This window comes from Chryseobacterium sp. 22543, assembly GCF_052044565.1.
Lineage (GTDB): Bacteria > Bacteroidota > Bacteroidia > Flavobacteriales > Weeksellaceae > Chryseobacterium.
The window spans coordinates 1-57,671 of the sequence record NZ_JBQENH010000003.1 but is presented as its reverse complement, the minus strand read 5'-3'; the positions used below and the strand labels follow the sequence as shown (position 1 = coordinate 57,671).

Annotated in this window: 52 protein-coding genes and 1 tRNA gene; 24 read left to right on the top strand and 29 right to left on the bottom strand. The window is 35.1% G+C overall.

Annotation, left to right across the window (positions count from 1 at the left end):
• Positions 1-499: 499 nt before the first annotated feature.
• Together ACTJIP_RS11010 and ACTJIP_RS11005 are read left to right on the top strand one after the other, a co-directional pair.
• Positions 500-1,198 carry a hypothetical protein gene (locus ACTJIP_RS11010; RefSeq protein ID WP_428168899.1) on the top strand — a complete coding sequence of 233 codons (699 nt, stop codon included), beginning with the start codon at positions 500-502 and terminating at the stop codon, positions 1,196-1,198.
• Between the two features lie 92 nt (positions 1,199-1,290).
• Positions 1,291-1,713, top strand: coding sequence for a transposase (locus ACTJIP_RS11005; RefSeq protein ID WP_440704579.1), 423 nt, complete (start codon positions 1,291-1,293; stop codon positions 1,711-1,713).
• Between the two features lie 517 nt (positions 1,714-2,230).
• Here ACTJIP_RS11005 and ACTJIP_RS11000 read toward each other — a convergent pair.
• The 4 genes from ACTJIP_RS11000 to ACTJIP_RS10985 all read right to left on the bottom strand — a co-directional run bounded on the left by ACTJIP_RS11000 (position 2,231) and on the right by ACTJIP_RS10985 (position 5,296).
• Positions 2,231-2,983, bottom strand: coding sequence for an SDR family oxidoreductase (locus ACTJIP_RS11000; RefSeq protein ID WP_077416651.1), 753 nt, complete (start codon positions 2,981-2,983; stop codon positions 2,231-2,233).
• 48 nt (positions 2,984-3,031) lie between these two features.
• A complete protein-coding gene (locus ACTJIP_RS10995) occupies positions 3,032-3,517 on the bottom strand; it encodes a DUF1097 domain-containing protein (protein WP_077416649.1) in 486 nt (161 codons plus the stop codon).
• A 9-nt stretch (positions 3,518-3,526) separates the two neighbouring features.
• On the bottom strand, positions 3,527-4,267 hold the full coding sequence (locus ACTJIP_RS10990; RefSeq protein WP_077416647.1) for an SDR family oxidoreductase: 741 nt from the start codon (positions 4,265-4,267) through the stop codon (positions 3,527-3,529).
• Positions 4,268-4,363: 96 nt separating this feature from the next.
• Positions 4,364-5,296 (bottom strand): helix-turn-helix domain-containing protein, encoded by a 933-nt coding sequence (locus ACTJIP_RS10985; protein ID WP_077416645.1) that lies wholly within the window; start codon positions 5,294-5,296, stop codon positions 4,364-4,366.
• 309 nt (positions 5,297-5,605) lie between these two features.
• Here ACTJIP_RS10985 and ACTJIP_RS10980 point away from each other — a divergent pair, with 309 nt between their 5' ends.
• Both ACTJIP_RS10980 and ACTJIP_RS10975 read left to right on the top strand, forming a co-directional pair.
• Complete coding sequence (locus ACTJIP_RS10980; RefSeq protein WP_077416643.1) at positions 5,606-6,193, top strand: TetR/AcrR family transcriptional regulator; 588 nt, start codon at positions 5,606-5,608, stop codon at positions 6,191-6,193.
• A gap of 93 nt (positions 6,194-6,286) precedes the next feature.
• On the top strand, positions 6,287-7,093 hold the full coding sequence (locus tag ACTJIP_RS10975) for an SDR family NAD(P)-dependent oxidoreductase (protein ID WP_219072834.1): 807 nt from the start codon (positions 6,287-6,289) through the stop codon (positions 7,091-7,093).
• A gap of 83 nt (positions 7,094-7,176) precedes the next feature.
• Here ACTJIP_RS10975 and ACTJIP_RS10970 read toward each other — a convergent pair whose 3' ends face one another.
• Positions 7,177-8,034 carry a DUF4240 domain-containing protein gene (locus ACTJIP_RS10970; protein ID WP_440704578.1) on the bottom strand — a complete coding sequence of 286 codons (858 nt, stop codon included), beginning with the start codon at positions 8,032-8,034 and terminating at the stop codon, positions 7,177-7,179.
• Positions 8,035-8,296: 262 nt separating this feature from the next.
• Between ACTJIP_RS10970 and ACTJIP_RS10965 the strand changes: the two genes are divergently transcribed.
• A complete protein-coding gene (locus tag ACTJIP_RS10965) occupies positions 8,297-9,595 on the top strand; it encodes an epoxide hydrolase family protein (RefSeq protein WP_440704577.1) in 1,299 nt (432 codons plus the stop codon).
• A 43-nt stretch (positions 9,596-9,638) separates the two neighbouring features.
• Positions 9,639-10,097 (top strand): organic hydroperoxide resistance protein, encoded by a 459-nt coding sequence (locus tag ACTJIP_RS10960; protein WP_257468944.1) that lies wholly within the window; start codon positions 9,639-9,641, stop codon positions 10,095-10,097.
• Between the two features lie 423 nt (positions 10,098-10,520).
• Here ACTJIP_RS10960 and ACTJIP_RS10955 read toward each other — a convergent pair whose 3' ends face one another.
• From ACTJIP_RS10955 to ACTJIP_RS10940, 4 genes are all read right to left on the bottom strand, one after another.
• The gene (locus ACTJIP_RS10955; protein ID WP_077416633.1) at positions 10,521-10,853 is read right to left on the bottom strand and encodes a transposase; all 333 of its coding nucleotides are present in this window, start codon (positions 10,851-10,853) and stop codon (positions 10,521-10,523) included.
• Complete coding sequence (locus ACTJIP_RS10950) at positions 10,829-11,248, bottom strand: transposase (RefSeq protein ID WP_077416631.1); 420 nt, start codon at positions 11,246-11,248, stop codon at positions 10,829-10,831. Before ACTJIP_RS10950 ends, ACTJIP_RS10955 begins: the two co-directional genes overlap by 25 nt.
• Positions 11,249-11,258: 10 nt before the next feature.
• Positions 11,259-11,750, bottom strand: a complete 492-nt coding sequence (locus tag ACTJIP_RS10945) for a hypothetical protein (RefSeq protein WP_428168903.1) — start codon at positions 11,748-11,750, stop codon at positions 11,259-11,261.
• 115 nt (positions 11,751-11,865) lie between these two features.
• Positions 11,866-12,753 (bottom strand): hypothetical protein, encoded by an 888-nt coding sequence (locus ACTJIP_RS10940; RefSeq protein ID WP_440704576.1) that lies wholly within the window; start codon positions 12,751-12,753, stop codon positions 11,866-11,868.
• Positions 12,754-13,113: 360 nt separating this feature from the next.
• Between ACTJIP_RS10940 and ACTJIP_RS10935 the strand changes: the two genes are divergently transcribed.
• Both ACTJIP_RS10935 and ACTJIP_RS10930 read left to right on the top strand, forming a co-directional pair.
• Entirely contained in the window at positions 13,114-16,104 is a 2,991-nt protein-coding gene (locus tag ACTJIP_RS10935) for a ligand-binding sensor domain-containing protein (protein WP_440704575.1), read from the top strand.
• Positions 16,097-16,735, top strand: a complete 639-nt coding sequence (locus ACTJIP_RS10930; RefSeq protein ID WP_077416623.1) for a response regulator — start codon at positions 16,097-16,099, stop codon at positions 16,733-16,735. Before ACTJIP_RS10935 ends, ACTJIP_RS10930 begins: the two co-directional genes overlap by 8 nt.
• 98 nt (positions 16,736-16,833) lie before the next feature.
• Here ACTJIP_RS10930 and ACTJIP_RS10925 read toward each other — a convergent pair whose 3' ends face one another.
• On the bottom strand, positions 16,834-17,355 hold the full coding sequence (locus tag ACTJIP_RS10925; RefSeq protein WP_180563953.1) for an ankyrin repeat domain-containing protein: 522 nt from the start codon (positions 17,353-17,355) through the stop codon (positions 16,834-16,836).
• Between the two features lie 5 nt (positions 17,356-17,360).
• Complete coding sequence (locus ACTJIP_RS10920; RefSeq protein ID WP_175627243.1) at positions 17,361-18,884, bottom strand: catalase; 1,524 nt, start codon at positions 18,882-18,884, stop codon at positions 17,361-17,363.
• 263 nt (positions 18,885-19,147) lie between these two features.
• Here ACTJIP_RS10920 and ACTJIP_RS10915 point away from each other — a divergent pair, with 263 nt between their 5' ends.
• Entirely contained in the window at positions 19,148-19,669 is a 522-nt protein-coding gene (locus ACTJIP_RS10915; RefSeq protein WP_077416619.1) for a TlpA family protein disulfide reductase, read from the top strand.
• Between the two features lie 493 nt (positions 19,670-20,162).
• Here ACTJIP_RS10915 and ACTJIP_RS10910 read toward each other — a convergent pair whose 3' ends face one another.
• The 3 genes from ACTJIP_RS10910 to ACTJIP_RS10900 form a co-directional block, all read right to left on the bottom strand.
• Positions 20,163-20,978, bottom strand: a complete 816-nt coding sequence (locus ACTJIP_RS10910; protein ID WP_077416617.1) for a ferritin-like domain-containing protein — start codon at positions 20,976-20,978, stop codon at positions 20,163-20,165.
• A 24-nt stretch (positions 20,979-21,002) separates the two neighbouring features.
• Positions 21,003-21,713 (bottom strand): ferritin-like domain-containing protein, encoded by a 711-nt coding sequence (locus ACTJIP_RS10905; RefSeq protein ID WP_219072839.1) that lies wholly within the window; start codon positions 21,711-21,713, stop codon positions 21,003-21,005.
• 78 nt (positions 21,714-21,791) lie between these two features.
• The gene (locus tag ACTJIP_RS10900; RefSeq protein WP_180563955.1) at positions 21,792-22,361 is read right to left on the bottom strand and encodes a fasciclin domain-containing protein; all 570 of its coding nucleotides are present in this window, start codon (positions 22,359-22,361) and stop codon (positions 21,792-21,794) included.
• A gap of 256 nt (positions 22,362-22,617) precedes the next feature.
• On the opposite strand from ACTJIP_RS10900, the gene ACTJIP_RS10895 reads away from it, so the two are divergent.
• Positions 22,618-23,187, top strand: a complete 570-nt coding sequence (locus tag ACTJIP_RS10895) for an RNA polymerase sigma factor (protein ID WP_228408798.1) — start codon at positions 22,618-22,620, stop codon at positions 23,185-23,187.
• Between the two features lies 1 nt (position 23,188).
• Entirely contained in the window at positions 23,189-24,010 is an 822-nt protein-coding gene (locus tag ACTJIP_RS10890) for an anti-sigma factor (protein WP_180563956.1), read from the top strand.
• A 12-nt stretch (positions 24,011-24,022) separates the two neighbouring features.
• Here the strand turns inward: ACTJIP_RS10890 and ACTJIP_RS10885 are convergent, their stop codons facing one another.
• A complete protein-coding gene (locus tag ACTJIP_RS10885) occupies positions 24,023-25,822 on the bottom strand; it encodes a hypothetical protein (RefSeq protein WP_180563957.1) in 1,800 nt (599 codons plus the stop codon).
• Between the two features lie 795 nt (positions 25,823-26,617).
• On the opposite strand from ACTJIP_RS10885, the gene ACTJIP_RS10880 reads away from it, so the two are divergent.
• Positions 26,618-27,103 carry a hypothetical protein gene (locus ACTJIP_RS10880; RefSeq protein ID WP_077416604.1) on the top strand — a complete coding sequence of 162 codons (486 nt, stop codon included), beginning with the start codon at positions 26,618-26,620 and terminating at the stop codon, positions 27,101-27,103.
• 255 nt (positions 27,104-27,358) lie between these two features.
• On the opposite strand, the gene ACTJIP_RS10875 is transcribed toward ACTJIP_RS10880, so the two are convergent.
• From ACTJIP_RS10875 to ACTJIP_RS10845, 7 genes are all read right to left on the bottom strand, one after another.
• Positions 27,359-28,342, bottom strand: coding sequence for a terpene synthase family protein (locus ACTJIP_RS10875; RefSeq protein ID WP_440704574.1), 984 nt, complete (start codon positions 28,340-28,342; stop codon positions 27,359-27,361).
• 34 nt (positions 28,343-28,376) lie between these two features.
• Positions 28,377-29,294, bottom strand: a complete 918-nt coding sequence (locus ACTJIP_RS10870; protein ID WP_440704573.1) for a terpene synthase family protein — start codon at positions 29,292-29,294, stop codon at positions 28,377-28,379.
• A 316-nt stretch (positions 29,295-29,610) separates the two neighbouring features.
• Positions 29,611-29,844 carry a hypothetical protein gene (locus tag ACTJIP_RS10865; protein ID WP_139348523.1) on the bottom strand — a complete coding sequence of 78 codons (234 nt, stop codon included), beginning with the start codon at positions 29,842-29,844 and terminating at the stop codon, positions 29,611-29,613.
• Positions 29,845-29,882: 38 nt separating this feature from the next.
• Positions 29,883-30,899: a terpene synthase family protein gene (locus ACTJIP_RS10860; RefSeq protein ID WP_077416596.1), complete on the bottom strand. Its 1,017-nt coding sequence runs from the start codon at positions 30,897-30,899 to the stop codon at positions 29,883-29,885.
• A gap of 100 nt (positions 30,900-30,999) precedes the next feature.
• A complete protein-coding gene (locus tag ACTJIP_RS10855) occupies positions 31,000-32,013 on the bottom strand; it encodes a terpene synthase family protein (protein WP_149386117.1) in 1,014 nt (337 codons plus the stop codon).
• Positions 32,014-32,508: 495 nt separating this feature from the next.
• Positions 32,509-34,218, bottom strand: coding sequence for a hypothetical protein (locus tag ACTJIP_RS10850; RefSeq protein ID WP_440704572.1), 1,710 nt, complete (start codon positions 34,216-34,218; stop codon positions 32,509-32,511).
• Positions 34,219-34,225: 7 nt separating this feature from the next.
• Positions 34,226-34,702: a DUF5675 family protein gene (locus ACTJIP_RS10845; protein WP_139348522.1), complete on the bottom strand. Its 477-nt coding sequence runs from the start codon at positions 34,700-34,702 to the stop codon at positions 34,226-34,228.
• A gap of 498 nt (positions 34,703-35,200) precedes the next feature.
• Here ACTJIP_RS10845 and ACTJIP_RS10840 point away from each other — a divergent pair, with 498 nt between their 5' ends.
• The 7 genes from ACTJIP_RS10840 (at position 35,201) to ACTJIP_RS10810 (ending at position 42,586) form a co-directional block, all read left to right on the top strand.
• Positions 35,201-35,377, top strand: a complete 177-nt coding sequence (locus tag ACTJIP_RS10840) for a bacteriocin-like protein (RefSeq protein ID WP_175627242.1) — start codon at positions 35,201-35,203, stop codon at positions 35,375-35,377.
• A gap of 421 nt (positions 35,378-35,798) precedes the next feature.
• Entirely contained in the window at positions 35,799-36,629 is an 831-nt protein-coding gene (locus ACTJIP_RS10835; RefSeq protein ID WP_077416586.1) for a helix-turn-helix domain-containing protein, read from the top strand.
• Positions 36,630-36,684: 55 nt separating this feature from the next.
• The gene (locus ACTJIP_RS10830) at positions 36,685-37,050 is read left to right on the top strand and encodes a hypothetical protein (protein ID WP_077416584.1); all 366 of its coding nucleotides are present in this window, start codon (positions 36,685-36,687) and stop codon (positions 37,048-37,050) included.
• Between the two features lie 300 nt (positions 37,051-37,350).
• Positions 37,351-37,875 (top strand): hypothetical protein, encoded by a 525-nt coding sequence (locus ACTJIP_RS10825; RefSeq protein ID WP_440704571.1) that lies wholly within the window; start codon positions 37,351-37,353, stop codon positions 37,873-37,875.
• Positions 37,876-37,959: 84 nt separating this feature from the next.
• Complete coding sequence (locus ACTJIP_RS10820; protein WP_440704570.1) at positions 37,960-38,763, top strand: fimbrial biogenesis chaperone; 804 nt, start codon at positions 37,960-37,962, stop codon at positions 38,761-38,763.
• Positions 38,756-39,781: a hypothetical protein gene (locus ACTJIP_RS10815; RefSeq protein ID WP_440704569.1), complete on the top strand. Its 1,026-nt coding sequence runs from the start codon at positions 38,756-38,758 to the stop codon at positions 39,779-39,781. Before ACTJIP_RS10820 ends, ACTJIP_RS10815 begins: the two co-directional genes overlap by 8 nt.
• A gap of 6 nt (positions 39,782-39,787) precedes the next feature.
• A complete protein-coding gene (locus tag ACTJIP_RS10810; protein ID WP_440704568.1) occupies positions 39,788-42,586 on the top strand; it encodes a COG1470 family protein in 2,799 nt (932 codons plus the stop codon).
• A 307-nt stretch (positions 42,587-42,893) separates the two neighbouring features.
• On the opposite strand, the gene ACTJIP_RS10805 is transcribed toward ACTJIP_RS10810, so the two are convergent.
• Complete coding sequence (locus ACTJIP_RS10805; protein WP_440704567.1) at positions 42,894-43,928, bottom strand: hypothetical protein; 1,035 nt, start codon at positions 43,926-43,928, stop codon at positions 42,894-42,896.
• Between the two features lie 367 nt (positions 43,929-44,295).
• Between ACTJIP_RS10805 and ACTJIP_RS10800 the strand changes: the two genes are divergently transcribed.
• On the top strand, positions 44,296-44,457 hold the full coding sequence (locus ACTJIP_RS10800; protein ID WP_156118919.1) for a hypothetical protein: 162 nt from the start codon (positions 44,296-44,298) through the stop codon (positions 44,455-44,457).
• Positions 44,458-44,702: 245 nt separating this feature from the next.
• On the opposite strand, the gene ACTJIP_RS10795 is transcribed toward ACTJIP_RS10800, so the two are convergent.
• Positions 44,703-44,774, bottom strand: a tRNA-Arg gene (locus tag ACTJIP_RS10795).
• A 283-nt stretch (positions 44,775-45,057) separates the two neighbouring features.
• On the opposite strand from ACTJIP_RS10795, the gene ACTJIP_RS10790 reads away from it, so the two are divergent.
• Entirely contained in the window at positions 45,058-46,152 is a 1,095-nt protein-coding gene (locus ACTJIP_RS10790; RefSeq protein WP_440704566.1) for an alpha/beta hydrolase, read from the top strand.
• A 58-nt stretch (positions 46,153-46,210) separates the two neighbouring features.
• On the opposite strand, the gene ACTJIP_RS10785 is transcribed toward ACTJIP_RS10790, so the two are convergent.
• Genes ACTJIP_RS10785 through ACTJIP_RS10775 form a run of 3 tightly spaced genes read right to left on the bottom strand, consistent with a single transcriptional unit; the run spans position 46,211 to position 51,464 of the window.
• On the bottom strand, positions 46,211-47,971 hold the full coding sequence (locus ACTJIP_RS10785) for a TonB-dependent receptor (protein WP_440704565.1): 1,761 nt from the start codon (positions 47,969-47,971) through the stop codon (positions 46,211-46,213).
• A 34-nt stretch (positions 47,972-48,005) separates the two neighbouring features.
• Positions 48,006-48,497 (bottom strand): hypothetical protein, encoded by a 492-nt coding sequence (locus ACTJIP_RS10780; RefSeq protein ID WP_440704564.1) that lies wholly within the window; start codon positions 48,495-48,497, stop codon positions 48,006-48,008.
• A gap of 3 nt (positions 48,498-48,500) precedes the next feature.
• Positions 48,501-51,464: a tetratricopeptide repeat protein gene (locus ACTJIP_RS10775; RefSeq protein ID WP_077416570.1), complete on the bottom strand. Its 2,964-nt coding sequence runs from the start codon at positions 51,462-51,464 to the stop codon at positions 48,501-48,503.
• Positions 51,465-51,721: 257 nt separating this feature from the next.
• Between ACTJIP_RS10775 and ACTJIP_RS10770 the strand changes: the two genes are divergently transcribed.
• From ACTJIP_RS10770 to ACTJIP_RS10760, 3 genes are all read left to right on the top strand, one after another.
• On the top strand, positions 51,722-53,962 hold the full coding sequence (locus tag ACTJIP_RS10770; protein ID WP_440704563.1) for a CocE/NonD family hydrolase: 2,241 nt from the start codon (positions 51,722-51,724) through the stop codon (positions 53,960-53,962).
• A 104-nt stretch (positions 53,963-54,066) separates the two neighbouring features.
• On the top strand, positions 54,067-55,749 hold the full coding sequence (locus tag ACTJIP_RS10765) for an APC family permease (protein WP_077416566.1): 1,683 nt from the start codon (positions 54,067-54,069) through the stop codon (positions 55,747-55,749).
• Between the two features lie 154 nt (positions 55,750-55,903).
• A complete protein-coding gene (locus tag ACTJIP_RS10760) occupies positions 55,904-56,248 on the top strand; it encodes a DUF962 domain-containing protein (RefSeq protein ID WP_219072849.1) in 345 nt (114 codons plus the stop codon).
• A 360-nt stretch (positions 56,249-56,608) separates the two neighbouring features.
• On the opposite strand, the gene ACTJIP_RS10755 is transcribed toward ACTJIP_RS10760, so the two are convergent.
• Positions 56,609-57,073 carry a hypothetical protein gene (locus ACTJIP_RS10755; RefSeq protein ID WP_440704562.1) on the bottom strand — a complete coding sequence of 155 codons (465 nt, stop codon included), beginning with the start codon at positions 57,071-57,073 and terminating at the stop codon, positions 56,609-56,611.
• Between the two features lie 25 nt (positions 57,074-57,098).
• A complete protein-coding gene (locus ACTJIP_RS10750; protein ID WP_077416560.1) occupies positions 57,099-57,554 on the bottom strand; it encodes a lipocalin family protein in 456 nt (151 codons plus the stop codon).
• Between the last annotated feature and the right edge of the window lie 117 nt (positions 57,555-57,671).

The following is a 57,671-nucleotide window of genomic DNA, read 5'->3' as shown; positions in this document are numbered from 1 at the left end:
TAAAATATTTAAAGAAAAAAGGAATCAATATGGACATGACATAGGTATGACACAGATATGACATAAGAATTATTACTGTTTCTAGCTTATTTTTCAGGAATATAATTTTATCGTCACAAAACCCATCATAACATTATTAAAATTTCAAACATAATTACGAAGACAATAAATTATTGTACAAAGTAAGCATTTACCCCTCCATCCATATTTCAATAATCATTCAAGAGCCTTTTACTTAAAACCCAAAATTAAACACACATTTTACATACGATGAGAGAGCGGATCATAAAACAGAAAATAATATATGATTAAAAATAGCATCTGATTATCAGAAAGTTAATATCATGTCATAGCTATGTCATAGATAAAATTTTGCACCACATTAAGTCACGAATGTAATATTGCAACAACAAAATGTACCCTCTTGATTTACAGCACATGCAACTTACATATCTGTGAGTCTAAGTGAAAAAAAACAAAATAAAAAATCTTTACATCTATGAAAAAATTATTATTACCCGCTGTTCTCCTTACTTCATTGAATATGTATTCACAGGTTGGGATGAATACTTCAACACCCAGCGCTACGCTTGATGTAATTAGTAAAGGGACCACAAGCACTACAAAAGCCTTAGAGATTAATGACAGCACCAATAAGGAGTTGCTTAGTGTATCTGATGATGGCTCTGTACGGCTGGAAAATTACAAGAATTTCAATTTATTGGGAACTGATGCTAATGGCAACCTGAAAGATGGAACAACACTAAGCATACCTTCTATCGTAGGAATTGCCACAGGAATTACCTCAACCAGTGATCTTCCTGCCAATACAGAGGCTAAGTACACTTTTACTACTGACAAAATCAATGCTGTAAACTTATCATACAGCTCAGGGAATTTTACAGTATTGAAAGCAGGATATTATGGTATTTTGCTTTACACAAAAAAAAATGTTGGTATGAACTTTCCTACAACTGGAGGAACAGTACAAACCTTTATAAAGAAAACTGCTTCTAGTACTACAACTGAACTTTCTGTAAATCAAAGTAGTTTGACTGACAATCTTACTTTCGAAGCAAATACTATAGGAGTAACTACATATTTTAATGTCGGTGAAATAATAAGTTGTAGAGGTAACTACACAAGACCTCACAGATTAACTACAGCTTCATTGAGTATTGTATATTATGGTACTTAATATCTATACTGAATAATAAAATATCTATTTTCAAATTATAAAAACCACTTTTGGTCTATCACAAAAGTGGTTTTATTCAATTTTTCTTCATTATGCTTTTTAGAGATATCCATATCGGTGAATTGATACAAAAACGGGTGAAAGAAACCGGCTTTTCTTCAGACAGACTCCTGAACTTTATGCAATGCAGCCATAAGGAACTTGCAGAGATGTACAAAAGCAAATCTCTGGATGCAGAGATTCTTCTTAAATGGAGCAAGCTTTTAACTTATGATTTTTTCAGGATCTATTCTCAACATCTTTTGCTGTATTCACCTCCTTTGTCATCAGATTATTATCAAAAATTAAAACAAAAAAAAACACAGCTTCCAGAGTTCAGGAAAAATATTTATACCGTTGAAATAATTGATTTTATTCTAAATCTTTTAAAAACAAATGAGAAAACCAAACAACAGATAATAGAAGATTACAGAATCCCCAAAACCACTTTATACAAATGGATAAAAAAATACTGATTGAGCTTTGAACTCCTATAAATCAAGATTTTTAGTTGCTGCATACATTCCAATATCCCTCTATTGAATGTATGCTTTCCTTTTAATTTTTTATAAACTTACGATTCTATAACACAAATGAAAAGTGTATCACTGCAGGATTTCGGTCCTGCAGCATGATACGAAGATGTATCAAAATAACGGTCAAAAAAATAAGGATTGGTTTGTCTCCAAAACACAGTAATAATGATTGAATTCTATGAATATAGTTTAGTATTACATTTCTATTTTTTATCCCCAACCTTTTTTTAAGAATTTATTCATTAATTCTCAGGGGAATTTTATTTTTGGTTGGGGAATTTTATTTTAAATACAAAAACCTCTGAAACAGAGGTTTTTTATGATCATAAACTTACGAGCTTATCCAAGCTTTTCATATTAATCCAGCTTATCAGCCAATAGGAAGTCCACAGGCATTCAGAGTGCAGATCATTACCAGTACAATACTGGATAATTTCATAGTTTTCATCATTCCATCTTATTGATTAGCTCCTCCATTCACCAGTAAATGCTGTCCGTTCACAAATGAAGAAAGATCACTTGCAAAAAATTCCGCAATATTGGCTACATCTTCCACTTCTGCCAATCTCCCCATCGGACAACTTTCAATCAATGATTTTCTCAGTTCAGGATAGCTTCTTTCTTCTGCAAAAATTCCTGAATGGTCTACAGCGAAAGGAATAATGGTATTCACCGTTACCCCACGGTGTCCTATTTCTTTTGAAAGTACATCCACAAGATATCTGGGGGTTGTTTTACTTCCACCATATACTGCCATACCCTGCACAGGAAAAGCTGTAGTAGACGATGCCACATAGATAATCCGTCCGTTGTTCTCTACATTCAGAGCGGCTTGCTGCATGGTGAAATAAGCTCCTTTGGTATTGATTGAAAACAGTCTGTCAAACTGCTCTTCAGTAAACGCTGTTACAGGAGTTTCTACCATTTCAATACCGGCATTGGCAACCACGATGTCTATTTTCCCGAATGCTTTTCTGGCTTCCTCAAAAAGATACGTAATTTCAGTCACTTTACTTACATCTGCCTGTACAGAAATCACATTGCTTCCCATTGCTTTGATGGTGCTTTCCACCTCATCTGCAGAAGCTTTATCCCGTGAATAGTTTAATACGATATCAGCGCCCAAAGCAGCATAACGTTCTGCGATAGCTTTTCCTAAACCTCTTCCTGAGCCTGTAATAATGGCTACTTTATTTTGTAATGAATTCATTATTTTTGATTTTTTAATTTGAATAATAATTGTGTTTAAAAATAAATTTTATTGAGTGGATGATTCCGGCACCTGTTTTTCATGGATAGTTTCAACGACCTTGTTATTCAGCCAGGCAAAGAAAAATCCGGCAATGATGGGTATCAGTAATTTTAATATCGGGAGCGGTTCCAATGGCGGGTGAACTCCAAACAAAATAATCAATCCTAAAAACCATGCGGGTATGTTATTCAGCTTTTGGGTTCCTGCGAAATACGCTAATGATCCTATGTAAAAAAATACAGACACCGGAAACCCAAATGCCCCGATAAATTGTCCCAAAAACCCGGATGTCAACTGAATCAGTACCGCCATTCCCATTCCCAGAATAATCTGTAAAAATGCCCATAGAGAACTGTGCCACTTTTTACCGAAAATATAGAAACTCACCCAGGCTATGAACATCACCCACGTAGGCCATTGCTGTGAAAAAGAAACAGTGACGGCAATGGCCCCGAAAAGGCCGAATGCGGCTGCAATTGGTAAAGTTTTCATACTATATGATTATGCCATAGCACCGTTTACCCCAATGGTTTGTCCGCTGATCCATTTCGCATCATCTCCGGCAAGAAAAACCACAATTTTCGCAATATCCCCAGGTTCTCCCAAGCGGTTAAATGCATTTAAAGAAGCTAGCCTGTCTATCACTTCCTGTGATTTACCGGTAGTAAAAAGTTCCGTATTGGTAGGTCCCGGAAGAATTGCATTTACATTGATTCCTCTGTTGCCAACTTCTTTTGCAAATACACGGGTCAATTGTTCTACAGCAGCTTTTGTTGCTACATAAGTGCCATAAGAAGGCATCATCAGTCTTGTAGTAGAAGATGAAAAATTAATGATACTTCCATTGTCGGTCAGCCTGGCAGCTGCCTCTCTTAAGGTATTGAATGTCCCTTTTACATTAATATCGAACTGACGTGTAAAGTCCTCATCAGTAGTGTCTTTGATCAGTTTGGTAATCATAACACCGGCATTGTTTACAAGAACATCCAGTTTTCCATAATGGCCGACAGCCTGATCAAACAATTGTTTTACAGCCTCAGGACTGCTTACATCCGCCTGTATGGCAATGGCCTCACCTCCATTGGATTCTATTAAGGCTACAACATCTTCTGCAGCCTCTTTTCCACCTGCATAATTGACGATAACTTTTGCTCCTGCTGACGCAAGCTGTTGAGCTATTTCAGCTCCGATTCCTCTTGACGCTCCGGTCACAAGGATCACTTTGTTGTTTAATGTACTCATATTACTTTGTTTTTATCAATGTTAATTTGATAGGACAAAGTTGATACATTACGCTCATCAAGGACGTACAAGAATTATAGCAGATGTTGCAAATATCTAAGATTGGCTTCCAAAATACTGTTTTCTGTATTCTGCGGGGCTTATTGAAGTGTGTTTTTTGAAATAATTGCTGAAATGAGGAGTTTCAAGAAAGCCTAATCTTGCTGCAATCTCTTTAATACTGAGTTTTTCATTCTGAAGCATGACTTTGGCCTCAGTTGTCGTTTTATCGGCAATCCATGAGCTGATTGTTTTTCCCGTTTTACTACTGATAACACTGGAAAGATAATTGACATGCAGGGCCTGCAGGTAGGCATAGTCCTGAACTCTTAACTGAGCATTTGTTTTTCCGCTGATCAGATCTCTGAAATGCCGTTCTACATTCAGTTTGAAAGTTTTAACAATCTGTGAACTGCGATTCCCTTCATAAATAGGGTCATAATCCTGAAAAAAATATTCTTTGATCTTTAACAGTAATGCAATCACTAGAGCTCCGATAATCTTATTTTTATATAAAGAATGTCCTTTATACTCTTTGTGTATCAATCTATATAACTCTTCTATCTGGCCGAATTGCTGCTGTGACAAAACCCGGGGAGCAATAACTTCTGACAAAAGAAAAGAAAAATCCCGATAGACATCATCATGTACATATTCTTTCAAAAAGCCTTCTCCAAAAGTGATAAGACATGTATGCTTCAGTTTTTCCCATTCAAAAATCCTGTAATTTCCGGGGTTGGTAAAGTATACGGTATCTGAGGTCACTTCAAACCGCTGGTCATCTATCGTATAATGTCCGAATGCACTCTTTATAAATAAAAAACTGAAGTAGTTTGGTCGAAAAGGCTCAGAACGGAAGGGTAAATCTTTGAATGTTTCTTCTAAATGATGAATGGTAAAGCCAGATTCCACTTCCAGATAATCAACAGGAAGATCCAGCTGCTGATAAAGCTCACGGAGTGTCCGGACATTCAGTTTATCGTTTGCCATTGCATTAATTTTAGGTAAATTTAAAAATTTAATCGAGCCTTTCTACATGAAATATTGTTTACTGTGAAAAATTTCTTAAAATAAAAAGAAGAAATACTTTCTCTTAACGACTGGGAAACAAATCACAAAAGAAAACTTTTGTGGAAGGATTCATAATGGATTAGAAATTCCTTCAATGCTTCCTTGCTGAACAACCATAAACAAAATTCTGGTTATCAGTACTTTAAAACACATGCATTAAAAAAATTAAGAAAAGCTTTGTTTTTATGACCAATCGGTCATATATTTGTATCATTATTTAAAGGTATCATGGCAAAAGGTGAAGAAACCAGACAGTTCATTATAGAAAAAGCAGCTCCTATTTTTAACACAAAAGGGATTGCAGCTACTTCTATGAGCGATATTATGGAGGCAACCAAATTGTCTAAAGGCAGTATGTATGTTCACTTTGAAAATAAGGATGTTCTTGCCTGTGCTGCCGTTGAGCATAACATGAAACTATTAAGTGATAAACTCCAAAAAGTTTTGAGCGGGCATACAACTTCCGAAGAGCAATTATTAGCATATATTGATTTTTTTAGTGATCCCAATCACCCACCGGTTGTTGGAGGCTGTCCTTTATTAAATTTTGGAATGGAGGCTGATGACACTAATCCTGTAGTCAAAGAAAAGGTAAACCGTGCCATTAAACAGGGACAGGAATTACTTTCCGGTATTATTGAAAAGGGAATTGCTAATAAAGAGTTCAGAGCAGACTGGAATCCGGCTGATTTTGCAACAGTTCTTTTTGCCATGCTTGAAGGAGGTCATTTGATGTCAAGAATGTCTGGTAATAATGACAGAATGGAGGTTATTGGCAATAGCCTGAAAAAAATGATAGAAGAAAATAGAGTGTAATTTTTTTTATCAAAAATATGACCGATCGGTCATTTAAATTAAAAAGAAAACTTTAAAAAGTATAATCATAACAATTAATTAAAAAACAAAACAATGTCAAAAACAGTTTTAATTACAGGGGCGTCAAAAGGTTTCGGAAAAGCATGGGCAGAAGCTTTTTTAGCAAAAGGATACAATGTAGCGGCAACAGCCAGAAATGTAGAAACACTTAATGATTTAAAAGAAAAATATGGAGATTCTGTATTGCCTTTAACCTTAGATGTAGACAAACGGGAAGAATCTTTGGCTGTGGCTCAAAAGGTACAACAGCACTTTGGCAGCATTGATATCCTGATCAATAATGCGGGGTATGCATTAACGGGTGCTATTGAAGAAACGAATGAACAGGAAGCCAGAGCACAGTTTGAAACCAATTTCTTTGGAACTCTGTGGCTTACGCAGGCTGTACTTCCTATTATGAGAGATCAGAAAAGCGGCCATATCATTCAGGTATCTTCTATTCTGGGATTGGCAACTTTACCAACAATGGGACTTTATAATGCTTCTAAATTTGCATTGGAAGGGTTAAGTGAAACTCTAGCTACAGAGGTAAAAGAATTCGGTATTCATGTTACTTTGGTAGAACCTAACGGCTATGCTTCCAATATCTGGCATACAGGAATTAATACCCAAAGCAACCCCGTTTATGATGGTCTTAAAAAAGCCTTTTCGGAAGCTGAGAACTCTTTCGGAAATGTAGAAGCCACAGCACCGGCATTGATAAAATTAGCCGAAACTGAAAATCCTCCATTGCGTTTATTGCTTGGGAAAGTCGCTCTTCCTTTTGTAAAACAAAATTATGAACAGCGATTAAAAGTCTGGGAAGAATGGAATGAAGTATCCGTAGAAGCTCACGGATAATTTTTCAGAAAATACAATCATAAAATAAGCTCCGTTTTTGTATAAAACGGAGCTTATTTTTTATCTTTTAAAAAAGGAATCTGTTATTTTCTTAACTCACAGATCTCTTTTACTAATTTAGGATACATCTTATGAAGATCAGTGCCTCCTTTTGGCTCACGCTTCATCTGGCGGTTCATACCGTCATAATGATTATCCGGATACTGCTCATCCACCGCATCTCTTATTTCTGACTCATCCTCATTGTCATGATTTTCGGAATAGGCTTCATCTGATACATACAGAAGTCCTTCTCCCCAGCAATCACCAATATTAAAGCTATATTTTCCACTTACAAATGACTGGATATCCTGCGTAATATCTTCAAAAAAATCTTTTCCTTTAAGGATCAGCCAGCATCGGAAATAAATAAATCCGTCATCAGAAAGGAAGCCATCAAAAACATATGTCCCTTTTTCTGATCTGAAATCACCTTCAAGGATAAAGGAAAGTTCAGCAATTTCGGCAGTATACAGTTCACTCAATTTTTCCTGAAGGGTTTTTTCAAAAAGAATAAGTCTTTCTTTCCCAAATTTGGCAAGATAAGCCGTTAGATTTTCCAGGTGTTCATCAATATCATATTCACTCCAATGGGCTTTTTTATATGTATTAGATTTTTCGATAGCTTCCCAGAAATAAATATCTGCTTTTTCATTTTCTGAAAGCTCTTTTTTCTGGGGTATTTCTTCGTTCTCCTGAATTTCAGTATATCCTTTTTTTATCTTTTGGCTGATGAGTTTCTCAGATTCCCGGATGCACTCCTTTTCGTCAGCAAATTCTTTAATAGTTTCACGTCCTTTGGTTCCGGTTTTCCCGAATGCAATTTTTTGTATAGTTCCTGAATAGTCAATATTCCAGAATTTATCAGAAAGTTCTTCCTGATTGATAAAATTTCGTTTCATAGAAGTTTATATAATGTGATAGGCCGAAAACCGTGTTTTCAGAAAAGCGAAACTACAAAAAAATGAAGAACCAGGCGCCTTCTCCAACACGTCTTTTCACCAGATCAATCCTTATACTATTTCCTATTTACCACCTGTAGTGTCTATTTCGATACGAAATATGACTACTTGAGTACATTACCCGTTTCCCTAGCGATTCTCAGAGCATAATTTTGTCTCATCAAAAAAGAAAAACAAATCTAAATCTAAATACAACAAAACAATGAAAACAACAATTTCAAACATCCTGTTAGCAGCAACTTTTATTTTAAGTACTCCTGCAATATTCAAAGCGCAAGCTAATAACGCCCATACGGCTTCGTCAAAATCTGACATCAGTATCCGTCCTTTTCATATCAATATTCCACAATCTCAACTGGATGAACTCAAAAGAAGAATCTCGGAGACCCGTTTTCCTGATAAAGAGACAGTAAAAGATGCTTCTCAGGGAATTCAGCTCGCTCAGTTAAAAGAACTGATCACCTATTGGGGTAATGGTTATGACTGGAGAAAAGTAGAAAATAAGCTGAATGCGCTTCCACAATTTGTAACAAAGATTGACGGACTTGATATTCAGTTCATTCATGTACGTTCAAAAGAATCTAATGCAATGCCCGTGATCCTTACTCATGGCTGGCCGGGTTCTCCACTGGAATTTATTGATGCCATAGGACCTCTGACTGATCCCGTGAAATATGGAGGAAAAGCAAGTGATGCATTTGATGTGATCATCCCAGCTATCCCAGGGTATGGTTTTTCAGAAATACCTACAGAACTGGGCTGGAATCCAGATCGTGTGGCCCGCGCCTGGGATGTTCTCATGAAAAGACTTGGGTACAAAAAGTATGTTTCCGAAGGTGGTGACCACGGTTCTGTAGTATCTGATGCTTTGGCAAAACAGGCTCCTTCCGGTCTTTTGGGGATTCACCTTACCATGCCGGCCACTATTCCTGCTGAGCTTGTAAAACCCATCAATGCAGGCGATCCTGTGCCTGCCGGACTTTCCGCTTCAGAAGCACAGGCTTACAATGCAATGAGTACTTTCTTTGGAAGAAATGCAGCCTATGGAGGAATGATGGTAACACGTCCACAGACAACAGGGTATCTACTTTCTGATTCTCCAAGTGCTTTAGCTGCATTCCTTTACGAGAAGATCGCTGAATGGAGCGAAAGCGACCTCCACCCTGAAAATGTAATCGGCCGTGATGCGATTCTTGATGATATTACGCTTTACTGGCTTACCAATACAGGAGCATCTTCTTCGCGTTTCTATTGGGAGAACAATAAAAATAACTTCAGCGCTGATGCACAGAAAACAAAAGACATTAAAGTTCCTGTAGCCATTTCGGTATTTCCTCACGAGATTTATCAAGCTCCGGAAAGTTGGTCAAAACGTGCCTATCCTACTTTATATTATTATCATAAAGCTCTAAAAGGAGGACATTTTGCCGCCTGGGAACAGCCACAAGTCTTCACAGAAGAACTTAGAGCCGCTTTCAAAGATTTAAGAAAAAAATTTTAATAACAGATCATCAACAATATTGTTCAATCTAAATAATAAAAATATGGAATTAAATACCATTCAGGAAGTAGAAAATACAACAGTAGTTAACATCAATAAAGTGTTGTATTCAGGTAACGTTGTAGTAACCGGAGGACGCAACGGGGAAGCTAAAAGCAGTGACGGAAAACTGGACATTGAACTGACCTCACCCGGAGCAAAAGGAAACGGAACGAATCCGGAACAGTTATTAGCTGCAGGATGGTCCGCGTGTTTTATCGGAGCTATGCATTTGGGTGCTGTTAAGATGGGAGTTAATCTTCCTACGGACCTGTCTGTCAATAGCTCAATAGATCTGACATCCAATAATGACGGATTTTTTCTACAGGCTCATTTACAGATCATTTTACCGGGTCTTCCTATAGATGAAGCCAGAAAAGTTGTGGAAACAGCACATGCGACATGTCCTTATTCAAAAGCAACCCGTGGAAATATCAATGTAAAGATAGATGTTGTGGTGTAGTTATCAGACTGTTCTTATAGCGTTTTGATTGAAATCTTCCTTGCCTTTTGGGTAAGGGAGGTTTTTGTTTTTTAATGAAAGAGAAAATATTCAAAACGTAAATGAATACCTAGAAAGAAAATGATCTTTCAAGATATTTCATCCTTAGTCTTTAGAATCGATATTAATTAAATGCGATCAGGAAATTTTAATCATTAATGTCCTCCAAAGGTCATAATAATTATGGTAAAAGGCAAAACAGATCTTGTAAACATTCTAAGCTTATTCTGTAAAAAAAAATCTCAGGTATTGTAGATAAAATACGACTCAACACTATCATCGAAACAAAAAAAGAGCATATCTATCATCAGATATACTCTAAAAACTTAGAAAAAAAACAAAACGATAAACAACATTGCTTTAGTGGAAAATGTGTTCTTCTCTTTATATTAAAAATGTACGTTTCCATTTGGTCACTGTATTTCTGCTCAGCTTAAAATGGCTAGCCAGCTGGGTATTATTTAACCTGTGCTTTTTCTGATAATCGAGGATTTCAAAAATAACCTGTTTATCATAGGATTTGAATTTTTGACTTTCAGACAATCCATCAAAAAAAATGATCGTATTAATCTTCAGCACATCAGATACTGACAGACAGTCCTTGGCTAAAAACCCTTTGACAAATTCTCTTTTATCAGGGCATTTGGCTTCGATAAAATCATGGTAAATCTGTTTATAATTGGGGCCGATATTTATGATCTGTATTTGCTTATCCATTTATTGAGCGTTGATTTTGGAATTCTGTATTGATTCATGATTTCTAAAGTTGTCATCTGCTTATTCTCCAGGAGCTCCAGCATAAAGTCTATGATCTCTTTAGTATATAAGCTTTTCCTGAATTGAGGCAGCTGGGATTGTTTCTCTTTTTTATTGGGGCTGGATGCCGGAGCATATAAAATCAAATGATTGGAGTACAGTCGGAAAAAGTCATATTCAAGCAGTTTACACCATTTTAAAAGTACATCTGCACCTACAGACTTCTGAGAATACATTTCTGTAATTTCCTTTTCTGTTTTCTGCAAAAACTTACAGATTCTGGTTATCTCTACTTCTTCTTCCTTTACTCTTTTATACAGCAGATCTCCGATATGAATATCTTTTAAATTTTCCATCTATATTAATTTATTTACTGTTCAAAACACCACCATCTCCTTCGGAAATAAACTCATGGTCTTTCATGGTCATATTTTTTGTGATATCTTTAAAAAGTAAATTCACCTGATTTTCATTACAAAAGGTAATATCAATATCCATTCTTAAAACTTTGCCCGAAGAATTCAAGAATAGAATAACCAGGTATTTTTTTAAAATGCCTTCCTTGATTTCAATATTTACGATTTTTCTGTGCGGCATTTCAAAACGAGGTTTTTTACCTGCCGAAAGCCATTGATAACTTTTTATGGAAAGGATCTCTCCGGAGTTTTCATATTCGAAGATAAACCTGTTTTTTAGTTTCCCGTATAGCAATGCCAAAAGAGTAATAAAAATAAACAACATTGGAAGTAAATGATAATCAAGGAATCTAAGTGTAATAATTGTTACCAATAGGAATACAATCAGTAGCAGCTGAAAAATCATATGATGAATTACTTTTTTCTTATTGTTTATTTTCATTGAACTCTCAAATTGTGAAGATTGTTATGTTAATAAATTGCTTTTTATAAAAAGTACTTTGAATTCAAATGGCGGAATATTTCTACTCCGCTCATTTTAAAATGTAATTAAAAATCTAATTCTTGTAAAAACTATATCCTGTAGACTGTACTCCCCAGTTCTGTAAAAAAGCAGCATTTGTAATGGCAGCACGGGAAGATAAATTTTCTATTCCATATAATAATTCTACTTTATATTCAGAATCCGGATCAATACTAATCCCTGTTCCGTCACCTACACTGTAATTGGCATACAGAAAGTATCTGAAATTGGCATTGGTAGCGCCTCCTACAGCATATGGATTACCTGAGCTGTCTAAATTTGCCGCATCAAAGAAGTAGGGTGAAATCTGCGAGGTCTGCATAACCACCGTTACTGTATTTTGTTCCGTCCAATCATTTACTCCAGGTCCTGTTTTTTTGTAAAGTCTTGCGTATGCTCTGCTATTGAACAATACAGGAACTTTAATCTTTCCTGTTCCACTTTCAGTGGAAGTTTGGGAAAACGGACCTAAATCACCGTAATTCATCTCAAACCATAATCCCCAGGATACAGTACCTCTTCGCACAGAACTTGCCGGAAATTTCAATCCAATCGTAGAATTGGGAACTACCCAGCAATTATTGGCATCTATCTGAGGAGAACCTCCGTTTTGCGTAGGATTTCTTATCGAAGTTAAAGCTACATTCCTTGAATCATTTTGTCTGATATTACTATCCAGATTATAGACAATAAAATCATCCGGATCCACGGGTTTGAATATTCCTATATTTCCATTTGCATCGGACACCATTGGAGTTCCGGCTGGAATGATCGGCAAATCTCTGACCCGTAAATTTCCGTTGATATCTAATGTACTTGTAGGAGAAGTTGTATTGATTCCTACATTTCCGGTTTGTCCGGACACGGTAATGGATAGTCCAAGCATTACCAATGCTAAGGATGTAATTTTTCTATTTTTCATAACCTTTGGTTTATTTTTTTTTGACATTCATCTGCTTATTGATCACCTGAATTTTAACAGAGGAGATGTACGTCTCCCCTGTATAAACCACCCTGAAATTTCACTTAAAATACGTGGGAACATATTTAACATTCATTGTTAAATCAGGTAATAAATTGTTGGGACAAAGATCAGATAACCCATACGGATGGTAAAATAATTATTGTAAAAATAGATAGTCGTGATTGTAATTTTAAATTTAATAGTGTGTAGTTTAAAAATGACATTGTATACTTTTGCTGGCCGTTAATTTTTCCTAACTTTATAATAATAATTCACTATATCTATTAAAAAACACACATAATTATCAATCCACAACTGATGCCTCTTAAAATCTATATTTTCATTTTATTATTCTGTATACAAATCTGTTGTAGCCAGCAGACAGCCTCTGTTTGGTATGATACAGACAACGGGCTTCCGCAGAATAGTGTAAAGGATATTACCAAAGACAAATATGGATTTATCTGGATGAGTACAGAGAACGGACTTGTGCGGTATGACGGATATAATTTCGTAACCTTTAATCATCTTAATCTTAAGAATAACAGATTCTCCTTTTTTTTTGGAAATGCTGAAAAAGACTCTATTTATAATTTAACCGCTTACAGTGAAAACACCACTTTAATATCCAAAAGAAATGTAAGTATTTTACAGAAAAAGAACCACTGCATAAAAAAAGTACTGAGTGAAAGCAGGTCATATTCAGTATTTATGAAAAATGGAGTTTTAGAAGAGATTGATCTTAAGAAATTCTTTATTTATTTTAATAAGAATAGTTATTATCATCTATCTAATGATGGAACAATACAGTATAAGCATAAAAATATTGCGACAATAAAAGGACTGCCGAAGGATTTTATATTGGACACGTTTTGTTTGGGAGAAAATATATTTATTATATCCAAGGCACTGAAAAAAATCGTTAAAATCACCTCCGAAAAAATTACATACACAGATGCTCCTGATATTTTTTTCCAAAATGATGTCAAGGTATACTGGAGTCAGATTAATAATCAGTCTTTTATTATTCAGGATCGCATTCTGTATAAAATAGTCTATGAAAACAATGCTGTCAGTTTAAAAAAACTTGCAGCTTATGACCTTAAGAAAAATTCTTTATCCTCTATTTATCATGATGAAGCAAATAATAAGCTATACCTGGGAACCTTATCTGATGGGCTTAATGTAATCAAATTCAATAATTTTCATGTGGTCAACAAATCAGATAAATCTTATGATAATATTTTTTATTCCCTGCTGCCTTTTGGAACGGATAAGGTAATTACATCTTCGGGAGATGTTTACAGTGAAAACGGACTGGAAAAACAATATCACTTCAGTACAACAAGCAGGTATTTTTTATTATATGATGATCAAAAAAATATAATTATTCAAAATGATTTTTCTCTACTGCGTTTTCTTAACAATGTCAATTATTCAGGAAAGGAAAAACTTTATTTTGGAAAAACAGCATCTTGCCTCTGGAACATGAACAATTATTATGTCATAGCATTTCATACAGCTTCATTAAGTACCCAGCTTGCTTTTTACAAAGATGCCAGTTTTAAAAATCCATTCTTACAACTTTCAATCCCAAATATTGTAACCTCTGTGCAGGAATATGGTCAGAACAAATGGTTGGTGGGGACCAGAGATGCTTTATATTCTGTAGAAACTCCCAATTTCACATTAAAAAAAGTATCTGAAAAGTCTTTGAATGTAAGGGAAATTGTAAAAACGAATGATGGAAGCTTCTGGATCATGACTCAGGGAAACGGCTTTTTTCTTTACAAAAACAAAGAATTAATAAAAATGCCTGAAGATAAGGACGGCTACCTTTTGTTTTCACATACAATTCTGGAAGATAAAAAAGGATTTTTCTGGATCAGCACCAATAACGGATTATTTCAGGTACTGAAAAACAATCTTCTGAACTATTCCAGAGATAGGAAGTCTTCTGTATATTATTACAGATACAGCAAAGAAGATGGGTTCAATACCAATGAATTCAACGGAGGATGTTCTCCCAGTTCTGCAATTCTACAAAATGGAAGTTTTGTTTTCCCTTCCATAAAAGGACTGGTATTTTTTGATCCTAAAAAAATAAAAAGTTATTATCCGCAAAATTTCTTCATGGAACGTGTTGTATTTTATGATTCGAAAAGCAACATACAAGAAAATACCATCAATTTGGAAAATAATTTCTACAAAGCCTTGATTTTGGTAGATGTACCTTATTATGCCAACCGGGTAAACCTTGTAATTGAAGCCAAACTAAAAGGCTCTAAAAATGAGAAATGGGAGAAAGTAAATAGTGATGGGAAATACTACATCACCAATCTGGAACCCGGAAAATATCAGCTTATCATCAGAGTACTAGCCTCTCCAACAGGAAAATACATTTACAAAACACTGAATATTGATGTAAAATATCTATTCTACCAAACATTACTTTTTAAGTTTTTTGTCATTTTAATTCTATCACTCATCTTATTAAAGCTAATCAAACTACGAATAAGAAGACAGGAACTGAAAAAAAGAGAACTGGAAAAAATCATTGAAACAAGAACTCAGAAATTATTAAAAACAGTTTCAAAACTGGAATATACAAAGGAACAGCTCCGAAAAGAAAGTGTTCAGCAGAAAAAATTGCTGGAGACAATAAGTCACGACATTATCACTCCTATCAAATATCTGTCTATTGCTGCAAAGAAATTGTATGAAACTGATGAACACGATCATTATATACAAAAAAAGCACTTTGAAAGCTTTTATAAATCTTCTATAGAGTTCTACAACTTTGTAAAAACCCTGAAGGAATACGCCGAAATTTATAATGTTTCCGAAAAAAAGGAAACCTATAATATTTACGAAGTTATTGAATCCAAAAAAACTCTTTTTGAAGGAGCTGCCAAAGAACAAAACACGCAGATCATTAATCATGTTAAAAATCCTACTTACTCCCAAATCAACCAGAATGTAGTAGCGGTTATTATTCATAATTTAATAGATAATGCGATAAAAAATACAACAAATGGAACCATAGAACTGTCTACTATTGAAGATGACAGCATCTTTTTTCTGGAAGTAAGAGATACAGGAAAAGGAATGAGCCAGGAACAGATGACGTACTATGAAAAGCTTCAGAAAAATATTGAAAATGAAAAACTCATTTTACAAAAATATAGCTTGGGACTGCATCTTATTCTTCAGTTACTCATGATGATCAACGGTAAAATAGACTTTAAAAACAATAACCCATATGGAACAATAGTATCGATTAAAATAAAAAAACAAAAATATGGATAGAAAAATTATTATTGCTGATGATCATTTTGTAGTAAGGTTGGGAACCACCCTTATTCTGGAATCACACTACAAAGATGTGAAGATTTCTTACGCAGAATCTTATACAGATCTAACAGATCAACTACTCATTGAGAAATTCGACTTATTGATCCTGGATATCAATATGCCGGAGAGTAAGTATCTGAGCATGATTGGTGAAGTAAAAAAAATACAGCCGGATCTTAAGATTTTAGTGTTTTCGGTGTATGACAATGATATTGCAGTACAGTATATCATTGAAGGGGCTGACGGATACATTAATAAATTATGTGATGAAAATAATATCCTGGAAGCCGTAGAAAACATCTTTGAAACAGGAACTTATTATTCCCCGGATATTGTAAAAAAACTGGTTTCTTCCGCTAAAAAAGACACTCCTATCAACCCGATAGAAGCCTTATCCGAAAGAGAAAAGGAAATATTTGATTTATTGATAAAAGGATACGGCAATATTGAGATCTCGAATGAACTGAACCTGCATCTTTCTACAGTAAGCACCTACAAAGCAAGAGTCTACAAAAAACTAAACATTAAAAACACGGTAGATCTTGTACGGTTAGGAGATAAAAACCAGGCACACAAATACAAATAATAACGAGCATTCTAACAAACACTAAGATGTAATACCAAAACAAAATCCCCAATATCAGATGGATAAAGGGGATTTTTTATTTTTAACCAGCAATTATATTATTTAATTACTGATTCTCCTTGAAGCAATTTTACAGCTTCTTCATTATTTTGCATCAGAGCATGCTGCAAAGCTGTGTTTCCTCTGTTATCCTTTATATTTTTATCAGCTCCTTTTTCTAAGAGTATTTTCAGGATTTCTGTTCTGCCAAAAACGGCTGCATAAATCAGAGCTGTTGCATCATTGTAATTTTTGGCATTCATATCCGCTTTAAAGGAAATAAGTAATGAAACCATTTCTTTGTATCCTTTAAAAGCGGCACCCATTAATGCTGTATTACCACTTTGATCCTGCAGATCAGGATGAGCTCCGTTTTCAAGCATCCATCGGGCCGCTTTGTAATGGTTATGGTATACGGTTAAGATTAAGGGAGTATAGCCTCCTGTGTTTTTAGAATCAATATCTTTTTTTAACTTAGACATGGCTTCTATATTACCTGTCTTTGCATACGAAAAGATGTCTTGCGCGCTCATTCTGCTCATCGCAAGAAACAAAATAACGACGGAAATAAAGTATCTCATTATTCTTATTTTGAAGACAATAAAGATTCCAGCTGCTGGCGGTCCATTTTAACATATTGCGCCAGACGTTTTCCATATTCTGAATCTGCCTGATAGAAGTAAGAGATCATTTTAGCCACTACTTTTTTATTGGTAACACTGTTCAAAGCATTTCCAAGGTTTTTAATCAGGTTATCCTGATCTTTTTTAGAGAAAGACCTGTACAGTTCTCCGGCCTGTTTAAAATTATTTTCCTTATCTATTTTCGCCTGTACTGATGATGTACCCATTGGAAAAATAGTCTGAGAGTATTTGAATTTTTTGTTATCGGTCACTTCCGGTTTTCCCGCTGACGGCTGGTAATTGACTTCTCCGCTTTGAGGTCTCATAGACATGTAACCGTTTTGATTGTATGTCATCGCTTCATTCTTTGATGCATTAATTGGTAATTGCTGGAAATTTCCTCCGATCCTATGTCTCTGAGTGTCAAAATAAGAAAATAGTCTTCCTTGTAACAGTTTATCTTCTGATGGTTCAATTCCCGGTACAAGAGTTCCCGGAGAAAAAGCGGCCTGTTCTACCTGCTGAAAATAGTTCGTCGGATTCTGATTAAGAGTCATTGTTCCTGCTTTAACCGATTTTGCAATAGATTCCGGCCATATTTTGGTCACATCTACCGGATTAAAATCAAGCTTTTCAAAGTCATCTTTTTTCAGCATCTGTATATACAAATCCCACTTCGGAAAGTTTTTATTGCTAATAGCATTGTACAAATCTCTCGTAGCATGTTCTATTTGTGTAGATTGAATTTTATCGGCCTCTTCCTGAGTAAGATTCTTTTCGCCTTGCTGAGGAACCCATTTATACTTTACATACGTTACTTCTCCTTTTGCATTGACCCATTTGAAGGCATGTACCCCATTCCCCTGCATTTCCCTGTAACTGGCAGGAATACCATAATCTGAAAACAACCAAGTCAGCGTATGCGTAGCTTCCGGAATATTAGCCATAAAATCAAAAACCCTGTTATTATCAGAAGCGTTATTGGTAACCGGAGATGGTTTAAAAGCGTGAACCATATCAGGAAATTTCATGGCATCCCTGATGAAAAACACCGGTAAGTTGTTTCCCACTAAATCATAATTTCCCTGATCAGTATAAAATTTAACTGCAAATCCTCTTGGATCTCTGAAAGTTTCCGGAGATCCCTGCTGATGTACTACAGTAGAAAATCTTACCAATACAGGCGTTTTCTTTCCTGCTTTTGATAAAAAGTCAGCCATGGTAACCTCTGAAAAATCGGCATCTGCAACAAATTCGCCAATAGCTCCGGCCCCTCTCGCATGCACTACCCTTTCAGGAATTCTTTCTCTGTCAAAAGCCGCTAACTTCTCAATTAAATGAATATCTTCCAGTAAAACAGGTCCGTTATTTCCTACCGTTTTAGAATTTTGATTATCTCCTACAGGGCTTCCTGTATTAGTTGTCAGTTGTTGAGAATACAGTGTAGAAGTGATAAGAATCCCAGCTAAAAACACATTTTTTTTCATAATTTCTTATTTATTGTGGAGCAAATATAGACCGTTGATCTTCTGAATCCTTCTCAATAAATTCAATTTAGATAATTTTTAAAATCTATCACAAAACAACAGATCAATAGATATAATCTACTTTATTATTAAAAAAATAAGAATTATAAAATGATAATAAGATCTGGCTTCTGACAATTTAATTTGCTATTCCTGTAGTTTAATATCTACAGTTTTGAACATTTATCAGATTGAAGAATTACTTAATTTTGCAAAAAAAACAAATGCTAAAAAAAATAATATTAATTATAATTATTCCAGCAGCAGCTATTTTTCTGGGATTAAAATTCATCAAAATAAGTACTGTTGATCCTCCTATAATCAATCAGCTTAAAACAAAATTCTCCGGAAATATTGAAGATAGTCCTTTTCAAAAAGAATATCTGAATAAAGATGGACTCGTTGTGGTAAATGTTTGGGCTCCGTGGTGTAAACCTTGCATTCAGGAAATTCCTACTTTCAAAAAAATAAGTAAAGAGAACCCAAACATAAAGTTTGTTTTTCTATCTATTGATGAAGATGCTGAAAAATTAAAAACTTTTCTTGCTAATAATACAATCAACGATATTACGCTTCAGAATATTGAATACATTGAAGCCATCAAAACCTTTTTAGGAGGAAATGGTCTGTTGGGATATAGTTCCATCCCATTAACTTTTATCATAAAAGATGGAAAAGTAATTGATAAAAATGTAGGCAGTATAGATTACAATGAGTTTACTACTCACTTGAAAACACTACAATAGAATCTATCATTTAATCATAAGAATAACATTCAAATTAACTGATCCGCTGAAAAACTGAGGGTTACGGATGTTGAGCAGCGGTTATATAAGATAGGCGTACAGCTTATCTTTTTTAAGATCCATCTACAATTAAAAATATTTTATTTTTTTGAGATGATTTCGGGCAGCAAACGTTGAGACCTTCTGTACATTTAAAAAAAAACAGAAAAAATAATTCAAAATAATGGGACTTTGAATCTTTTTTCAATACATTTGTGGCTTGATTATCTCATTAATTTGAGTTTCATGGTTATTAGTTTTTATCCCCAGGATTACTGGGGATTTTTTATTTCAACCAATACCTGCCCAATTCTGCTCCATCAGCACTTCAAAAGTTTATTAAAGAAAGGAGGGAAGTAAATTCCATGGACCCATACAATTTGACAGAATATAAAAAATCCATTTCCGGAAAATTCCGGAAATGGACACCACTTTATCATCATCCAAATCACAACTAAACTATGAACAAGGAAGCAATAGTCTGTGCATCGCTGCCACTTAATATTTCATCGTAAGCTGCAGAACCTGCTGCCGCTCCAAATAAAGTTCCTGTATTATAGCCCGCCTGGTTTACATTGTCTTCTCCGGCATACACAGGATTGGTTGCGGACGGCATATTTCCCCCGTCAGCAAGCTCAATCCATCCTTTATTAGCTCTCATTCTTCTTACCTGTGAAGCATGTCTGGCTTCAACAGAGTGAATCTGTAATGCAGCCTGAAGCACAACTTTATTGGACATTACGTTTCCCGCCTGTCCTTTATAAGCTCTTACTCCGGTATCTTCAAAAGCCTGGGCGAGAATAAGAAACTGATTATAATCTGTAAAAGGCGAAAAATTTCCGCTGGCTGTAAAGTCAAAGGTTGGTTTATTTCCCGGTGTTGTTCCAAGAGAAGTGAGTGTACTTTTCAGAAAGCTGACATGGGCTGATTCATGTTTTGAAATCTGCATAAAAACAGTTCTGTCTCCAGTGGGAATCAATCCTGGTGTGGATAATCCTATACTGTAATATTCATTTTCAAGATATTCCAGAGCCAATGCCAGTTGTAAGGCATCCGTCAGGGTACTTTTTAAAGCATAGCCTGTTAAATTTGTTTTTGTAGTTTCCGCTTTGGCGGAGGCAGCCATCAGCGTTCCTAATCCAAGCGGTACTGCAGCTGTAGCTGCTTTTTTTCCGAATAAAGACATATTCGTAATCGTTTCCAGTCTTGAAGCTTCCTTTGTGAAAAATTGATCATAAGAAAGCTTATCCAGTAATTTAAGAATATTCATAATGTAATTTTTAAAGGTGAATGATTAGTTAATGCCTCTTTCTTTCCAGGTAAAAGGTGTTTTGATAAACGCTCCGGCAGCCATTACGATATCTTTGGGCTCTTTTGCAAGATCAAGTCCGTTCGCATCTATCACATCATCTCCCGAAAAATCAGCAGTTCCCGGATTAATTAAATTTCTGATGGCGGAAGCATGCCTGGCCTCTACCGAAACTATTTTGCCGGCAATCACCAGATAAGCAGGATTGGAAATATATTTCCCTGCCCCGTTGTAGGCTGCTACTCCTGTATCTTCCAAAGCTTTTGCTGTGGCTAATACGGAATTACGATCATTAAAATTCACATTCGGATACTGGAATTCCAGTTTGGGTAGCACATGGTCTGTAGCACCGCTGATGGCTGCTTTAAAGAAATCCCGGTGAATCACTTCATGATGATAAAGGTCTGTGAAAACTTCTTTCTCAATACTTGAAATTCCCGTATAAAAATTATTCACCACTTTCGTATAAAAATCTGCTTCCAGCTGCTCGAGTGCATAGGCATAGTTTAATATGCCCACATCTCCTGTCCCCAGATCATATTTAGGTTCATCTATGATCTGAAAATCATCATTGTCATCACATCCTATGAAGGTAAGACCTGCGATGGCTAATCCTACTCCACTTAATTTTAAAAAGTTTCTTCTGCTTGTATCAAGGGTAACTCCCTGATTAGAAACCTGAATTGTTTTTTTCATGCTATTATTTTTTTAGTGTTCGGATATATAAAAAAGAAAAACAGCATATTCCGGTATGCTGTTTTGTATCTTACATTATTAAGGCATTAGAACCGTATCAATTACATGGATCACCCCGTTAGACTGGTTCACATCTGCGATAGTCACTTTGGCACTGTTTCCTTTTGCATCCTTTATGTAAAGGTCTTTTCCTTTAGTCCAGAATGTAAGATCTTCTCCCTGTACAGTTTTCATCATACTTTTTCCATTTCCTGCTTTCACAGCAGCCCAGATTTCTTTTGCGCTGTATTTTCCAGAAAGAACATGATAGGTTAAGATACTTGCAAGCATTGCTTTATTTTCAGGCTTTACAAGACTTTCTACCGTTCCTTTCGGAAGTTTTGCAAACGCAGCATCTGTGGGAGCCAGTACGGTAAAAGGCCCTGCGCTCTGTAATGTTTCTACCAAACCGGCAGCTTTCACTGCAGCAACAAGGGTTTTGTGATCTTTGGAATTGACTGCGTTTTCAATAATATTTTTGGAGGGATACATAGGGGCTCCTCCTACCATTACTGTTTTTTCTTTCATCGTTTGTGCTGTTACCTTCCCGCCAAAAGCAAATGATAAAACGACCATTGCTAAAACTGTGATTTTTGACTGTGTGTTCATTGCGTTGATTTTTAATTAATTATATTTAATTGTGCTTTTAATGTCATTTACGAGGTCGGTTTCATTTCAGATTGAAAAAAAATGAAATTTATTACAACACATTGATTTACAATAATTTATTTTTTTATTAAAAAAAAGAAACAATCTTGAAAATGTAATCTCTCACATTAAATATTTTTCAATAATTTTCAAAAAATCATGTACGAAATAAAAGACGAATTGGATTTTATTGACTATATGTTTTATTTTATTACATTTGAATAGAAAAATAAAAGCTATTAAAACAACCTATTCGGAAGAAGAACTTATCGTTTTATTAAAAGAAAAAAACGAAACTGGTTTTCATTATCTGTATGACCACTATTCTGGTGCGCTGTACGGAATCATTCTCCGGATCGTTCAATCTAAAGAATATACTGAGGAAGTAATTCAGGATGTTTTTGTTAAAATATGGAACTCTATCCATCAGTATGACGCCTCCAAAGGGAGGTTTTATACCTGGATGATCAATATTGCAAGAAATACGGCTATTGATTATTTAAAGTCTAAAGGATTCCAGAATGAGCTTAAAAACCAACCACTTCCGGATTTCGTATATAATACTACAGAGCTTTCAACGGTCAACAATTCATCTGATTATATCGGGTTTAACAATGTGCTGGAAGGGCTGGAAACAGACAAGCAGGAACTCATAAATCTTGCTTATTATCAGGGATACACTCAACATGAAATATCCGAAAAGCTGAAGATACCGCTGGGAACAGTGAAAACGAAAATGCGTAATGCACTGATGAAATTAAAAGATTTGCTAAAAGATTATCAATAAATTGAACACAAAAGAATACATATCATCCGGAATTATAGAATCTTATATTCTTGGCCATACTTCTCCTGAGGAAGCAGGGATTTTGGAGTGTGTGATGAAAAATAATGCTGAAGTAAAGGCTGCTTTTGAAGAAGCCCAAAAAACTTTGGAACATCTTGCTACCGCTCAGGCTGTAACACCTCCAAGTGATTTGAAATCTAAAATCTGGAATAAAATTCAGCAGGAACAAACTGTTGAAGAAGTAACACCTGTTCTTTCAACAGATATTCCTGAGACAAAAGATCATAAAGAAATTCCGGAAAGAGTAAATATTCAGGGAAATACCCGCTGGAAAACCTATGCAATAGCAGCTTCTGCATTGTTCCTGATAAGTGTTGCCGGCAATTTATTCTGGATGAACAGCCAATCCTCCCATAAAAAGGAAATCGCTTTGCTGTCTGCAGAAAAACAAGCTCAGGATCTGGCAATGAAAAAAATGAACCGTAAGATTGATATGTTCTCCAATCCTGATATGCAGATGGTCATGCTGAAAGGGGTAGAAAAACATACGGATTCCAAAGCAATGGTTTTCTGGGATAAAAAAACAAAAGAAGTCTATCTGAATGCGGAAAAACTGCCTAAAGCTCCTACTGGAATGCAATATCAGCTTTGGGCCATCGAAGACGGACAACCTGTGAGTGCAGGAATGTACACCGAAGATAAAGACAGCAACATTGCACTGGCCAATATTTCCAATGCTCAGGCTTTTGCCATTACGCTCGAAAAAGAAGGCGGAAGTAAAGTGCCTACCATGGAGAATATGTTTGTCATGGGTGAAATTTAAAACACTCCTTTATCAATTCCCAAAGTTCACAAAATGAGGAACATCTGTTGCAAAATTATTCATTGGTAAAAGATTATTTCTATTGCTGTTAAAATCAAAAACAGAATTGTTATCAAACGGAACCCGCGGATAATACATGAAAGAAATCTGAATCCTGTTGAACACCAGATACGGATTATTAATTAAAACACCTATTCCGATTTTTGCATTAGCTTTGGTTTTCAATAGTTTATCATCAGGCATTCCCAGCCAGCCAACCGCGGTAGTTAAATAAGGACTGAAATGGAAATTCTTCCAGGTTTTGTTAATAAACAACTGGAGCTGATATCTTAAAACCAGTTTTTTAGTTCCGATATAATCTGAATTGTAAACAGGAAATTCATCTGCAGAAGAAAGGTTTATCCTGTCCTTGTATGAGTAATTATGCTGTGGATTTCCAAGGGCTAACGTTGGAGAAAAGAAATGTCTTGCTTTGGCAAATTTCCAATCCATAAGATTCGTAAAATAAGTTCCGTCTACACGGAAAGACTCCCTATTCTGACTGTCTTCATTAAAAAAACGTCCAAACTGAGCTTTGACAGTGAAATATCCTACCTTTATAAAACTACCGTAAGAAGCAGAAATTCCCACATAAGGGTTCACTTCTTTATTTCTTGATAAGCCTCCCGCAATAATGTTCACCGAATTACCGTACGCAACATCTTCCGGCAAATCATATTGAAAAATATTTCTCTGAACCGAAAAGTTTCTGTGGATAAACCCAACAGACATCAGAAAACTGTTGTATGAGCTAAAGTATTTATACTGGTCTATTCCCGGACTGTCTTTATACTGGTAATTCTGAAATCGTCCTATTATTGCAATATTGCTGGATACTTTTTCGTTTGGATCTGATGAAACGGGAATCTGATAACCACCCCATAAATCCTGGCTGTACACTTTGATCTGAACTTCCGGAAAAGCCGTATCGGTTTCTGTAGGAAGCAAAACATTCCTCTTAAAATATTCAAATGTAAAACCACCCGCCCATTTCGTCAAAGGCGAGAAAAAGTCTCTTCTTACATTGAAATTGATTCTTTCGTTTCTCAAAAAATCCCGTTCGCCAAGAAGCTGGGCATTGATATAAGTGCCTAAAAGGTTATAGGCTGTATAGCTTCCCAAAAGATAATCCTGCTTTTCTTTGGAATCATTTCTGTAAAGGAAATCAAGGGTGTGTCCTAATCCCAATACATTTTCTTCAGTAGCTCCCAGACCGAGTTTACTTCCTGAATAGCTGATCCTGGGTTTCAGACTCCAGGAATCCAGGACTTTTACCACTACATCAATAGAATCTTTACTGGATGTACTGTCGGAAACACTGATATTCACTCTGTTCACAAATGGCATTGCTCTGAGCAAACGCTCAGATTCATAGAGTTTCTGGGCGTTGTATTCTTCACCTTCTTCAAAAAGCAGATAATTATTTACGGTGGAGTTTTTTGTATTGGCATGAAGATGATCTGCCACCCAATCATACCATCTGGATCTTTCTTTAGTGTCCCTGGAACCATATCCAAATGGATCAATAGTCTCTATCCTGATTTTTCTGATGTATTTTTTGTTATAAGCCTCCTGCGACAGTTTTTCAGTCCTGGACTTAACGGAAGTTGAATCCGGCTCTCTACGAAATATAAAGCGGTGAATAAATTTGGTAACTTTTCTCTTATCTGAAAATTCTTCTATTTTGTAATACAGCGAATCTTTCTTCTCCTGTGCATTTAAAAAGAAAAAACCACCTAAAAAGAAAATTAAAATTGCAATCGTTCTAGTCATTAGTCATCAAAATTCAATACAGTTTGTAGTATCAATTTATACGCCAACAGGCTTTAAAATGGACAAGAATTAGAAAATTTTCCACTTAAAGTTTTCATGTTTTATATTTTTATTTTTTAAATAATATAACGGTCAAAGAATGACCGCTTCTTCTTGTAACATCCTAAAAACAAATTGTTATGATAATTGAGATTTTAGAATATACATTATTTTCAGTCTTTATTAGATGAAACCTGACAATACTATCAAATTCAGAGTAAAAGAAAACAACAGTAAAATAATCAGTTCTTTCGAAAAACGGCTCTCTTTTTTAAAAATATAATTGATCCAGAATGATAATCCTAGAAACACTAATCCTACTGTTGTAAAAACAACAGTTCTCGTGATAAGAGCTGGAATAAATTCATTTTCTCTTATCTGATCCCAATTTTCTTTTGATCCTGTCCAAAATCGTGATATTCCTATTAAACTTAGAAAACCAATTGTATAAACTATAGTTTTCAACAATAAATAGATATTATTTTTATTTGTATACTCCATTCTTACATCATCGTAATAGTTTAGATTATAAAAAGGTTCCTTCTACAGCGTACAAAAGAAATATACCTTTAAAATAATCACTAATAGGTGCCAGAACACAAATATAACGAAAAGCCCTCTCTAAGAGAAGGCTAAAGCCCAGATGTTTTATTTGTGTCCAGCATGTCAACTGAAAAGCTAACTTAAATCATAAAAGCAAGAGTATTTCAATACATTTTTTTTGTTATTTTTACTCATTATAAATAAAAATAAGACATGAGAAAAATCGTACTCTCGGGAATCGCAGTTATAGGAGGGTTTCTAGCAGCAAATGCACAGTGTAAACCTGTATCTACTCTTGCAGAAAATTTTGATACCTGGAAAGATATTAATAAATGCTGGACTGCTCAACCAGGGAAAGCTATGCTGTATGCCAGTGATAAAAGAATTATTTTTTATTCAATGAGCAACCCAGGAGAAAATATGTATCTGGTAACTCCGGAAATGAAAGCCGGAACTTATACGCTTTCTCTTGACCTTTCGGATAACGGAGGTGAAACAACATTAGAACTTTTCTCTGTAAACAGCCCTTCTGATGCAAAATCTTATGTTTCAATCACTAAGCCTTCAAAGATAACAGGAGAGAAAAAAACATATACCATTTCTTTGAAAAAAGACTCCCATCTGGGACTGAAAGTTTTACTGAATGGGGTACATCAGGCTGTTTATATGGATAATTTTTCTTTAACTCCAAAGAAATAGATCAAGAAACCCGCAATTAAATTTTTATATAATTGTTTTGTTTAAATTTTTGTTTTCCGCTCTACAAAACCTTCAGACTTCATACTAAATAGAGGATACAAAGGTTTATATGAACACAAATAAAAGGCTGTATCCTATATTTGACGATGCAAATATAGGATACAGCTTCTAAAAGTGATTACAGAAGTAAAATTCAAGCCTGTTATTGAATATGGGTGAACAGAATTGATCCTGCTCTCTGTGTTTTCATTAAGATTATTGTGTAATTATCCCATATTCTGGTTTAGGAAACTCACCAGGAGTTTTGTACCTGGTGGAATTGCCTTTATGATACCATGCTCCTAATCCTGAGATCATCAATGCCATATTATGTACAAACCGTACAACATTCTTTTGCTCAAGACCAAAATCAGGCAAATTATTCTGAAGTGCAACAAATTCCTGAACATATGAATCGTGGATATGCATTGCTTCAGTAATAGCTTCTTCCAATGAAACATGATACTGATTCTTTATCACCAATATAATGTTCAGAATTTCTGTATCAATTCCTAGCTCCTTCTCTATTGAAGCAAAATCATTCTGAATCGCCATTATTCTGCACATCAGCATTTTTAACCGTTTTATAATCGGATGTTCAGATATATACCCCGGAACAATATAATTAATGGAAGGTTCTACCGGATCTCCATAGGGGTACATAAAAACCGAATACTCACGGATAAGCAGAAGATTACTAAGAGTTGGAAATTCTCTTTTCAATTTATAGGATGTTTCCTCCATAATTCCATAGGTAGTATAATTATAAAAGTTCTTAGTCCAGCGTATCAACCAATCATTATTAATGTAAGGAATAAATTCCTGTCTGCTTAGAGCCACTTGTTTTACGAGTCCTATATCATCTGCTTTAGGCTGTTCTCCCAACATGACATCCATTATATGGTCCCTAATATCTGCAAATTGATCAACCGGGCACAACTCATAATAATCATCAAACAGAGTCAGCCATACCATAAATCTTGCTATAGGTCTGATCTGCTCTTTGGTGCTAGCCGCCGGAAACATATAAGATGCGGCTTCTACGAGGCCGTGTTTCTTATATTTAGTTCTTGTGGCTTCGGACATAAACTGATAATCCGTATCAATCCAATTATTCTGTTCTTCATAGAATGATTGTGAAAACGGGCCTATTTCATAGGTCCAGGGATATTGTAAAACAGGAACATCTTGCTGTTTCATCTTTAAAATTTAAAATTGTTATATTGAATTAAGCTTATTTTACAGTCTTGGGGGTCAGGTTATCCTCAGGCCAGGCAAAACCAACTCCTCCGTGCTTATACCTATTGGTTTCCAGGTAAAAAGTATTAACTCCCTGCAGTCCAACACCGGCATAATAAACGAATTTGTCTACGTGTTCCTGATATTCACCAAACTCCCGATACTCATTATGTAAGCCATTCAAACTGGCCAGCTCTTCATTATGAATGCGTAAAGCTTCTGCACAAGCATCTTCCAAAGAAAGATTATACTCCTGCTGCAAAACAAAAACCAGATTAAAAACCTCTGTTCCTTTCGCCATTTCTTTTGGCAGGGAGTGAAGATCATTTTGCCAGGCAACAACCAGGGTCATATGGGAAATCATCTTTTGCACTACGATATGCTCAAAGATATGTTCCGGCAGGACAAGACCAGATTCAATCTCACCAAAGATCAGATAAGGACGCATTAGAACAGAATATTCTCTAATGGTTTTGTAAAGATTCAGTGATGGCGGGCGGTGGGCTATTTTGTATGGATATTCCAATTCGATTCCATATCTGAAAGACTGATAAAAATAGTATACAAACCGCTCAAACCATAGGTCTGGCATGAAAGCACGAAATTCATCCCGGATCATTGCCATGTGATGATAGAGCGCATTTTCCTCCGGCATGGCTTGAGCCCCTTTGAGAATATCTGTACAACGGATCCGTAGCTCCTGGATCTCTTCAAGGGACGAATGCTCCACCTGATCATCGAGAGCAACATATTGGAGCATAAACCTGTTGCATGGAATGGCCTGCTCATAGGTTAAGTGCGGCCACATACGTGCGGTACACATATGAAGCTCCATTTTTTTATAAATTTTCCGTTGTTTTTCTGTCAAAAAAGTATAATCATTATCAATCCAGCCATCCATATCTTTCCCCATTTGTTCAGCATGTGGATTTATAAGGTCAGGCCATGGATAACATCCCCTTGGCAAGTAATCTGCACTATTAAATTGTTCTGGTGTCATCTTTATTTATATTTTAAAATTATTGCAAAGCATATTAGTGTACCCGCCACTCTTTTCTAAACTTTCGGCAGGTTCTTAATACGACGGTAATTGTTCAGTTTTTATTGAAATTGGTTATGTCCTAATGTTTCTTTTAATTCGGAAGCACTTGGAAATTCTGTTTTGTTATAGCGGTCAAGCTTAGTGGATATATTTTTCCAGCCGCTCAATACCATACTCATAATAATCATCAAATAGAGTCAGCTCTTGCTATAAGTAATCTGTCTTTGGTACTAGCCGCCGGAAACAGGTAAGACGCGGCCTCTACGAGGCCGTGTTTCTTATATTTAGTCCTTGTGGCTTCGGACATAAACTGATAATCCGTATCAATCCAACGATTCTGTTCTTCATAGAATGATTGGAAAAACGGGCCTATTTCATAGGTCCAGGGATATTGTAAAACAGGAACATCTTGCTGTTTCATATCATTTAAAATTAGAAGATTAATTATTGAGTTGCACATTAAAAATGCTTAATTTCCACCCTTTCCAGTGTTTCACCTTTTCCGTTGGGTGGTACAGCAAATCCTCCCGGTTCATACCTTTTTGTCCCACTTTGATAGTACCAGTTATTTAATCCACTAATCATTTGCTTTATGTAATAAATAAATTCTTCTGTTTCTTTTTGATATGGGCTGAAATCCGGTAAATGGTTGGATAGCGTTACAAATTCATCTACAAGCTCGTCATGGATTCTCATTCCTTCCCTACAGGCTTCATCAAAAGACATTTTATTATGATACATCAGTAATTTGATAATATTGAACATTTCTGATTCTATCGCAAGTTCTTTTCCGATAGTTGCAAAATCGTTCTGTAAAGCAACAATAATTGACTGCAGCATAATTATGCGCTGGATAACAGTATGATTATAAATAAAATCAGGCAAAGCAAATCCCGTTGTTGGGCAAATCAAATCAACAAATGGAATCATACCTATTGAATTGGCACGAATTAAATGAAATAAAGGAATGGGAGGAATTTCCTTACTGATTTTATAAGGAGATTCTTCCATAATTCCATCAGTAACAAAATTATACTTATATTTTTTAGCCATTCGTTCAAGCCAGAAATCTGGCATTCCAAGTGCTATCCACTCTTTTCTATTGGCTTGCATCTGGCGGAATATTCCTATTTCGCCAGGTTTGGGGTCATCCCCCATCATAACTTCAAAAATCCGGTCTCTAAAACCTGCAATTTCTTTTATGGGTAAAAGTTCAGCATAATCATCAGTTACTGTCATATATATTGCAAAACGTGTAGCATGAAGAATTCTTTCTTTTTCAGCAGCACCGGGTACCATAAAAGGACCTACATCTATCAAACGCATTTTCCTATATCTTGCCATGGATTCTTTTGAAAGAAACTGATAATCCTGGTCATACCAGATAGTTTCTTCTTGGTCTAAAGTTCCTGCAAAAGGACTTCGAAGAGTTTCCCAAGGATACACCGGCTTTGGTACATTAAATTGTTTGTTCATAATATGTTGTTTTAATTTTAATAGAATAAAAATTACATTTTCAATAATCTCGTTTTTTTCAAATTGCAATATGTAATTGGAAATTTTGTCGATTTTGGTATTAAAATTGGCTCAGCCTTTCTTTCAATTCATTTGTCTGAGGAAACTCCATAGCATTATAACGGTCAAGCTTAGTGGATATATTTTTCCAGCCGCTCAATACCATACTCATATAGTGTACCCAATTGACCACAGCCTCGTGCCATATACCAAAGTCTGGAAGTGAAGCCTGCAGGGCTATAAACTCCTTAAGATCTTCATTATGGAGGCGCAGGTCTTCCAGGCAGGCTTCCTCTAACGAGATGCTGTGTTCATTCTGGATTACCTTCACAATATTATAATAGATACTGTCTGTCGCTTCATCTTTTACTACAGATTGAACTTCATTGAAAAAAGTTACCAGATGACAGGCAAGTGCCTGAAGACGGCGGATCACCGGATGATCATGAATTTCCGGCGGCAGGGTGATTCCTGTTTCAACTTCAGTAAGCTGCAGGAAAGGATACAGGCAGATGGAATCTTCCCTTAAGACAATGCATTCTGCCGTTGTAGGAAACATCTTATTCTTTTTGTATTCCTGTTCCTTCTTAAGCCCGCTAAAATACCTACTGATCATCTGTGTGAAACGATACATGGATTCTTTTGGAATAAACTGAAGTAATTCCTGTCTTAACGAAGCAAGCATAGAAGCTAAAGGTATTGTAGACTGAGAAACAGACATTTCACCATTCAATATAGCAATGGATTGAGCATGTACATCATCAATGTCATCAGGCTTACTTTCTTCATACAGATCATCATTGTAAAGTGTCCAGAGCATCAGTCTGCAGATAGGCCGGAAACGTTCAGCAGAAGCGGTAGGAAACCATTGGGCAGCGATGTGGGCCGTTTTGGTTTTTTTGTACTTCTTACGCAGATCAGGATTATTTTGATACAGCCACATGTATTCACCATCAATCCATTGATTTTCGGTGATTTCCTGCAATTGATCCGCATGAGGATTTTTTAAGGTTGGGAACGGATACCTGAACTTTGTACGAAGAAGTTCAAGAGGGTTAAAATTTTCATTACTCATGATTATATGTTTTAATGGTTTTTATCTTTTATCGTATAATCGTTTTATTTAAATATATAGCTCTTTATAAAACAGCAGCTATGCTTTTAAAAACATATTACACTAATTACCAACAAGATACATTCATGAATGAAATAAATGTACAAATTAATTTTATTAAATAATACGGAATTTCACTATATTATTAAATATATTTATAATATTGAATAACAACAACTTACAGATCTTCAATGATGATAACTCAAATTTACACATCAGATTATCAACAAATTAACACTTCAAAAAGAGATAAGTATTTAATATTTTACCTGTAATCAAATAATTAATATAATTATATTATGATTGATTTTATAAGATTGCTGAAAAAAAAAGTAATAATGGAAAAAGATACCAGATCTTAAAATATTCCAATGGGAGTATTCCACAAAAAAGAACTCCTGCTGAAAAATCTACAGGAGTCATTTAATGATTTTTGATATATACTAATCGTCCACCCTAATCAATTACCGGAAAAGACCCCAAAGTAAATTGTACGGTTTTTTCCTGATAAATATTCGGATTCATGGCATTGGGCACTACTAAAGTCAAATTAGTCCTCTCACCAGGCTCATAATTTTTTAAAGCATCTGAAAATGTTTGCGCATCATATACGGAATAAGAACCTACTTTTTTAACCAAAGTACCGGGCAGGATATTATTAAGATGTAAAGCTCCGCCTAAAGTTGTTGGACCTATCAGTACCCCTTTTACATTCTGCAAAACGGTATTATATCCGTTAAAAATATACAGCTGTACATCCCATGGAATAACATCTATAACTCCTACAGAAGCTCTAAACTTCATATCCTCTTTGGCAATAACAGGTTGAGTAACCGCATGCTGGACCGATATGGTTTTCGTATGACTATAATCCTCCACCATCTTTGTCATTTCAGTACTGTTCAGCACCCTTTTAAAGGTGGTGTTACCACGGGCTTCATTATTCCCCCATCTTACTCCATTGGCTATAAATCCTATATAATCTTTTCTGCCAAGAGCGGCTACAGCTGCTTCGATATTAGGAGTTAGGTTAGGATCATTTTTTTGCAATGATTCTGCAAACTGCAAATGTAAATTCTGCAATTTCTCGTTTCCTTCCGCTTTTGCTTTTTCGGCTGCCTGAAAGTGATTTTTAATGGCTTCTTCCCGAGAGATATCAGGAAAGAATTTTTCTTCAAACTGATAAATCATATCATCATCCGCATCATACATTTCGATTCTTGTATTATTAATTTTTTCAGCATCATACTGACTGTCAACCTGCTGATTAAATGAAGACTTCATCGATTTCCTGCTGCTTCCTAAACCGAGAAAGGCCCATCCGCTTGATCTCTGGCTGACACTGCTCTTTTGAGCATCACTTAAAAATTGGTTAACAACTGTACTCCCATCTATATGCGCATTAATATAACTGTTTTTAGAATTCTTAAATTTATAGCTAACCGATATATCACCATTTCCGTTGGCCAGCAGATTCTTAACATATTCCGTAGGATTTTCAATACTTATATTTTTAAAGCTTTTATTTCCAACCAGAGTTCCTGAAATGCGCTTGCTGTAAACAACCTCCCCTCCTGCTTCCACAATGAATTCTACCTCAGTAGGTGAAATGATCTGGCTTTGAAAATTTGTATTATAATCATTAATCAACTGTTCCTGAGGAGCCAGCATGGTAGTTTCATACTGCTTGGCTAAGGAAAAGAAATGATTGATCAATCCAGGATTAGTAATCAGGTAAGGTGTTAACACGGGCTGCCCGTTTGTATTTTTTAGAATTGGAGCATAAAAGGCTGCTATTGTCGTGCTTCTTATTGCAGCACAAATCGATGCTTTCTGGCTTTCATTGGGTAATGCCAGCTCCTGAGTTACCGGAATAATCAACGTCCGGATTTGATCAGAACTCTTGGATGTTTCATTTCCTTTATTGTCTATATATTTAATATTATTGATATCAAACTTAAGAATAGGCAATATAAAAACCTTAGCAACAGTACCCTTGGCAACATTTTCATAAAAGCCGTGGGTGTTGTAAAGCGCATATTTCCCTTTACTATCTATAGCTGCATAATTCTCGACTGAAAATTTGTTTGAATTTGGTGTCACTTGCGACCAAATAACTCCGGTATTGGCAAAAAGCAATACCATGATTACATAAAAATTTTTCATGATTAGTTTATTTAAAGGTTACTATAATGTTTTTATCAGGAGTACTGTTAGGATTTGAGGTTCCGTAAAAAGCATCTTTCAATTTACTGTATGCGAGTTTACTATTTCCTACAGTACAGCTTTTAATATCTGTTTCCATTCCCACCAAAACACATCCTTTGATCTGCTTTGTATAGTTTCCCATATGAATTTGTACCCCATCTCTGTCTGGTACGTTTTCAAGCTGTATTCTCCATCCGTCATTTTTATCATATCTCAAAATGCCGTTATAGGATCCGGGAGGAATACAACTGATATTCTTTGTATTATTTTCCCATGGCAGTTCCAACGTATGGCAGATAACTTTTTTATCTGCAATGAGATATCCTAAGGTACAGGCCGCCGATGACAGTTTTCTTTCAATCACTATTTCAAAATTTCTTTGCCCAAAAAGGCTGCCTGAAAAAACAGCGGTTAATACAATTACAAGTAAAGTTGTTTTCATGATTTTATATTTTAAGATTGAGGATAAACCTGTATTAACGATATTGATTGATTTCATAGTAAAATTACATGTAAATCAACTGCCTGTCTATAGCACTTTTGTGTAATATTTCAGCTTCCGGATTTCTTTATACTATGCCGGATAATCCATTTATAATCATAAAATGAAATCAATAAAAATCATTTTTCAAGTAGCATTGAGTAGCTTTTTCAGAGGTTTCTAATAAGGAAGTAGATATTGAGTATTACAATCTAAAAGTTTAGGTATTTTCTATCAATATGAAAAAAATAGGCTGCATTACAATAAAGATTATCAGATTTTCATCCTACGACCATCCATACAGTAAACCCTTAAACGGCTTCACTTACATAAAAAACACCACCACTTATTAACCTCTCCTTTGCATTGAATATCTTATATCTCATTTTTGAACTATAAAATAAGCGGTATCCGAAAAGCTTTATATAAAAGAGTAGGAAAATAAAAACATTTTGTATTATGAAAAATCTAAAAAAACTTTCAAGAAATGAATTAAAAACAGTAACAGGAGCTGGAGCAATTGGCGGCCCATTTCCGTCAGTGTGCATATACACTCATCAATGGTGTGAAAAAGTAAAAAAATGCATCCCAAAAACAATAGATTGTAGTCAAATTGAGATTCCCCAGCCCATTTAAAAATAAAAGTTCAACCAATTTTGCGGCAATCTTTTGGTGCATTTCAGAAAACTATAATAGAATAACTAAATAAAAAAAAATCCTGCAAATCAATGATTTCGCAGGATTTATCTGTTAATATTAAAGTCAGAAATTTCATAATCAATACAATAAATCAGTTTTAATAATGTTAAGATAAGGTATTCAATATACTTAAATGTAATTATAATTTATAAGCGAACTTTAGGGTAAGGAATCTGAAAGAAATCCTGATAACAGCCCGAATTTAATGATATTTTTATACATTTATATAAGTTCAACTCAAGCTTCAAAATAAGTACCCAAATATCCTAACTATGCCACATCGTTTGATATTTAAACTCATTTTAGCTTTATAATCTGCCTTTACATAACAAATTAATCATTTTATTGAAGCTTAACTATGTACGTTATTACAGACCAATTAAAGAATTTAGGATTTAGCATCAACACATTGAATAATATAATACAGAGAAATAATAATAAAAGAAGTTTTAATACACTCGAGTATTTCTGTATTTATATCATTATCGAAGATATCACATTAGAGATAGAAAACATTCCACATTCCGTAAAAGGCGGTCATATAGCATTTGTAGGTCCTCAAAAACAAATTGTATTTGGTGAAACTAAACGAGGTGAGATTTATGTGATTGCATTTTCCTCAAGTTTTTATGAAAGATCTGCAAAAGACAGCATGTTTATCAATTCAAGGCTTTTTTTCAATTATGATTCTGATGTTTTTATAGCACCTTTTGAAAATATTAAGGAAATGAACATTGTTTTTATGGGAAGGATGCACAACTTTCAGCATAAAGATGAAAGTCTATATGTTTCTGCAGCCCATAACGCTATTGAAAGATTAATTCTGGATGCATTTTTACATATCCCGGCAGAAACACTGAAAAAAGACATCAAATTTGATTATCTCCACTATGTCAATAGATTTAAAGTGCTTTTGCAGAGAGACTATAAAAAAGCTAAAAAGGTTTCCCACTATGCTAATGAACTCAATATCACTCCCAGAAAACTAACTGAAATGACCGAGTATGTTCTGGGAAAAACTGCCAAACACATTATTATTGAAAAACTTATTAATGAGTGTAAAAAATCCCTTAGTTTTTCAGGCTACAACATTTCTGAAATTGCTTATGATCTGGGATTCAGTGATGAAGGAAATTTCAGTAATTTTATTAAAAAACATACAGGAAAAAATCCCTCAGAAATGAAATAATGTAAAAATAATATTGTATTTTTGGATAAATAACAGATCAGTGAAAAATTAATATATGTTGAAAAGATATATTTTTTCAGTAATTTTCTTTTTTGTTTCCATGAGCATCTATGCGCAGACGGATGATGTTCAGGTGAATGTAAGACTTTATCCTACACAAATGCTGGCGCTTGGAGGTGACAGCGAAATGGCTGATGATACAGATGAAAGTATCCAGCCGGAAATAAGTTCTGTAATCATTTCAAGTCCGTCAGGCTTTCAGCTGGGAATTCAACAGGATGATAAGGACGAGTATAACCTCATCAAAAGTCAGGATGGAGTTATAGAAAAAAAATTCATGATAAATCAAAAAATAGATAAAATTATAAAACTGTTTAAAGATAAGTCTACTTCTATGATGTTAACTTTAATCTCTCAATAGGCCGTTCTATAGCTTATTTATCATGCAATAAATATTATTTTTTTAAATTTTCAACCATCTGTTTTTAGTAAATTGACAATAATGTAATATTGATTTAATAACATTAACAATATTTTTAATTTTTAATTAACTTAAATCCGCATATTTCTTTATAAAATACTTTTTTTCAGCAAGATTATTTCCAAAACCAAATTTACAAATCTTTAGTACTTTTTCACAAAATAAGTACCTATACCTCTTTCTACATTTGCACCTGAAAAAAAACAAGAATTAATATACTATTAAAACTCCCGTTATTTTATGAAGAAATATATTGTAGCCTCCATGTCGCTATTTGGTTTTATTGCATTCAAGGCTCAGCAAAATGTAACTTTAAATGTTAGATTAAAACCTATCCAAACGCTTATCGTTAATCCTTCTCAAAAAGTTGTTAACTTAGACTATAAAACCAAAGATGACTATGCAAACGGAGTATCTTCTGTAAATGCTGACCATTTAAGTATTTATAGTACAGGAGGTTTCCAGGTTAAAGTAAAAGGTGCCAATGTAGCATTGCAAAGTGGGGCAAAGAATATCCAGGCCAATACAATCCAGATTAAGGCCAGTGCCGGAACTGAAGTTCTTAACGGAGCTCAGTATGCACAGAATATACAGCTTTCAGCTAATGACGCAATATTAGTAACATCCGCTAATGGTGGTGTAGACAAAAAGATTAACATTGAATATAAAGGTGCTGGAGCCAATGCTTATCTTGACAATTATATTGCAGGTCAGGATCCTACCGTTTATACAACAGAGTTGACATATACTATTATTTCTCAATAAGTATTTAAATATTATATAAACTACTATAGATAAAGTGTTACAAATTGTAGCACTTTATCTGTACTTTAATAGCAAAGTATAATAATGAACCGATCTTATATCTTCATTGTATTCTCTTTACTCCTTTTCTGTTCTCAACTCAAAGCTCAGACAGGTGTATCTGTGTCTCCTCCCAGACTTTATTTTGAATCTGATGCAGGAAAAAGCACTACCCAGAAAGTAACCGTAACCAATGTAAGTGCAAAAAATTCTTTGGATATGGCTGTCAGTTTAGGTGACTGGGAATATAATGAAACAGGAGAAAACAAAATGTCTCCGGCCAATACGCTGCCAACATCTTGCGCCAGCTGGATATCTATAAAAAATGAAGACACCTATTTTACCCTAGCTCCCGGGGAAAGAAAAGATATTGATGTAACCATAACTCCTCCCGGCACGTTGTCAGATCAGATGTTAGCCCATACTGCTGTTCTGTATGTGAGCCAGATGAATCCCGTGAATGATGTAGATAATAAAGGAGCCAATATAAAAGTAAGTATCCGTTCAGGAATTAAACTCTTTCATAAGTTAACTGCCAAAGCCAGTAAAAAAATTGAAATCCATAATCTTACCCTAGCTCAGTCAAAAAAAGACCTCAGCATCTTGTTCGAAAATCAGGGTAATATATGGACAGATGGAAAAATACAAACAGAACTTGTCAATACAGAAAACGGCAATAAAGTTTCACTTGATCAGATTATTTTCTATACTATGCCCGGAAATAAAAGAGAAGTGAATATACCTCTTCCTTCAACCCTTTTAAAAGGAAAATATACTGCATCGGTAATGATTGATTATGGAGACAACAATAATCTGGAGCTGGCAGAGCTGAATTTTACGCATGAATAAAAAACTGTTTCTTATCCTGTTATTGATCTACATGAACTGTTTTTCACAAATTTCATACAGCTCGTGGGTAAACAGTTATCTGCAGATTAATTCTTATAACAGCAATACAAATCCGGATGCGTACACGCTTACCTTATCTGGTAATGGAAATATCAACATCCCTTATTGGAGGGTTTCGGTAAGGTTGAAACAGCCTATCACGTCCAATAATGGAAATTATATTTTACCTGCGAATAAAATTTCTTTTCAGCCGGTTTCATCCTCAGGAAAGGCCTACCCTAACCCTGTTCCGTCTATCCCGCAAATTGGCATGCCGCTTAATGTGATTTTGAAAGAAGGGCAAGAAGTTTTCTTAATTCCCCAGTCAAATGCCGCATTATTTAATCAGCCCGCACAACCGAATGGTTATTACAGCCTTCAAATTAAATACAGCATGAATCTGGCAGGAGGAACCTATCTGGGAGCATATCCTGCCTGGATTACTTTTACAGCGCCATTGCAGTTTACGGCCTATGATCAGTACAACAATATTATTGGTACTATGGATCATAATTTTCAATTTCAGATCGGCGCGCTTTCAGGAACTCCTACGGATGTTCCGGAGATGTCTATGAAGTTTGGAGCTGCCGCCATGAACGGCACTCTTGAATTTAAAAATATACAGGATTACGTAAATGGGGCTAATGTAACGTATTCTAATGCACTTATTGTAAAAAGCAATACGAAGTATCAGATCAAATTAAAATCCCTTCAGACTCAGTTCAGTTCATCTGCCGGTAACTTCCTGCCTCTTGATGCAGTACAGCTTAATCTGATTCCTATTTCAGGCAACATGGGAACTGTATTTACTGTTTTGCTGAGTACGGCGCCCCAAATTATCGCAGCTGGTAGTTCTACACAGAATACTGATGTTTATTATGACATGAAGTATTCTACTAAACCTAATGATCAAAGATTTATCAATGCCAAAGCAGAAGATTATACGACAACCCTACAATTCGAGATTACTCCTCAATAATTTATAATGCTTCATAACAGGCTGTTCAGGAAAATAATACTTTTTATTGTGATCCCGTTTTCCATTTGGATTTCGGCTCAAACTGGTACAGCTATAAGCATGGAGATCCGTAATGAGCCCAATCAGGCTAATCCTAACATTATAGAAATCCTGCTCGTTTTGAAAAACAATGAAAGCAAACATTTCAAAGGCAAGGTTGAAGTCAGGACTCCCAAAGGTTTCAGAACAATATCTGACAGCAATTCAGAGATAGAACTGAATCCTGGCCAGAATCTGTTTATTCCCATCAAAATACTGACCAGCAACACTATCATCTCCGGTAAAGCAGATCTCACATTCACCATTACTGATGAAAAAAATCAACAGGTTGTAAAAAAGAGCCTTTCCTATGTGGTGATGGAGAATAACAACATGAAGATAACAACTGAAAATCCTGTTGTCTACATGGGAACTTATAAAGATTCTCTGGAAGTCCGGGCAAGGGTTTCCAATTTAGGAAACAAAAGACAGCATGTTACCCTTGTATTTAAAATTCCTGAAGCTGCCCAGAAGAACCTTTTTATTGAAAAAAAAGGAACTATCGACGTGCAGAAAGATTCTGTATTTGTTTTTCGGTTTCTGCCTTCCGGAAATCTGCTTAAGAGCCCTCAGTTTACCATTAATATTGCAGGTTTCAGAGAACCGGACAAGGAAATTTTTGGTAACACTTCTATATCGGTACAAAACGTTTCTTCTACCCAGCGTTATCAGGATATGGAGTTCGATATATTTTCAAATTACAGCAAAAACACCGTCACTGCGAGTTACAGACGTGTTGGCAACACTACAGATATGTATCAGCTGATGGGGTCAGGCGGCTTTAATCTTCCTTCAGGTTATATGTTTATCCGCGGTAATATTTATACGCTGAACAATCAAAGAGATCCTGTTGTAAGCAATACCTATATATCTTATCATAAAGAGCAAAGTGAATTCACTTTAGGGAATATCAGTAAAATTATGGAAGTCTCCTTATTTGGAAGAGGTGCAGAATATGCTTACACTTCTCCAGATAAAGACAAGAAAATTGAAGTAGGTTTTGTAGATCAGAGTTTCAGTCTTATTGAAAGAAATTCTTTTCTGAAATACGGATACGGTTTTTATGCCAGAGGAATAATGGGCGCTCAAAATGCATCGAAAAATTTCTCAGCAACCTATATTTTTAAAAATGACCCTTATGAAAAAGCGAATCATCATGTCTTAGGTACAGATATTCAGTATTCTTTCAATAAAGAATGGAAAATGAATTCCAAAATATACAGTGGTTTAAGTTATTATGAAAATACGCATCTTACCCAGCCTTCTCTGGCTTTGGAAACACAGTATTCAGGAAGTATCAAAAAAGTTAATCTGAATGGAAACTATTTCTACAGCAGTGACTATTATCCTGGAAACAGAAGAGGAATGCTGCAAATACAGCAGAATTTTTCAACCCCCATTTTTGAAAACCACTATTTGTATGCGAATGCGATGATCTCTAACTTTTCACCAAAATTTCACTCTTACAACAATGATTTTAAATCAAATACCATAAGAGGAGATATTGGAATCAATTTCGCGAAAAGGAAAAATTTCGGATTTGCTGTGGGCATGCAATATCAGGAGGAAAGCTCTAACAGCTACAATAATTTTTTTGATACTTCAGGAAATCAGGAACTGCAAACGCTGAAAGCACTTAGAATCATTCAGAATACAACATGGATAAGCAATAATAGACAACACTCTTCATTACTTGCACTGGAAGCAGGGTCAGTCCAGTATCCCGATGGCCACAATGCAGAATATCAGATGAAAATCACTGGTAATTACAGTTATAAATGGTTCAATATAAACGGAATATATCAGCATGGCAGCTATTACCTTTCCGAATTTGCTTCATCCAGAAATTTCAATGAGGACATCATGTATAAGAAATTTTCAGTATCCGCTTTTGTCAATAAAAACCTGTTTAGCAAAAAGCTAAATATTACTTCAGGATTATCCTATACTGATGATATTTTATATGGTAAGTCTCCTTCGGGATTTGTTAACCTGAAATATACAAAAGAAAAATATGGAGTATTCCTGAATTCTTCCTGGTTTAATTATTCTTCCAACAATTTCAGCAATAATTTTTTTACTATTGAAGCAGGTGTCACCCTGAACCTTCAACCTAACAGACTTATCGCCAGCAAAAAAGGAGAAATAGCTGCATTTGTATTTTATGATAATAATAATAACAGTGTCTATGATGAAGGTGACCAAAGTGCTGAAAATTATATTATTATGATCAATAATATCTCTTTCAAAACAAATCATGATGGTAAAATTGCGTACAAAGCTATTCCATATGGTCAGTATATGCTGAAACAGGTGATCCAGCAAGGATGGTATTATAATGAACTGGAATTTGAAGTAAAAAAAAGCAGCTATTCTCTTCAAGTTCCGCTCCATCAAAATGGAACAATGCTGGGAAAAATCACTTATGAATTTGACCCTAAAAAAGCATTGGAATTTGAACCTAAAACTGCAGGAATTATTTTCAGCATCTATGATAAAGATAAGTTTATACAGCGTGTGGTTACAGATGACAATGGCGAAATCGGCTCTTTCCTTGGGTCTGGAAATTACAGAATAGAACTTGTGGAAAGTTCGTTACCCGCAAACACCTATTGTGAGAAAATAAACCGCGACTTTACAGTTCAGGCAGGAAAAATAATAAACCTTGAACCATTTGTCATCAAGGTTTCAGAGAAAAGGGTACATTTTAAAAAGTTTGGAAATTAGATGAAGGAAATTTTTTTTCATTGCGATTTAGGCATTTGCTGAGAAAAAAGGTCTTAATTTTGGAACATACTTAAGAACAGCAAACGGGTATTAAAAAGAAACTATCCAGTAAGCAAATGGAACAACTTTCTGACAGTTCACAAAGACAAAACCATCACTGGTGCATAGAAACGGATTCATTTTCAAACAGCATCCTCAGCCAACAATGAAGGAGAAAGCGGAACAATTACTTAATAAAAATGAAAATTATTTAATCAGTAAATGACGAAAATTATACCCAACTTTGTAAAGGATTGGGTATTTATTATTATCTCCTCTTGTTCTCGATTTCATATCGCTCTTCATCGGTAATGAAACTCATCATATTATCAACTGCTACCAACGCCGCATTTTCATCCAACTTTAAAGAAAATTTATAATGAAGTTTTAGATCTTCAGCTTCATTATTTGACATTATTCTTCTTTCTAATAAGTTATAATACGTTATTACACCATAAATATTATGGTATTCTAACAAATCATATTTTAAAACATCTCCTCTGTCATCATGGAATCTAAAGACTTGACTATTACTAACTGTAACATCTTTTATCAATGATTCATATATCCCTATTTGATAATTCTTATCTCTTAATGTTTTAGATAAAATTTCAACCTCATTTTTCAAAGCTTTATATTCATCCCCTTGTTCTTTTTCAAACTCTTGCCTTGCTATTATATCTGTTCTAATAGCATTTATTTCATTGGAATATTTTTTTTCAGCATCTATTACATTTATTGTTAATGTCTGATTTTCTATTTGTAGAGATTTAACCTCATCTAAATGCTTTAGTCTTTCATTAGCCAATGTTTCATTCAAATTAGATATATTTTCGTTAAGCTTATCGACATATTCATTATGAATCTCGCCTTCCCTTGCAATAGTAATTGCTTTTTGCTTTTTATCTTCTGCTATGGCTATGTCTTTTTCTCTTTCTAATTTATCTACTACCTGATTTTTTATATAACTCGCTCTTTTTTTAATAGAAAATTGCAAAAACCATTCATTAAATAGATTTAAATAGGGTATAAAAAACAAAAAAATTATCGCGGATCCTAATGGATAAAAAAAGTAGTGCCAAATATCAGAATATTCCTGTTTGATAGTAAGTATTTTATACTCAACATTTCCTTTTGAAAAAATAAAGAAAGCAATAGGTTTCCAATTAAAGGCAATCCATGAAATACAAAAAGCTATTATATAAGGATTTTTAAAACGATCCATTACAATCTCAGATGCATCAGAAATGACTTTTGATAATCCTTCTTTAACTTTTCCGATCTCATCTTTTAATTCTTCCATAATTATTTAGTTTCCACAAATATAACAAAAAGCCCTCTCAAAGAGAAAGCTTTGTTATTTACTTTTTGTTTGGAACACACTCACAAGAGCAATCATGTAAATCTTCCATGTCATCACAAAACCCTGTCGATAGACATTTGTAATGAAATCCAATTTTACATTATGGTACAGGTGTAAACAAACCTCCCATCTTTAACTGATTTCAATTTCTGTATTGAGATTTTCTTTAAATTTTTAATTTTTTAGATTATAGTTTAGATCCAAATATCATTATTAATCCAATTAGAGATTTAATATGATAAAATAAGTATTTCATAATCTCTCCTGAATTATTTGTTTTTATAAAAAAAAATCACTATATTGATATATGAAAAAAAATGATCTTCAGGACAATATAACACACGCAGGTAAGGTTAATGAGAGAACTAAAGCCTTAGAAATCCTTGAAAAAGCAAAGAAAACACAGGGAAAAATTACATTTCTGCGACAAGGCGTAGGAAGAAATTTTAAACCTAAAAACGAGGAATAAGATAAGACCAAATCATTAGGGAAGCCATTTTAATTTCCCGCAGTGTACGGATTTCATATTTTAATTTAACATTTATCAGATATTACAAAAATCTTCTCAAAGAGAGGGTTTGGTATACATATGTTCTCATATTTTTATTCCCCCATTAACTAATCATAAAAGCTCCGGATATCGGGGCTATATTTTTGCTAAAAATCTATATTTGTGTGTGTGTAAACAAAAAAGCTCCTAAAAAAGGAGCTTAGTGACCGCAGAAGGATTCGAACCCTCACTGTCGGAGCCGAAATCCGAAGTTCTATCCATTAAACTATGCAGCCGTGTTCATAAAACAATACGTAATGAGTAATCTCAAAATACCATTGTCATGATTTCGACTGCGAAAATACTGATTTTTTTACAATTTATAAAGCCTGCAAAAGTTTAATTACAAAATCATTGATAAGGTAGATTATCTTTTTGCAGCAGGATCAATGGGGAATATTATGAAGAAAAAGAGCAAACATTTAAAGTTCAGATGTTTAAAAAATAAAATATGTAACATTCAAAATAAACTTCAGACTCATATCATAAATATAAAGCACATTTCAAAGATCAAAAATTATGAGAATTAAAATATTATCAGCCTTTCTGTTTTTCTGGACAGCTGTATTTTTTGCACAGAATACCCCATCCAATGATGAGTATACCAAAGCTAAAGAAATCATTAAAGATCTCGACTCCATTGTTTCCCCCAATGGGATTCAGGAAAGCTATCCTGTTACCATAGGAAGTATAAAACAGCAGGTATATGTAAGAGGACAGAATAAAGAAAATCCAATTATACTGTTTGTTCACGGAGGGCCCGCCTCTCCTGTAGCTCCGGTTATGTGGATGTTTCAAAGACCCATTGAAGAGTATTTTACAGTCGTTAATTATGATCAGAGAGCTGCAGGAAAAACCTATGCTATTAATGATACCGTTAATTTGGGAAAAACCATACATATTGACCAATATGTAAAAGATGTGATTCAGCTGACGGAATATATTCAGAAAAAATACAATAAGAAAAAAGTGATATTGATGGGCCACAGCTGGGGAACGATTGTTTCCATGAATGCTGCCTTAAAAAGACCTGATCTCTTCTATTCCTATGTTGGAATAGGTCAGATTATCAATACCAAAGATAATGAGCGTTTAAGCGTAGAGTTTGCTTTAAAAGAAGCAACCCGTTTAAAAAATGAAACTGCCATAAAAGAATTGAAATCCATTGCACCCTATCCCGGAAATCAGCCGGTTACGCGGGAGAGAATTATTATTGCAAGGAAATGGCCGCAATATTATGGTGGTTTAACGGCTTTCAGAAATAATTCAAGGTATTATTTCCAGGCCCCTCTGCTCTTCTCAGAATATTCTGAAAAAGATCTTGATGCCCTTGGCGGCGGAAGTCTTTTTACATTGAAAAAACTTTTACCAGAGTTTTTGAATGTTGATTTCAAAACCGTAAAAAATTTCCCTATTCCCGTTTTCATGTTCATGGGACGCCACGATTATACAACCCCTTCTGAACCCACCAATGCATGGTTACAAAATGTAAAAGCTCCTGTAAAAAAAGGAATCTGGTTTGAAAATTCAGCACATTTAATTCCCTGGGAAGAACCCGGAAAAATGCTGGTTACCTTATTGAATGACGTCTTACCAACTGCTAAAGACAAGTAATAAAAAAACCTTACATCCTGAAATGTAAGGTTTTTGTTTTATTGAAATATCCTAAAGTTTAGAATGTAATTTTCACTCCTCCCAAAATCTGTGCACCAAGGACTTTATAGCCTTTGTACGTCTGGTATTTTGAGCTCAGAAGGTTATTTCCGAGTGCGAAAACGCTGAAGTTTTTGTGAATTTTATACTCTGCAGAAAGATTTAAATCAGCATAGCCACCCACTTTATCGTTTGTATTCTCCGTAGACTGGTAGATTACCGGAGATCCCACTCCTTCAATGGCATAAGAGTTTGTCGTTCTGTCACTTGCAAAGATTCCTTTAAATCCTAACAATAGTTTTTTGTCAAGCATCGTATATTTTGCCCCGATGCTCGCATTGAACAATGGAACGTTATAAATATTGTCGTAATTCTTAAGATCATACTTTGTAAATCTTAATTCTCCATCTAAAATCAGGTTTGCTAATGGGAAATACTGCACGCTCCCTTTGATATCGCTTACATTTCCATCATCATAGACCGCAGAGAATGTATTGGCAAAGTTATAGGCAGAACGTTCAACAGAGGTATTATCAAAAAGACCATTGCCCTTAAAGAACATAATATCTCTCATCTTTCCATACCCTGCAGAGAAGTCGTATTTCAGCGTTTCGTCAATGTCTCCTCTCAATCCTACATAAAAGTGATATTTGGTCTCTGTAGGCTTTAAAAACTGATCAGAAAGGATGAATGGATTCGTCTGTAACATATCTCCGTAAGTATTCAGTTTCAGGCCTCCGTCTACCCCGCCATAGAATTTAAATTCTTTGGCTGCAGCAAACTGAAACTCTGCCTGCGGGAACCAATAGGTCTTATTATTTTTTTGCTGTTCCAGCTGATCATTAGAGTTTTTAACATTCAGGAAAGAGAATGATGAACCTAACATTAAATAGGAATCACCTTTTCTGAACGTCACTTTCGGAGTCAGGCTGGTATTGAAGAAATTGGAAGAGTTTTTATCTCTGATGGCAAAATCAGTCTTCACCGCATCCAATCCTACTCCAAGATCAGCATTCAGATTGATTCCTGATTTTCCTAATTCTACCGCATGCTTGGAAAAGTTGGCAAGAATGGAAACCTGGTTTTCCTGAGTATCAAAATGATCTTTAAGGAATGATGATTTTACCCTTACATCATTTAAGATTTCATTGGAATAAAAGTCATAATATCCGTTTACTTTAAACTGATTTACTTTTTGCTTCAGATCAAGCTCACCAGTCGGCTGCATCGCATAGATCCCGTAATAATTATAGTTGTCTAAACCATATTCAGCATTGATATTGAATTTTCCTTTTTCTCCGTAAGAGTTCAGGAAAGCACCAATATTAGCAGAAGTCTGTCCGGATTTCCAGTCATACTCTTTTTTAAGACCATTAGTAGAAAGAACGTGAACATCCGCTCCCACTTCAAATTTATTTTCAAGGGTCTTGGAGATGTTTCCATCTACTAAGATTTTACCGTAATTACCCATTCCGAACTGGAAATAATTATTTTGAGCCGTTCCGTCAAATTTCGGAGCAACATCCTCACCCTGAATCGTTGAAGTTTTGAAATCAGAAACAGCAGGAACATCCGTGATGGTATATTTCACAGGAGTCTGCGATTTCTCTTCCGGCGGATAGTTTTTAATGGTTTCCACAGAAGTCTTCTTCTTCTCGATCTTCTTCACTTCCGGCTCTCTTTTTTTGTTAAGAACCAGTTTTTCCTCCTTGATCTGGGAAAACGCCACTGACGAAATTCCTAAAAATAATATGGATAATATTTGAATCTTCTTGTTCATATTTTCTTTATTTGAAAAAAATATATAACGGGTTTTACTTATTGGAAGCAATATAATTGCCTAATAAAGCTTTCCCTGACTGTTTTGAAAAAGTTCTCCCTAGTCTGAATATATTAAACAGCCAAAGGCTTTGATAAACTTGTAATTTGTATTGATAATTTTTCGTTGTACTGTTCTCAGCTACATCATAACTGTAAGAAATATCATACGGAAATCCTGAAGGCAATAACCCGACTGTAAGCATACTCCCAATCATAGGATTTCCACATGGAGGAGTACGGGTAAGCATCGGATGCAGTGTTATTTTAGCTGCATGGGTACTGTCTTCTACAATTTCATAAATATCTGAATGTTTTAAAATCTCAAATTCATTCTTAAGCTCTTTGTTCACTACAAAAGCCTTTTGCTTCGGAAAGTCAGTTTTTGCGCGATTATACTCTTTAGGATATGCACTGTACGATGGAATGCAGCTCCAGAGTGAAGCCGAAACTAAGAAAGAATAAATAGCAATTTTAAAAACCTTCATGTCCTATTTCTTAATCTGTTTTTTAACTTCTTTTGCTTCTGCAACAATTTCAGGGAAATCCTTATAGTTCGCAATGATCTGATCACATGTATAACTTGCCTGGTAGTTATCCTTCAGGCCGATATAGTTTTTCGCCATCAATACCAAAGCTTTTGCTCCCCAGAATTCTTCTGATGCATAGTTATTGGCAAGCTTAAAGATCGTCTCATTAGAAGATTTGAACGCTTTCCCTTTGTTCTGATAATAGGCTTTTGCATATAAAGCTTCTGCAGCTACTGAAGTGTTGGATGATTTTTCAAGAGAAACATACGCAGACTGTGCATCTTTATCTTTTCCTGAGTTCATCAGACTTCTTGCTTTAATCACTTTCGCAGTTTCAATAACAGCTGCCGAGTTTTTAGAATTAGCAATTACGGCATTGGCTAATTTTTCAGCTTCAGAGAAATTATTTTCTTCTGCATACAGCTTCATCAGCTCAACATTTGCATAATTTTTAATGCTGATATTGGAAGAGTTTTTAATTCCCTCAAGGTACTTTTTCGCTTCTGCAGTATTCCCTTGTGCAATAAAGATTTGAGCTAAACGAGTTTGTGCATCATCCTGGTAATCATTCTGAATTCCAGCAACTTCCTGAAGCACAAGTAAAGCTTTAGTTGAATTATTAGTTTGGTAATAACTTTCCCCCAATTCATACTTCGCCTGGTACAATCCTTCCCCTGTTGGGTTCTGAGTCAGATACTTTTCGTAATAAGAAATTGCATTCTTATAATCTTTCTTCGCAAACAATTGTTTACCTGTTGACAGATTGATCTCATCAATTTCTGCAGCATCTACATTGACACCAATATTTCTTGCGAAGGCTTCATAACCTGAAACATCTCCGTTTTTCGTGAAGACAGGTTTCGCCGCCTGAACAACTTTCTGGGCATATGCTGTATTTTTATACTGCTCACCCAAAGATTTCAGCTCAGAAAGTGCTTTATCATTCTGGTTCTGATCAATATAATTCTGTGCTCTGTAGATTGAAGCATTAGCAATTAAATCTTTATCAGCAGATCCTTTAATCACTTTTCCGAAATAATCATTGGAGTTTGTAAAATCATCCTGAGCAGCATAGGCTGTTCCTATTTCGTATTGAGCATCATCGTAATATTCAGAATCCGGATATTTTGATAAAAGGTTTTTAAGGTTGGTAATTTTCGCCTGAGTATCTCCTTTGAATCCTAAAGCCATTGCTTTTTGGTACAAAGTATAATCCGTTGCATCTTCATTTTTATCATAGATGGCAATCGCTTCATTCAGATCATTATTGGCATAATGAATATCTGCCAGACGAAGTTCTGCATCATTTTTGAATTCCGGCTTCGGATTGGTAAGATATTGTTTGAAATAAGCAGCGGCCTGATCAAATTTCTTGGATTTAAAATAAGCATATCCTAAATCATAAGGAAGCTGTTGTTTTTCAGGGAAGTTTTCGTTCAGAAGCTTTTCATAACGAACAATGGCAGACGGATAATTTCCTTTCTGGTAATACACCTGTGCCAGCCAATATAAAGCTCTGCTGTTAAATTCTTTATTAAGATTGAAACCAAGGCTTCTTAAGAAATACTTTTCAGCCTCGTCATAGTTTCCTTTGTTGAATTCTTCAGTCCCCAATAAATAAGAAACCTCCTGGTCTACTTTATTGATCTCAGGAGTTGAACTCTGTAATCTGTCAATAGCGTTCAGAGTTTCTTTATAGTTTCCGGAATACAGATATGATTTTACCAATAATGATCTCATTTCTGAATCATTAGCTCCATTCTGATTGTCATTGATATAACTTTGGATTACCGCAGAAGGACTTTCAAACGGGTTTCCGATATCGTAACTTAATTTAGCATATTGCTCATGAGCCAGCTTTTTCACTTTTGCATCATAATCCATCTGATAAGAAGAACGGAATGCAGAAAGAGCTTCCTGTTTTTTGTCTACTGCCAGATAAGCATTTCCCAACTGGTAGTAAGCATTCTGTGCCAGGGCTGAATTGCTGTTCAGAAGCTGGTTGTAATAAGAAACTGCCTCATCATATTTTTTTAGCTGTGCAGCTACAAATCCCATCTCATACAAATCGTTTTCAGACGGATTCTGCTGTACACTCAGATAATCTTTCAAATGTGGATAAGCAGACGTATAATCATTCTTCATGAAATAACTCTCCCCGATAATCTTATGAACTTCTGCTTTATAAGAATCAGAAATATTTTCGTTCAACAAAGCATTTCCTTCCGTAATTGCCTGATCGTAGTTCTTATCATTGTAATACATCTGTACATAATAAGGACGTACCAGCTTTGAGAACTTATCCTGATCTTTTATAGAATCAAAATACTGGAAAGCTTTATCATTTTGTCTGTTGCTGTAATATAAATGCCCCAACATATAAGCGATTTCTCCTTTTTGAGACTGATCAGCTGTTTTATAAGCTTCCTCCAGGGCATCGATAGCTCCTTTAGAATCACCTGTCATGAATTTAGCATACCCAAGCTTCAGAATATACTGTGTATTCTCTTCTTTTGAAAGCTGATACTGGTTTACTTTTTTCAAAGTCTCCAAAGCTTTATCAAAATCTTTTTTTGCCAAGTAGTAATCTGCCAATGGAAGATTAGCCTGTGCAAAATAAGCAGAATTCGGATATTCTTTCATGAAAGCGGTTAATCCTTCTTCAGCATGATTTTTCTGAAGAATCACGCCAATCACATTATCAAAAAACTGCGCAGCTTCTTTTTTCGAACGAGACAAGTTCTGATTGTAGAAATATTGTCTTGCATATTCGTATTGAGAAGCGTTGTATATTTTGGTCTGATAAAGATTTTCGGCTAGATTAAACCTGTAATTTTCTTTCTGGGTAAAATATTGGGACTGCTGAGCATCGGAGATTCCGAAATAAACTACTGCAGCCGCTAAAAGTATTTTTTTTGATTTCATTCTTCTTGATATAAGAAAATTAGTCTAAATAAGTTAACGAAAATATTAAAAACTTATTGTTTAAGCAAGTTTTAACAGATTTATTAGGTTTAAATAGCAATTTAGCAATGATGAAAAATTTCTCACCATTCAATGATAAAATTTACTACTTTCGTCTGATAAAATGTAAACAATTTCAATAATAAGTTATCAAAAACATATTTTAAGTTGATACTTTTTCAACAGCAGCTAAAAACATACCATAAACACACTATCACATGAAATTTAAGATACTTTTAGCATTAATTTTTGTAAACCTGCTGCAGGCACAAAAGTTTCAGTTTCCAAAGACAGCTGTAACAGACTCTCTTATATTGGAAAAACAGATGCCAGGACTTGCTCTGCAAGTGATCCCCCAACTTCAGTCTGCAAAGTACAAACCGGAAAATAAGATCGACCTTCTGGACAATCTTTTCCGTTTACAAATGGTAGCTCAGGATTATAAAAATTCGTTGGCTTCTCTGTCAGAAAACCGTAATCTCTTTGCCGATCATCATATGGGAGACTATAGATTGATGGGCTTTGAATTGTACAGCATGGCTAAACTGGCACAAAAAGAAAGCAGCCTCTCTTTTTCTGATGCGCTTCAGAAGGCATTTAATCAAAAATATGAAAGCATTCCGGAAAAACTGATTCCCAGATTACCTCTTGCGGTTGACGGCAATGTGAAAGAATCCAGAAAACAAATGAATCAAATACTGGACGCGCAAAAGAACAAAGATAGTATTGATTACAAAACTGCTCTCTCACTATGCAAAAGTTATCTCAACTATAAAACATATTCAAGTATCAAACCTCAGGTGATGAAATTGCTGGCTTCAAAGGATAAGGAAAGATTCATTATTGAAACCAGAGATCTTAAGATAAAAACCGGGAATACCTTAACGATTACCATTGTCAGAAAAAAGGAAAACACTTCCCCACTTCCTGTTATACTTACCAATAATATTTATGCGGGTCCATTTGATGAATTTTTTGGAAAGAGAGCGGCTACTTATAATTACGTAGGAGTTGTTGTCAATACCCGCGGCAAGAGAAACAGTAAGGATATAAATGATCCTTTTGAGCATGAGTCGGAAGATGTCTATGAGGTAATAGACTGGATAAGCAGACAGCCATGGTGCAACGGAAAAGTAGGAATGATTGGTGGAAGCTATTTAGGTTTCAGCCAGTGGGCAGCTGTTAAAAAACTGCATCCTGCATTAAAGACGATTGTACCGCAGGTTGCAGTAGGAATCGGGATAGACTATCCGGCACAGAATAATATATTTATGAGTTATATGCTGCAGTGGATACAGTATGTTACCAACAATAAACTTACTGATGAAGTAGACTTTAGCAATTTCGCAAAATGGAATTTAATCAATACAGAATGGTATAAAAGTGGAAAATCATTCAGGTCTTTGGACACGATAAGCGGGAAACCCAGCAAAATCTTTCAACGGTGGCTGGATCATCCGGGGTATGACCAGTACTGGCAGAAAATGGTTCCTTACAAAGAGGATTTCTCTAAAATCAACATTCCAATTCTGACAACAACCGGATATTATGATGATGATCAGATAGGCGCGCTGTATTATTTTAAACAGCATCATCAATACAATAAAAATGCAGACCATTATCTGGTAATAGGTCCCTATAATCATGGAGGAGCACAGAGTTTCGGCTTTACTTATGTGAATGGCAGTCCTATTGATCCGGCAGCCAGAATAAGTATCGATGACCTTGCATTTTCATGGTTTGATTATATTCTTAAAGGAGGCAAAAAACCGGAAATTTTAAAAGACAGAATTAACTTTCAGGTGATGAATACCAATACGTGGAAACATGTTTCTGATCTTGACAAAATGCATACTTCCACTGTTAAATTCTATCTTCAGGACAAGAAAAACACCTCATCTGTGTTTAATAAACCGGATACCCAAAATTTCACAAAACAAATTGTTGATTTTAAAAACAGGGATCAGAAAGACATTTACTACAAAGTCAGTAAAAAAGACAGTATAAAAATGACTACTTCAATTGCTTTTGAAAGTGAAATATTGGATAAGGATATGATCATCAGCGGAAACCTTTCAGGATTCTTCAATGTTTCCATCAATAAAAAAGACTTTGATACTGACACCTATCTATACCAGATTCAGCCGGACGGAAAATCATCTTTATTATCAACTCATATTGTGAGAGCCAGCTATGCAAAGAACAATGAAATAAGACAGCTTCTTGAACCCAATAAAATGGAGCAGGTTCCCATTAATAACTCGTATTTCATGAGTAGAAAAATAGAAAGAGGAAGTAAACTCCTATTATTGGTGGGGGTGAATAAAAACCCTAACTGGCAGATCAATTATGGGACAGGCAAGGATGTAAGTGACGAAACGATAAAAGATTCTGGGGAACCTCTGGAGGTAAAATGGTATAATGACAGCTATGTGGAAATACCTGTTTATAAGGATTAAAACCTTTTGTTTGAGCATTTTTACCTAAATGTTCTTAACAACTGTTAACATCAAAATAAAAAATCATTACATTTGCTTTTTTTCAAATCAAATATAGTTATTGAATGAGTCAACTTTTTAGAAGAAAAATCTATTCAGATACAGATACTTCAACGGGACTTTTAAGAGTCCTGGGTGTATGGGACATTGTATTTTTTGGTATTGCGGCTATTATAGGAGCTGGGAGTTTCAGCAGTTTGGGAGAAGCCGTTTTCAGAGGTGGTCCCGGTGTTATTCTTCTATATTTGATTTGCGGTTTTGCCTGTGGATTTACTGCCTTATGTTATGCTGAATTTGCCAGCAGAATTCCTACCGCAGGTTCTGCATACACCTATGCCTATGCGAGTTTTGGTGAGCTGATTGCCTGGATAATCGGCTGGGCCCTGATTATGGAATATTCTTTCGGAAATATTTACGTAGCCTTTTCCTGGTCGGACTATTTTACCAGTTTCTTAGGGCGTCTCGGAATGCATATCCCTGATTATCTGACCTGCAGCTATACTGAAGCAAGAAAAGCAGTTCAATATGGTTCAGAAAACAAAGAACTGTTAAATGCCTGGAAAACAGCTCCATTGATTGGAAGTTTGAAATTCATTGTAGACATTCCGGCATTGGTTATCAACGGTTTGATTACATGGCTTTGCTATGTAGGAGTAAAAGAAAGTAAAAACTTCAATAACTCTCTGGTTATCTTAAAGCTAGGTGTAATTATATTGGTTATCCTGGTTGGTTTTTCTTATATCAATACTGAAAACTGGACACCAATAAGCCCTACTACAGGAACACCATCCTTTATGCCAAACGGCTTTGCCGGAGTAATGAGTGCAGTATCCGGAGTATTCTTTGCTTATATCGGATTTGATGCCTTAAGTGTACTTTCTGAAGAGACTAAAGATCCACAAAAGACCTTACCAAAAGGAATGATTATCTCTCTTGTACTGTGTACGGTAATTTATATTGCCCTAACGCTTGTACTAACAGGGATGGTAGATTATAAAAAGTTTGATGGCGTAGGAGATCCGCTTTCATTCATCTTTGAAAAAACAAATGCTAATGTAGCCTGGATGGAACTTACCGTTTCTTTCGTTGCTATTGTTGCCATTACTACTGTATTATTGGTTTTCCAGATGGGACAGCCGAGAATCTGGTATGCGATGAGCCGTGACGGACTGATGCCTCAGAGATTCCAGAAGGTACATTCAAAATATAAAACTCCTTCTTACGCAACTGTTGTTACCGGAATTGTAGTTGGTATTCCTATCCTATTCACAGATAAAACATTTATCCTGGATTTTACGAGTATCGGAACTATTTTCGCTTTCGTATTGGTATGTGCAGGGGTACTTATGCTTCCGGCCAAAGAGAAAATCAAAGGCAGATTTCACCTTCCGTATGTGAATGGTAAAATTATTTTCCCTGTTGTTTTCATTGGTAGTTTGCTGGCTTTCTATAAGTGGCAACCGGAGTTTTTTGACAACCTGATGAACTGGTCAGATCCTAATGAAGGAGAATTCAGAGCCTCTATTTTCTTCTTTATTATCATCAACCTGATCTTATGTGTAGTAGCTTTTGTCAAGAACTTATCATTGATTCCATTGGTTGGATTAAGTTCATGTCTGTATCTACTTACAGGAATGAGCCATGAAAACTGGTTCTGGTTCGGAATGTGGTTCCTGATCGGTATGGTTATTTATTTCTGCTACGGATATAAAAACAGTAAACTTGGAAAAGAATTAAAGAATAGCTAAAAAATAGCAGCAAAACTTTGAAAAGGCAAAATGGCAAAAAAGTCGAACATTTGAACAGACTGATTTGCGATTTTGCCTTTCTTATTTTTTACACTCTAAAAAAATCGGCCGAATTATTGCTATAACTTCAATAGAATCAACAAACTAACCCACCATGACTGAAAGAATTAAAACCTACAGAGAATTTTATCTGTTTTACCTTACTGAACACAGTAAAACAGGAACCCGGATTTTTCATTTTATAGGAACACTGCTCATATTTTTCGTCATAGGATATGTGATCAGTTCCGGAAAGGAAAGATTTCTCTGGTATATTCCAATTTTCGGATATGGATTTGCCTGGTTCAGTCATGCAGTGATTGAGAGAAACAGACCGGCTACTTTTAAATATCCATTATGGTCTTTAATTTCGGATTTCAGACTTTTTTTTGAACTGTTGATTGGTAAGCAGAAATTCTTTACATCCAATAATCAACCACAGAAGCAGGAACAGCCTTAAAGCTTTTTCCAGTTCTTTTTTTATACGAAAAATATTGAGTGTTGGGAAACGCAAAGGCGCAAAAGTTTATACATTTCGTCAATTTTAAGGCGCAAGAAAATCTAAGATTTTCAGCAAAGAAATATTATCAATTTCCCAGAGATCATTCCGGAGATTTAACATTTTTTCTCATCAGAATCTGCCTAATTTGTAAAAACTGTGAGAGGTTAAGAATATGCAGTTTACAATTTTATCAAAGATAAAATCCTTGCGTCTTACATATACATGGTTTGTAAAAATCTTAGCGCCTTTGTGTGTTCAAAAAAACTTCTACTTATAATTTTTTAATTTTGGGTTTGCTTCACCTTCGGTTCGCAATGACTATAATTCAGTGGGATTTTGTTTATTTGGATGAAGCTTCTTCCCTATCAGATATCCCAATGAGGGCAGAATAAAAGATAATACCACCGGGAATATCAATGAAAGGCCAGAACCCTCAAGACTAATCGTTAGAGGAAAAAGATATCCATTATAAACAATGAGCGCCAATGTAAAAATAAAACTGTCACTATTATTTGTAGAAAGAATATTAAAATGACTTCCAAACTGATCGAATAAACCGGAACAAGCGAATAAGAAAACATTCAAAAAAAACATACACAGAACGGTTCTGTAGATCATTCCTTTTTTTGCATTCAGATATCCCGCAAAGATCAAAAAAAGAGATAAAATTCCTGAAATAAAAAAATCTACACCAGAAAAATCTGTTTCTCCGCCAGTTTTTGTAAAGAAATACATTGCATACAGAACAATATTAAGGAGATAGATTATCGTTACATAATTCATTACATCAAAAGTTTACTGTTGGCTGTTAGTATTTTTTCTCAAGGATATCGTAGTGGATGGTGTTTACCACTTTTTCAGCAAGAGCATCTCCTTTTACTTTAATAGGATTGGGAATGTAACTTGAAAAAGTCATTGTGTTATCCTGATTAAGGGTCACTTCCACTTCTTCAAGTATATTTTGCTCATCTACATAAAACTGAATTCTGTTTTCTACGATTCTCCAAAAAGAAAGTCTTGGTTCAGATGGGCTGCAGTCACCTGTTTTCCCTTCTACATAATTATAAATGGCATATCCGTCTTCCCTGATGGCATAATTTCTCATCAGACGGCAATTATCAAATTCTTTTACCACTTTCTTTTTATTTTCATAAAACCCGGATTCTTTCAGTTTCCAGAATCCTGTAACGTTTTCTTTCTTTAATTTCTGGGCATTCATACAAGATACTGCCATAAGAAAAGCAAGAGAAAATATCTTCTGCATAGATAAATTTGTGTGTTTTATATGATTTTAAATGAATATACAATAATTGGAATAAAGAGTTTCGGGGGGGGGGGTTGTTTCCCCCCCCCCACCCCCCCCCCCCCCCCCCCCCCCCCC

Coding starts and splice junctions, on each gene's coding strand:
- ACTJIP_RS10995 (WP_077416649.1), bottom strand. CDS start 3,517: ATGAAAACTTTACCAATTGCAGCCGCATTCGGCCTTTTCGGGGCCATT.
- ACTJIP_RS10810 (WP_440704568.1), top strand. CDS start 39,788: ATGCTTCATAACAGGCTGTTCAGGAAAATAATACTTTTTATTGTGATC.
- ACTJIP_RS10920 (WP_175627243.1), bottom strand. CDS start 18,884: ATGAAAAAAAATGTGTTTTTAGCTGGGATTCTTATCACTTCTACACTG.
- ACTJIP_RS10955 (WP_077416633.1), bottom strand. CDS start 10,853: ATGGATAAGCAAATACAGATCATAAATATCGGCCCCAATTATAAACAG.
- ACTJIP_RS10765 (WP_077416566.1), top strand. CDS start 54,067: ATGAGTCAACTTTTTAGAAGAAAAATCTATTCAGATACAGATACTTCA.
- ACTJIP_RS10980 (WP_077416643.1), top strand. CDS start 5,606: ATGGCAAAAGGTGAAGAAACCAGACAGTTCATTATAGAAAAAGCAGCT.
- ACTJIP_RS11000 (WP_077416651.1), bottom strand. CDS start 2,983: ATGAATTCATTACAAAATAAAGTAGCCATTATTACAGGCTCAGGAAGA.
- ACTJIP_RS10910 (WP_077416617.1), bottom strand. CDS start 20,978: ATGAATATTCTTAAATTACTGGATAAGCTTTCTTATGATCAATTTTTC.
- ACTJIP_RS10915 (WP_077416619.1), top strand. CDS start 19,148: ATGCTAAAAAAAATAATATTAATTATAATTATTCCAGCAGCAGCTATT.
- ACTJIP_RS10875 (WP_440704574.1), bottom strand. CDS start 28,342: ATGAAACAGCAAGATGTTCCTGTTTTACAATATCCCTGGACCTATGAA.
- ACTJIP_RS11005 (WP_440704579.1), top strand. CDS start 1,291: ATGCTTTTTAGAGATATCCATATCGGTGAATTGATACAAAAACGGGTG.
- ACTJIP_RS10885 (WP_180563957.1), bottom strand. CDS start 25,822: ATGACTAGAACGATTGCAATTTTAATTTTCTTTTTAGGTGGTTTTTTC.
- ACTJIP_RS10925 (WP_180563953.1), bottom strand. CDS start 17,355: ATGAGATACTTTATTTCCGTCGTTATTTTGTTTCTTGCGATGAGCAGA.
- ACTJIP_RS10900 (WP_180563955.1), bottom strand. CDS start 22,361: ATGAACACACAGTCAAAAATCACAGTTTTAGCAATGGTCGTTTTATCA.
- ACTJIP_RS10960 (WP_257468944.1), top strand. CDS start 9,639: ATGGAATTAAATACCATTCAGGAAGTAGAAAATACAACAGTAGTTAAC.
- ACTJIP_RS10850 (WP_440704572.1), bottom strand. CDS start 34,218: ATGAAAAATTTTTATGTAATCATGGTATTGCTTTTTGCCAATACCGGA.
- ACTJIP_RS10755 (WP_440704562.1), bottom strand. CDS start 57,073: ATGAATTATGTAACGATAATCTATCTCCTTAATATTGTTCTGTATGCA.
- ACTJIP_RS10785 (WP_440704565.1), bottom strand. CDS start 47,971: ATGAACAAGAAGATTCAAATATTATCCATATTATTTTTAGGAATTTCG.
- ACTJIP_RS11010 (WP_428168899.1), top strand. CDS start 500: ATGAAAAAATTATTATTACCCGCTGTTCTCCTTACTTCATTGAATATG.
- ACTJIP_RS10985 (WP_077416645.1), bottom strand. CDS start 5,296: ATGGCAAACGATAAACTGAATGTCCGGACACTCCGTGAGCTTTATCAG.
- ACTJIP_RS10860 (WP_077416596.1), bottom strand. CDS start 30,899: ATGAACAAACAATTTAATGTACCAAAGCCGGTGTATCCTTGGGAAACT.
- ACTJIP_RS10825 (WP_440704571.1), top strand. CDS start 37,351: ATGAAGAAATATATTGTAGCCTCCATGTCGCTATTTGGTTTTATTGCA.
- ACTJIP_RS10800 (WP_156118919.1), top strand. CDS start 44,296: ATGAAAAAAAATGATCTTCAGGACAATATAACACACGCAGGTAAGGTT.
- ACTJIP_RS10950 (WP_077416631.1), bottom strand. CDS start 11,248: ATGGAAAATTTAAAAGATATTCATATCGGAGATCTGCTGTATAAAAGA.
- ACTJIP_RS10870 (WP_440704573.1), bottom strand. CDS start 29,294: ATGGGGAAAGATATGGATGGCTGGATTGATAATGATTATACTTTTTTG.
- ACTJIP_RS10760 (WP_219072849.1), top strand. CDS start 55,904: ATGACTGAAAGAATTAAAACCTACAGAGAATTTTATCTGTTTTACCTT.
- ACTJIP_RS10845 (WP_139348522.1), bottom strand. CDS start 34,702: ATGAAAACAACTTTACTTGTAATTGTATTAACCGCTGTTTTTTCAGGC.
- ACTJIP_RS10770 (WP_440704563.1), top strand. CDS start 51,722: ATGAAATTTAAGATACTTTTAGCATTAATTTTTGTAAACCTGCTGCAG.
- ACTJIP_RS10790 (WP_440704566.1), top strand. CDS start 45,058: ATGAGAATTAAAATATTATCAGCCTTTCTGTTTTTCTGGACAGCTGTA.
- ACTJIP_RS10965 (WP_440704577.1), top strand. CDS start 8,297: ATGAAAACAACAATTTCAAACATCCTGTTAGCAGCAACTTTTATTTTA.
- ACTJIP_RS10970 (WP_440704578.1), bottom strand. CDS start 8,034: ATGAAACGAAATTTTATCAATCAGGAAGAACTTTCTGATAAATTCTGG.
- ACTJIP_RS10865 (WP_139348523.1), bottom strand. CDS start 29,844: ATGAAACAGCAAGATGTTCCTGTTTTACAATATCCCTGGACCTATGAA.
- ACTJIP_RS10945 (WP_428168903.1), bottom strand. CDS start 11,750: ATGAAAATAAACAATAAGAAAAAAGTAATTCATCATATGATTTTTCAG.
- ACTJIP_RS10975 (WP_219072834.1), top strand. CDS start 6,287: ATGTCAAAAACAGTTTTAATTACAGGGGCGTCAAAAGGTTTCGGAAAA.
- ACTJIP_RS10750 (WP_077416560.1), bottom strand. CDS start 57,554: ATGCAGAAGATATTTTCTCTTGCTTTTCTTATGGCAGTATCTTGTATG.
- ACTJIP_RS10780 (WP_440704564.1), bottom strand. CDS start 48,497: ATGAAGGTTTTTAAAATTGCTATTTATTCTTTCTTAGTTTCGGCTTCA.
- ACTJIP_RS10930 (WP_077416623.1), top strand. CDS start 16,097: ATGGATAGAAAAATTATTATTGCTGATGATCATTTTGTAGTAAGGTTG.
- ACTJIP_RS10820 (WP_440704570.1), top strand. CDS start 37,960: ATGAACCGATCTTATATCTTCATTGTATTCTCTTTACTCCTTTTCTGT.
- ACTJIP_RS10835 (WP_077416586.1), top strand. CDS start 35,799: ATGTACGTTATTACAGACCAATTAAAGAATTTAGGATTTAGCATCAAC.
- ACTJIP_RS10775 (WP_077416570.1), bottom strand. CDS start 51,464: ATGAAATCAAAAAAAATACTTTTAGCGGCTGCAGTAGTTTATTTCGGA.
- ACTJIP_RS10815 (WP_440704569.1), top strand. CDS start 38,756: ATGAATAAAAAACTGTTTCTTATCCTGTTATTGATCTACATGAACTGT.
- ACTJIP_RS10940 (WP_440704576.1), bottom strand. CDS start 12,753: ATGAAAAATAGAAAAATTACATCCTTAGCATTGGTAATGCTTGGACTA.
- ACTJIP_RS10830 (WP_077416584.1), top strand. CDS start 36,685: ATGTTGAAAAGATATATTTTTTCAGTAATTTTCTTTTTTGTTTCCATG.
- ACTJIP_RS10935 (WP_440704575.1), top strand. CDS start 13,114: ATGCCTCTTAAAATCTATATTTTCATTTTATTATTCTGTATACAAATC.
- ACTJIP_RS10840 (WP_175627242.1), top strand. CDS start 35,201: ATGAAAAATCTAAAAAAACTTTCAAGAAATGAATTAAAAACAGTAACA.
- ACTJIP_RS10880 (WP_077416604.1), top strand. CDS start 26,618: ATGAGAAAAATCGTACTCTCGGGAATCGCAGTTATAGGAGGGTTTCTA.
- ACTJIP_RS10990 (WP_077416647.1), bottom strand. CDS start 4,267: ATGAGTACATTAAACAACAAAGTGATCCTTGTGACCGGAGCGTCAAGA.
- ACTJIP_RS10905 (WP_219072839.1), bottom strand. CDS start 21,713: ATGAAAAAAACAATTCAGGTTTCTAATCAGGGAGTTACCCTTGATACA.
- ACTJIP_RS10855 (WP_149386117.1), bottom strand. CDS start 32,013: ATGAGTAATGAAAATTTTAACCCTCTTGAACTTCTTCGTACAAAGTTC.
- ACTJIP_RS10805 (WP_440704567.1), bottom strand. CDS start 43,928: ATGGAAGAATTAAAAGATGAGATCGGAAAAGTTAAAGAAGGATTATCA.